Source organism: Pedococcus sp. P5_B7 (assembly GCF_054049895.1).
Genome location: NZ_JBFULM010000005.1, coordinates 225648 through 283318 on the forward strand (window position 1 = coordinate 225648; position 57671 = coordinate 283318).

The 57671-nt window shown below is 68.3% G+C and carries 46 protein-coding genes, 2 pseudogenes and 3 riboswitches (2 of these 51 cut by a window edge); of the genes and pseudogenes, 24 read left to right on the top strand and 24 right to left on the bottom strand.

The window, feature by feature from the left end; translation table 11 throughout:
- The 3 genes in view from ACXJKD_RS13365 to ACXJKD_RS13375 are tightly spaced (at most 40 nt apart) and all read left to right on the top strand, a layout consistent with a single transcriptional unit that may run on beyond the window.
- Window positions 1-369, top strand: the 3' portion of a protein-coding gene (locus ACXJKD_RS13365) for an SDR family NAD(P)-dependent oxidoreductase (protein ID WP_457255101.1). The gene continues 393 nt to the left of window position 1, outside the view; 369 of the gene's 762 nt are visible here — the last part of the coding sequence; its start codon lies beyond the left edge, outside the window; it ends in the stop codon at window positions 367-369.
- A gap of 40 nt (window positions 370-409) precedes the next feature.
- Complete coding sequence (locus tag ACXJKD_RS13370) at window positions 410-1351, top strand: alpha/beta hydrolase (protein ID WP_457255102.1); 942 nt, start codon at window positions 410-412, stop codon at window positions 1349-1351.
- 26 nt (window positions 1352-1377) lie between these two features.
- Window positions 1378-2940 (top strand): alpha/beta hydrolase fold domain-containing protein, encoded by a 1563-nt coding sequence (locus tag ACXJKD_RS13375; protein WP_457255103.1) that lies wholly within the window; start codon window positions 1378-1380, stop codon window positions 2938-2940.
- Window positions 2941-4316: 1376 nt separating this feature from the next.
- Here ACXJKD_RS13375 and ACXJKD_RS13380 read toward each other — a convergent pair.
- Window positions 4317-4889: an Lrp/AsnC family transcriptional regulator gene (locus tag ACXJKD_RS13380; RefSeq protein ID WP_457255104.1), complete on the bottom strand. Its 573-nt coding sequence runs from the start codon at window positions 4887-4889 to the stop codon at window positions 4317-4319.
- A 160-nt stretch (window positions 4890-5049) separates the two neighbouring features.
- Here ACXJKD_RS13380 and ACXJKD_RS13385 point away from each other — a divergent pair, with 160 nt between their 5' ends.
- The 11 genes from ACXJKD_RS13385 to ACXJKD_RS13435 all read left to right on the top strand — a co-directional run bounded on the left by ACXJKD_RS13385 (window position 5050) and on the right by ACXJKD_RS13435 (window position 21607).
- Window positions 5050-8556, top strand: coding sequence for an indolepyruvate ferredoxin oxidoreductase family protein (locus tag ACXJKD_RS13385; RefSeq protein ID WP_457255105.1), 3507 nt, complete (start codon window positions 5050-5052; stop codon window positions 8554-8556).
- 147 nt (window positions 8557-8703) lie between these two features.
- Entirely contained in the window at window positions 8704-9894 is a 1191-nt protein-coding gene (locus tag ACXJKD_RS13390) for an acyl-CoA dehydrogenase family protein (RefSeq protein WP_457255106.1), read from the top strand.
- A 5-nt stretch (window positions 9895-9899) separates the two neighbouring features.
- Window positions 9900-10403: a MaoC family dehydratase gene (locus ACXJKD_RS13395; RefSeq protein WP_457255108.1), complete on the top strand. Its 504-nt coding sequence runs from the start codon at window positions 9900-9902 to the stop codon at window positions 10401-10403.
- Window positions 10400-11242 carry an HpcH/HpaI aldolase/citrate lyase family protein gene (locus ACXJKD_RS13400; protein WP_457255109.1) on the top strand — a complete coding sequence of 281 codons (843 nt, stop codon included), beginning with the start codon at window positions 10400-10402 and terminating at the stop codon, window positions 11240-11242. The genes ACXJKD_RS13395 and ACXJKD_RS13400 overlap by 4 nt, the downstream gene beginning before the upstream one ends.
- Window positions 11239-12804 carry a carboxyl transferase domain-containing protein gene (locus ACXJKD_RS13405; RefSeq protein WP_457255110.1) on the top strand — a complete coding sequence of 522 codons (1566 nt, stop codon included), beginning with the start codon at window positions 11239-11241 and terminating at the stop codon, window positions 12802-12804. Before ACXJKD_RS13400 ends, ACXJKD_RS13405 begins: the two co-directional genes overlap by 4 nt.
- 5 nt (window positions 12805-12809) lie before the next feature.
- The gene (locus ACXJKD_RS13410) at window positions 12810-14672 is read left to right on the top strand and encodes an acetyl/propionyl/methylcrotonyl-CoA carboxylase subunit alpha (RefSeq protein WP_457255111.1); all 1863 of its coding nucleotides are present in this window, start codon (window positions 12810-12812) and stop codon (window positions 14670-14672) included.
- A gap of 3 nt (window positions 14673-14675) precedes the next feature.
- Entirely contained in the window at window positions 14676-15473 is a 798-nt protein-coding gene (locus ACXJKD_RS13415; RefSeq protein ID WP_457255195.1) for a CoA transferase subunit A, read from the top strand.
- 3 nt (window positions 15474-15476) lie between these two features.
- Window positions 15477-16115, top strand: coding sequence for a CoA transferase subunit B (locus tag ACXJKD_RS13420; RefSeq protein ID WP_457255112.1), 639 nt, complete (start codon window positions 15477-15479; stop codon window positions 16113-16115).
- 1222 nt (window positions 16116-17337) lie between these two features.
- Entirely contained in the window at window positions 17338-17481 is a 144-nt protein-coding gene (locus tag ACXJKD_RS13425) for a hypothetical protein (RefSeq protein WP_457255113.1), read from the top strand.
- A gap of 696 nt (window positions 17482-18177) precedes the next feature.
- Entirely contained in the window at window positions 18178-18795 is a 618-nt protein-coding gene (locus ACXJKD_RS13430) for a TetR/AcrR family transcriptional regulator (RefSeq protein ID WP_457255114.1), read from the top strand.
- A 376-nt stretch (window positions 18796-19171) separates the two neighbouring features.
- Window positions 19172-21607 (top strand): glycoside hydrolase family 2 TIM barrel-domain containing protein, encoded by a 2436-nt coding sequence (locus ACXJKD_RS13435; protein WP_457255116.1) that lies wholly within the window; start codon window positions 19172-19174, stop codon window positions 21605-21607.
- A gap of 247 nt (window positions 21608-21854) precedes the next feature.
- Here the strand turns inward: ACXJKD_RS13435 and ACXJKD_RS13440 are convergent.
- Together ACXJKD_RS13440 and ACXJKD_RS13445 are read right to left on the bottom strand one after the other, a co-directional pair.
- Window positions 21855-22001: pseudogene (locus tag ACXJKD_RS13440) on the bottom strand (transposase); the annotation flags it as partial.
- A gap of 93 nt (window positions 22002-22094) precedes the next feature.
- Window positions 22095-22577 (bottom strand): response regulator, encoded by a 483-nt coding sequence (locus ACXJKD_RS13445; protein ID WP_457255117.1) that lies wholly within the window; start codon window positions 22575-22577, stop codon window positions 22095-22097.
- A 111-nt stretch (window positions 22578-22688) separates the two neighbouring features.
- Between ACXJKD_RS13445 and ACXJKD_RS13450 the strand changes: the two are divergent.
- Together ACXJKD_RS13450 and ACXJKD_RS13455 are read left to right on the top strand one after the other, a co-directional pair.
- A pseudogene (locus ACXJKD_RS13450) lies at window positions 22689-22796 on the top strand (IS21 family transposase); the annotation flags it as partial.
- Between the two features lie 866 nt (window positions 22797-23662).
- Window positions 23663-24427, top strand: a complete 765-nt coding sequence (locus tag ACXJKD_RS13455; RefSeq protein ID WP_457255118.1) for a hypothetical protein — start codon at window positions 23663-23665, stop codon at window positions 24425-24427.
- Between the two features lie 273 nt (window positions 24428-24700).
- Here ACXJKD_RS13455 and ACXJKD_RS13460 read toward each other — a convergent pair whose 3' ends face one another.
- The 9 genes from ACXJKD_RS13460 to ACXJKD_RS13500 all read right to left on the bottom strand — a co-directional run bounded on the left by ACXJKD_RS13460 (window position 24701) and on the right by ACXJKD_RS13500 (window position 34679).
- Window positions 24701-26500 (bottom strand): histidine kinase N-terminal 7TM domain-containing protein, encoded by a 1800-nt coding sequence (locus ACXJKD_RS13460; RefSeq protein ID WP_457255119.1) that lies wholly within the window; start codon window positions 26498-26500, stop codon window positions 24701-24703.
- Between the two features lie 866 nt (window positions 26501-27366).
- Entirely contained in the window at window positions 27367-29097 is a 1731-nt protein-coding gene (gene thiC, locus ACXJKD_RS13465) for a phosphomethylpyrimidine synthase ThiC (protein WP_457255120.1), read from the bottom strand.
- A 64-nt stretch (window positions 29098-29161) separates the two neighbouring features.
- Entirely contained in the window at window positions 29162-30013 is an 852-nt protein-coding gene (thiD, locus tag ACXJKD_RS13470; RefSeq protein WP_457255121.1) for a bifunctional hydroxymethylpyrimidine kinase/phosphomethylpyrimidine kinase, read from the bottom strand.
- Window positions 30010-30672 carry a thiamine phosphate synthase gene (locus ACXJKD_RS13475; protein WP_457255122.1) on the bottom strand — a complete coding sequence of 221 codons (663 nt, stop codon included), beginning with the start codon at window positions 30670-30672 and terminating at the stop codon, window positions 30010-30012. Before ACXJKD_RS13475 ends, thiD begins: the two co-directional genes overlap by 4 nt.
- Before the next feature lie 38 nt (window positions 30673-30710).
- Window positions 30711-31544 carry a thiazole synthase gene (locus ACXJKD_RS13480; protein ID WP_457255123.1) on the bottom strand — a complete coding sequence of 278 codons (834 nt, stop codon included), beginning with the start codon at window positions 31542-31544 and terminating at the stop codon, window positions 30711-30713.
- 1 nt (window position 31545) lies between these two features.
- Window positions 31546-31746 (bottom strand): sulfur carrier protein ThiS, encoded by a 201-nt coding sequence (thiS, locus tag ACXJKD_RS13485; RefSeq protein ID WP_457255124.1) that lies wholly within the window; start codon window positions 31744-31746, stop codon window positions 31546-31548.
- The gene (gene thiO, locus ACXJKD_RS13490; RefSeq protein ID WP_457255125.1) at window positions 31743-32900 is read right to left on the bottom strand and encodes a glycine oxidase ThiO; all 1158 of its coding nucleotides are present in this window, start codon (window positions 32898-32900) and stop codon (window positions 31743-31745) included. Before thiO ends, thiS begins: the two co-directional genes overlap by 4 nt.
- Complete coding sequence (thiE, locus tag ACXJKD_RS13495) at window positions 32897-33595, bottom strand: thiamine phosphate synthase (protein WP_457255126.1); 699 nt, start codon at window positions 33593-33595, stop codon at window positions 32897-32899. The genes thiO and thiE overlap by 4 nt, the downstream gene beginning before the upstream one ends.
- A riboswitch (TPP riboswitch) is annotated at window positions 33591-33701 on the bottom strand. (Overlaps the previous gene by 5 nt.)
- A gap of 447 nt (window positions 33702-34148) precedes the next feature.
- Entirely contained in the window at window positions 34149-34679 is a 531-nt protein-coding gene (locus tag ACXJKD_RS13500) for a bifunctional adenosylcobinamide kinase/adenosylcobinamide-phosphate guanylyltransferase (RefSeq protein ID WP_457255127.1), read from the bottom strand.
- Window positions 34680-34702: 23 nt separating this feature from the next.
- On the opposite strand from ACXJKD_RS13500, the gene ACXJKD_RS13505 reads away from it, so the two are divergent.
- Both ACXJKD_RS13505 and ACXJKD_RS13510 read left to right on the top strand, forming a co-directional pair.
- Window positions 34703-36199: a cobyric acid synthase gene (locus tag ACXJKD_RS13505; protein WP_457255128.1), complete on the top strand. Its 1497-nt coding sequence runs from the start codon at window positions 34703-34705 to the stop codon at window positions 36197-36199.
- Complete coding sequence (locus ACXJKD_RS13510; protein WP_457255129.1) at window positions 36196-36936, top strand: cobalt-precorrin-6A reductase; 741 nt, start codon at window positions 36196-36198, stop codon at window positions 36934-36936. The genes ACXJKD_RS13505 and ACXJKD_RS13510 overlap by 4 nt, the downstream gene beginning before the upstream one ends.
- On the opposite strand, the gene ACXJKD_RS13515 is transcribed toward ACXJKD_RS13510, so the two are convergent.
- From ACXJKD_RS13515 to ACXJKD_RS13550, 8 genes are all read right to left on the bottom strand, one after another.
- The gene (locus tag ACXJKD_RS13515) at window positions 36890-37849 is read right to left on the bottom strand and encodes a cobalamin biosynthesis protein (RefSeq protein ID WP_457255130.1); all 960 of its coding nucleotides are present in this window, start codon (window positions 37847-37849) and stop codon (window positions 36890-36892) included. The genes ACXJKD_RS13510 and ACXJKD_RS13515 overlap by 47 nt on opposite strands.
- A gap of 4 nt (window positions 37850-37853) precedes the next feature.
- Window positions 37854-38891 carry a nicotinate-nucleotide--dimethylbenzimidazole phosphoribosyltransferase gene (gene cobT / locus ACXJKD_RS13520; protein WP_457255131.1) on the bottom strand — a complete coding sequence of 346 codons (1038 nt, stop codon included), beginning with the start codon at window positions 38889-38891 and terminating at the stop codon, window positions 37854-37856.
- Window positions 38888-39679: a CbtA family protein gene (locus ACXJKD_RS13525; RefSeq protein ID WP_457255133.1), complete on the bottom strand. Its 792-nt coding sequence runs from the start codon at window positions 39677-39679 to the stop codon at window positions 38888-38890. Before ACXJKD_RS13525 ends, cobT begins: the two co-directional genes overlap by 4 nt.
- Before the next feature lie 81 nt (window positions 39680-39760).
- Window positions 39761-39973: a CbtB domain-containing protein gene (locus tag ACXJKD_RS13530; protein ID WP_457255134.1), complete on the bottom strand. Its 213-nt coding sequence runs from the start codon at window positions 39971-39973 to the stop codon at window positions 39761-39763.
- A gap of 175 nt (window positions 39974-40148) precedes the next feature.
- Window positions 40149-40922 (bottom strand): uroporphyrinogen-III C-methyltransferase, encoded by a 774-nt coding sequence (gene cobA, locus ACXJKD_RS13535; protein ID WP_457255135.1) that lies wholly within the window; start codon window positions 40920-40922, stop codon window positions 40149-40151.
- Window positions 40919-43360, bottom strand: a complete 2442-nt coding sequence (locus ACXJKD_RS13540) for a cobyrinate a,c-diamide synthase (protein ID WP_457255136.1) — start codon at window positions 43358-43360, stop codon at window positions 40919-40921. The genes cobA and ACXJKD_RS13540 overlap by 4 nt, the downstream gene beginning before the upstream one ends.
- A 7-nt stretch (window positions 43361-43367) precedes the next feature.
- The gene (gene cobO / locus ACXJKD_RS13545; RefSeq protein ID WP_457255137.1) at window positions 43368-43982 is read right to left on the bottom strand and encodes a cob(I)yrinic acid a,c-diamide adenosyltransferase; all 615 of its coding nucleotides are present in this window, start codon (window positions 43980-43982) and stop codon (window positions 43368-43370) included.
- Window positions 43982-46045: a magnesium chelatase subunit D family protein gene (locus ACXJKD_RS13550; RefSeq protein WP_457255138.1), complete on the bottom strand. Its 2064-nt coding sequence runs from the start codon at window positions 46043-46045 to the stop codon at window positions 43982-43984. Before ACXJKD_RS13550 ends, cobO begins: the two co-directional genes overlap by 1 nt.
- A 79-nt stretch (window positions 46046-46124) precedes the next feature.
- Window positions 46125-46281, bottom strand: a riboswitch (cobalamin riboswitch).
- Between the two features lie 111 nt (window positions 46282-46392).
- On the opposite strand from ACXJKD_RS13550, the gene cbiE reads away from it, so the two are divergent.
- Together cbiE and ACXJKD_RS13560 are read left to right on the top strand one after the other, a co-directional pair.
- A complete protein-coding gene (gene cbiE, locus ACXJKD_RS13555; RefSeq protein WP_457255139.1) occupies window positions 46393-47574 on the top strand; it encodes a precorrin-6y C5,15-methyltransferase (decarboxylating) subunit CbiE in 1182 nt (393 codons plus the stop codon).
- Window positions 47571-48338 carry a cobalt-precorrin-4/precorrin-4 C(11)-methyltransferase gene (locus ACXJKD_RS13560; protein WP_457255140.1) on the top strand — a complete coding sequence of 256 codons (768 nt, stop codon included), beginning with the start codon at window positions 47571-47573 and terminating at the stop codon, window positions 48336-48338. The genes cbiE and ACXJKD_RS13560 overlap by 4 nt, the downstream gene beginning before the upstream one ends.
- Here the strand turns inward: ACXJKD_RS13560 and ACXJKD_RS13565 are convergent.
- The 3 genes from ACXJKD_RS13565 to ACXJKD_RS13575 are packed head-to-tail and all read right to left on the bottom strand — an operon-like array spanning window position 48323 to window position 51392.
- On the bottom strand, window positions 48323-49864 hold the full coding sequence (locus ACXJKD_RS13565; RefSeq protein ID WP_457255141.1) for a precorrin-2 C(20)-methyltransferase: 1542 nt from the start codon (window positions 49862-49864) through the stop codon (window positions 48323-48325). The genes ACXJKD_RS13560 and ACXJKD_RS13565 overlap by 16 nt on opposite strands.
- Window positions 49861-50523 carry a precorrin-8X methylmutase gene (locus ACXJKD_RS13570; RefSeq protein WP_457255142.1) on the bottom strand — a complete coding sequence of 221 codons (663 nt, stop codon included), beginning with the start codon at window positions 50521-50523 and terminating at the stop codon, window positions 49861-49863. Before ACXJKD_RS13570 ends, ACXJKD_RS13565 begins: the two co-directional genes overlap by 4 nt.
- Complete coding sequence (locus ACXJKD_RS13575; RefSeq protein WP_457255143.1) at window positions 50520-51392, bottom strand: precorrin-3B synthase; 873 nt, start codon at window positions 51390-51392, stop codon at window positions 50520-50522. Before ACXJKD_RS13575 ends, ACXJKD_RS13570 begins: the two co-directional genes overlap by 4 nt.
- 66 nt (window positions 51393-51458) lie before the next feature.
- Here ACXJKD_RS13575 and ACXJKD_RS13580 point away from each other — a divergent pair, with 66 nt between their 5' ends.
- The 3 genes from ACXJKD_RS13580 (at window position 51459) to cobF (ending at window position 56697) form a co-directional block, all read left to right on the top strand.
- Window positions 51459-52166 carry a (2Fe-2S)-binding protein gene (locus ACXJKD_RS13580; protein WP_457255144.1) on the top strand — a complete coding sequence of 236 codons (708 nt, stop codon included), beginning with the start codon at window positions 51459-51461 and terminating at the stop codon, window positions 52164-52166.
- A 7-nt stretch (window positions 52167-52173) separates the two neighbouring features.
- A riboswitch (cobalamin riboswitch) is annotated at window positions 52174-52299 on the top strand.
- A 28-nt stretch (window positions 52300-52327) separates the two neighbouring features.
- A complete protein-coding gene (gene cobN / locus ACXJKD_RS13585; protein WP_457255145.1) occupies window positions 52328-55933 on the top strand; it encodes a cobaltochelatase subunit CobN in 3606 nt (1201 codons plus the stop codon).
- The gene (gene cobF, locus ACXJKD_RS13590) at window positions 55930-56697 is read left to right on the top strand and encodes a precorrin-6A synthase (deacetylating) (RefSeq protein ID WP_457255146.1); all 768 of its coding nucleotides are present in this window, start codon (window positions 55930-55932) and stop codon (window positions 56695-56697) included. The genes cobN and cobF overlap by 4 nt, the downstream gene beginning before the upstream one ends.
- A 2-nt stretch (window positions 56698-56699) precedes the next feature.
- Here cobF and ACXJKD_RS13595 read toward each other — a convergent pair whose 3' ends face one another.
- Window positions 56700-57485 (bottom strand): adenosylcobinamide-GDP ribazoletransferase, encoded by a 786-nt coding sequence (locus tag ACXJKD_RS13595; RefSeq protein WP_457255147.1) that lies wholly within the window; start codon window positions 57483-57485, stop codon window positions 56700-56702.
- 128 nt (window positions 57486-57613) lie between these two features.
- Here ACXJKD_RS13595 and ACXJKD_RS13600 point away from each other — a divergent pair, with 128 nt between their 5' ends.
- A protein-coding gene (locus ACXJKD_RS13600) for a histidine phosphatase family protein (RefSeq protein ID WP_457255148.1) crosses the window boundary here: on the top strand, window positions 57614-57671 show its 5' end (the start). 524 nt of this gene lie beyond the right edge of the window; the window shows 58 of its 582 coding nt (coding positions 1-58); its start codon is at window positions 57614-57616; the stop codon falls past the right edge of the window.

Genomic DNA, 57671 nt, shown 5'->3' on the forward strand with positions numbered 1-57671 from the left:
GTCGGCTCGATCGCCGCTGTGTCGGCGTTCGGCGGGGTCGCATACACGTCGAGCAAGTGGGCACTTCGGGGCCTTACCCGAGTCGCTAGCATGCACTACGGAGCCGACGGCATCCGAGCCAATCTGGTGAATCCCGGGCTCATCGAGACCCCGATGACCGCGTCGATTCTGCCGACCTTCCGCGAGACTGTGCTTAGAAGCATCCCCCTGAACCGGTTGGGCCTGCCTGCCGACCTGGCCAATGTAGTGCTGTTCCTGCTGTCAGACGAGGCTGCGTACGTGAGTGGTGCCGAGATCAACGTCGACGGCGGCTACGCCGGTCACGTCGGAGCCAAGCCCGGCTATGACACCTGGAACGTCAGGGGCTGAGGTGTCTGCGGCCTCGACGACAGCGCGCCCTCTACACCGTGTGGACGCCGAGTTGCGTCCCGTGCTAGAGGCGTATCTTCGGGTGCGGCCCGACTGGAATGCAGATTCGATAGCTGGCATCAGGGCTGCCACCGCGGCACCACTGCTACCGACAGGGACCTACGGGACGATCGAGATCGACGACGCGGAAGCATTCAGGCCAGATGGGTCGACGCTGTCGCTTCGGACCTACGTCCCCGTCAGTGTCGACCATCCCGCCGCACTCTTGTGGATCCACGGCGGCGGCATGGTGAGCGGTTCGGTGGGGCAGGAGGAGCCGTCCGTTTTGGCGCTTGCCGACGAAGCTGGCATCGCTATCGTGTCGGTCGAGTACCGGTTGGCACCAGAGCATCAGTACCCCGCCCAGGTCGACGATTGCCGGCTGGCTTGGGCCTGGCTGCACGACAACACGGCTATGCTCGGCGTCGATCCTCAGCGTCTGTGTATCGGCGGAAGCAGCGCAGGGGCGGGGCTCGCCGCTGTGTTGAGCATCAACCTACGAGATCACGGCGGAGCAGCGCCGATCTTTCAACTGCTCATCTATCCTATGCTTGACGACCGGAACACGAAGGTGTCGAAGGACAGTCTCGACCTTGCTTGGAACGTCGACTCGAACCGATTCGGCTGGACGTCGTACATTGGCAGGCATGCAGGTACGGATCACGTTCCCGACGGAGTGGTGCCGGCTCGCTGTGACGACCTAGCCGGCCTACCGCCTGCATTCATCGATGTGGGTGATCTCGACATCTTCCGCGACGAGGCGGTCGCGTACGCAAATCGCCTCATGCAAGCGGGCGTCTCGACCGAGCTGCACGTCCATCCAGGGGCCTATCACGCGTTCGACCGCATCGCCCCCGATGCGGAGATCAGCCGCCATGCGCGGTCCTTGCGCACTCGGGCAGTCCGGCGGGCGATCGGCATCATCCCGGCGGTGACCTCATAAACGACGACGCGCGACTGGCGGCATCCTTGCGAACCATCGTCGACAAGGCGGAGATTCGCGATGCGCTCGAGCGTGTGGCACGCGGCGTCAGCCGGGCGGACAGTGATCTGATCAGGTCCGGATACCACGAGCCCTCGTGGGAGGAGCACGGCGGATTCCGCGGAACGGGCCAGCAGTGGGCCGATCTACCGTGGCGCGAGTCTGACGACCGCAAAATGATGCACATCGGGCTCCTCCAGACAGTCATCGACTTCGCTGAGACTGATGTCGCGTTCGTGGAGACCTTCTTCATCGCTCATGCACGCACGGGTGCGCCAATCTCCAGCACGCAGGCTGCCTCGGCACCTGAAACGGACGCCGACGACGAGTACACCTCCATCATGATCGGCCGCTATCTTGATCGGTTCGAGCGAGTCGACGGCGAGTGGCGAATTCGCGTCAGGCGTGTGGTGCTCGACGAGGCTGAGGTCGGTGTCGCCGTGCGCGATAACCCCCTGCTCACCCAGTTTCCAATCGGTGACCGATATCCGGTCGATCCGCTGTACGACCGGGACAGATTGGCACTTCCCGACCCGAGGAACAAAGAGGACGCCATGATCACAGCCACCCCTCCCTACCCACCAGTGCCGTTCGACCCCGAGCTGGAGGCTGCGCTTCCAGCGCTCCACGCGGTGATCACGCCCGACGGTGTGCAGGCCGATACGATCGAGAAATACCGCGCCGACATCCCCGGTGTCATCACCCCGAGCGATGACGACATCTCGCGGGGTGGGGCATTCGTGATCGAGCACAGGGTTATCCCCGGGCCCGCCAGCGCTCCGGACATCTCGCTCCTGATTTGTCAGCCGGCTCCTGCCAGCATTCCTGTAGCCGCCATCTACTACGTGCACGGCGGCGGCATGGTCCTGGGCGACAATCGAACCGGACTGCTCGGGGCGATCGAGTTGGCAGAGGCCGAAAACCTGGCGGTTGTGTCGGTGGAGTACCGGCTGGCACCCGAGACGCCGCACCCGGGTCCCGTCGAGGACTGCTACGCCGGCCTCGTGTGGTTGGCTGACCATGCTGCCGAACTCGGCATAGACCCCGATCGCATCATCATCTGCGGCGTGAGTGCCGGAGGGGGTTTGGCTGCCGCGACGACTCTCTTGGCGCGTGACCGAGGGGGACCCAACTTGTTTGGGCAGCTGCTCATGTGTCCAATGCTGGACGATCGCAACAACACCCCGTCGGCCACCCAGATGGTCGGTCGCGGTGCTTGGGATCGCAGCAGCAACCTGGCCGGCTGGACCGCCCTGCTCGGCGCCGCACGCGGCAGCGACAACGTGTCACCCTACGCGTCTCCGGCGCGGGCCCTTGACCTGGCGAACCTGCCGCCCACGTTCATCGACGTCGGGAGCGCCGAGACATTCCGCGACGAGGACGTGCTCTACGCCTCGCGCATCTGGCAAGCCGGAGGACGTGCAGAACTTCACGTGTGGCCCGGTGGGTATCACGGCTTCGACTCGATACTGCCTGACGCTGTCATCTCGCGTCACTGCCGCAAGGCGCGACGCAATTGGCTGTCACGTCTGCTCACGTCGGCTCTCTGAGCGGGATACGGCGACATGGAGTACTCGTGTCCCAGCATGCAATCGTCAGCGCAGGTGCCGATTGCACAATCCGTGCGACTCAGGACTCGATGGCCCTGCACGGACCCTACGGGTCGAGCGACATGCGACGGCAGTTATGTGGCCTCCACGACCGGTGGGAATGTCGGGGTCGAACTGACGAGCAATTGGTCGAGCAACAGCCGCACTTCCAACGAGAGAGCTGAGACATCAGCATCGCCAGCGAGAGCGCCTGCCGGATGCGGAACCCGGAAAAGGACCACACGTCGTTCGACTCGCCGCAGCGTGAGACGCCGTTCCCGTTCTGGGAGCAGGCATGCAGGGAGGCACCAGCCCTCTACAGCGGGGCGCTCAGGACTTGGGTGGTTACACGCTACGCCGACATCGACCGGACACTCCCCGCTCCTCAGCACGTCTGCAACCGGTTCCCGGGCGGTCAGGGCCTGAACGTACTCGAGCCCGAGGTGGTCGCGCTCCTAGAGGGGCTGCCAGCGGCCGCGTCCCCGCGGCCACCACCGAAGAAGCTAACCATGCAGGGGGTCGGTCTTCACTGCCGCCAAGGGGTCAGCGTTTGGTTGCCGTTGACATATCGCGGCGTGTTGGATCACCAGGCTTGCGAGCCGTCGAGGTTTGCCGTAAAGCTTGACCCTTCCCGCGGTCACCTGAACGACGGAGACCCAAGGGAATCGCATCTTCGGTCTCATGGTGTGGGGGGTCCCACGCAGCGTGAAGGCTGACCTCCACGGGGCGGGCTCGGCCGTCGACCCCGTGTCCGCGCGGACCGAAGCGCGGGTCGTCGGAGACGACGGCCCCGCGTCCCGAGCCCGCCACGGCTTGGGCCACCTCGGAGGTCTCGGACTCGCATACAACGGGTGGCCGAGTCCGCCCAGGGGCGACGGCCTGGTCGAGAGAGGGCGCGGGGGTGGAACTCCTGCGGTTGGCGACAGCAGCCACCGGTCAAGATTCGGCCCACGTCCACCGACTCGGCCAGCATCGCTTCTCATTTCCATTGCACACGTTCGCGAACCGAAACGTGCCGCTCAGGGAAGCATCAGGACAAGGATCAGAATCTCGTCCTCGTCCTCACCACAGCGTCGGCAATAACGAAGGGCCAACAACGTGACCCTGGCGCCGGGCAAAGCGCCGTCAACGGACCATGGAAGAACGGCGTTACGGGACGGCACGAGACCAATTGGATGCCCGTGGGTCGAGCGGGTCGGTGGTGAGTGAAGTCGCCCGCAGCGCTCGTGAGCATCGCGGCCGAGGGATCGGGCGTTGCGGAACTCGTCGGGAAGAGAACCAACACGAGCGAGAGAGCTGACAGGGAAGTCTCGAGTTTCGTCCCGTAATGCCGGCTTTCAGGTCTGACCGGGGGGCGGTCGATGCTGTGCGAGGTCGCCGTCCGACGCTGGCCTCGGCGATCCGGCTGTTGCAAGTGGCGTTGCTCGGCCCCAACCGGAGGCCCGAGTGATGTGCTCCAGCAACGGCTGGATTCGATAGTGCAACGGTGTGGTCAGCGCGAGCGACGTGTTGGAGTGCGATACACCCGGCATAGCAACGATGTGCTGGATAAGTGACTGAAGATCCGCGTGGTCGGTGGTCGCCACGCGGACAAGGAGATCCTCACGGCCGGTAATGGCGTGGACCTCTAGCACCTGAGGAATGCGCGTCAGTCTCTGCACGACGTCATCGAGTTTGCCCTGCTGGAGGGCAAGCGCCACATAGCCCTCCACCGAGACGCCGACGGCGGCAAGGTCAATCGCCGGTACATATCCCCGGAGGACGTCCAAGGCCTCAAGCCTCTGGAGACGAGCTTGGACGGTATGCCGCGTGACCCCCAGCGCGGATGCAAGCTCGACGACCCCGGCTCGAGCGTCTCGACTCAGCATGGCGAGCAGCGCACTGTCGAGTTGGTCGATGCTCACCACCATGTCCATCAGTCTGACACGGATCACCGCTCGATTCACCTATTTGCGCAGTTGACTCCCGATTCATTGACCGAGGTGCGCGTCTGAGCCACGCTTGACCCAGATTTGGTTGAGGTGCTGTAACTGTAGGTATACCAGCGGTGTTGGAGAGATCAGGAGCGGTATGTCATCGTCGGCGTCCACCGAACTTCTCGGCTCATCCGCGGCATCGGGGAATGAGGAGCAGTTGGCCGTCCGGCTGTCCGACCGATACGAAAGAAGCTTGGGCCGCGTATATCTCACTGGGATCCAAGCGCTGGCCAGAGTTCCCCTCGACAGGGCGCGCATCGACCGCGGACAAGGCAAGTCAATTGGCACCTACATCAGTGGGTACGAGGGTTCTCCCCTGGCTGGATATGACATGGAGCTACAAAGGCAAACGAGTCTTCTGGAGACTCACGACATCACCTTTGAACCTGCTCTCAACGAAGAGGCGGCAGCTATGGCCGTCCAGGGGACGCAGTTGATCGGTGAGCTCGACTCGAGAGTCGACGGAGTTGTTGGCTTTTGGTACGGCAAGGCGCCGGGTCTGGATCGTGCGAGCGACGCTCTCAGGCATGCCAACCTGATGGGCACTCATCCGCAGGGAGGAGTTGTTGCGCTGGTGGGTGACGATCCGGGCGCGAAGTCATCCAGCGTTCCTTGCGCCTCGGAGCGAACGCTTGAGGACCTCGGGATGCCAACCCTCTACCCAGCCGACCCGGGTGAGATTCTGACGCTCGGCCGTCATGCAGTGGCCCTTTCTCGCGCAAGCGGCCTGTGGAGTGCGTTGAAGGTTGTAACCGCTGTCGCCGACGGGTCGGCCTCAGTGGATCTGACTACTCACGTGCCCGATCCCGTCTTGCCAATGGGGTCAGGCCGTCACGCCCCAACGGCAAAGCTCTTACAGCCCACGCTGGGACCCTTGGAGCGGGACTTCATGACCACCCGGATGCGTATCGCCAAGGATTACGCTCGCCTGAACAGCTTGAACCCTCTGGTCTCCCCGGCACCATCCGCGCGTGTAGGGGTTGTCACCGCCGGAAAGACATTCCTCGATGTTCAGGAGGCCCTGCGGCGACTTGGGCTTGCGACCGAGGACGAGTCGAGCGGCAGGATCAGACTCCTGAAGCTCGGAATGATCTGGCCCCTCGACGACGCGGCCGTGCGCGAGTTCGCCGCCGGCTTGAGTGAGGTGATTGTCGTCGAGGAGAAGCGCTCCTTCATCGAATCGATGGTGCGCGATGCCCTGTACGGCCTCGATTCCCCGCCGACTGTTTCGGGCAAGACCTCGCCAGACGGTAGCGAGCTATTTGCCGCCTACGGTGAACTCGACACGGACTCTGTTGCCCTCGGCCTGGCTCGGCGGCTCAAAGATCGAGCCGAGTATCCGTCGGTGGCCGAGTGGATGTCGGAGCGCTCGACTGCGCTTTCCCGTCACAGGCTTCATCTGCCATTGGCGCAGCGATCGCCCTACTACTGCTCCGGCTGTCCTCACAACACGTCGACGCGTCCGCACACCGACTCCTTGGTCGGCGCCGGGATCGGGTGCCACGCGATGGTGCTGCTCATGGACTCGAAACAGGTCGGACATGTTATGGGTCTGACGCAGATGGGGGGCGAAGGTATGCAGTGGTTAGGCATGGCTCCCTTCGTCTCGGCTCCCCACCTCGTGCAGAACCTGGGTGACGGGACGTTCCACCACTCAGGAAGCCTGGCCATCCGCGCGGCAGTCGCATCCGGCCAAAACATCACCTATCGAATTCTGTACAACTCAACCGTTGCGATGACCGGTGGCCAAGATGCCGTGGGACAGATGACGGTGCCTGCGATGGTGAAGCACCTGCAAGCCGAAGGCGTCAGCCGAATCATTGTGTCCACCGACGACAAGAAGGCTATGCGTCGCGCACGTCTCCCCAAGGGCGTCAAGATTGTCGATCGGTCCGAAATCGCCGCCGCAGAGCGCGCACTGGCGAGCACACCGGGCACCACGATCCTCATCCACGAACAGGAATGCGCCACGGAACTCCGCCGAAAGCGCAAGCGCGGGCAACGGCCGATGCCGGTCGAGGCAATCGTTATCAACGAGCGATTGTGCGAAGGATGCGGCGACTGCGGCGAGAAGTCCAACTGCTTGTCGGTTCACCCCGTGGACACCGAGTTCGGTCGCAAGACCCGTATCCACCAGAGTTCGTGCAACGCGGACCGTACCTGTCTGGCCGGCGACTGCCCGGCGTTCATGACTGTGAAGGCGGGCCAGCGTGTAGCGAGCTCCTCAGAAGTCCCGCCGCTCGAGGCGGTGCACTTGCCGGAACCCCCGTCGCGTGAACGTAGAGACCAGTGCGTCAGACTTATGGGCATTGGCGGCACCGGTGTGGTGACCACCTCACAAGTCCTGGCGACGGCTGCCTTCCTGGCAGGACTGCATGTGCGCACGCTCGACCAAACAGGCCTCGCCCAGAAGGGCGGGGCGGTGGTCTCGGACGTGAAGTTCACTGCGCGCGACGTCGACATCAGCAACAAGATCGGCGAGCGCGGGTGTGATCTCTACCTTGGCTTCGATGTTCTTGTGGCGGCCGATCCTCGCAACGTCACGGTGCTGGCCGGAGATGGGAACGTCGTCGTTTCGACCTCCGCTGTACCAACGGGCGCAATGATCAGTGACAAGTCCGTGGCCTTTCCAGACACGCACGACGCCCTGGCGCCTCTCGTAGATCGAGTGGGACCGGATCGGATCATCACGGTCGATGCGCGCGCATACGCGGAGGCCCTCTTTGGCGCCGAACAGTTCGCCAACATGATCCTTCTAGGAATCGCCCATCAGAGCGGCGCTCTGACGTTGGCGGCGACCGTCATCGAGGCGGCGATCGGACTCAATGGTGTCGCAGTCCAGCGCAACATCCAGGCTTTCCGGCGGGGGAGGCAATTCGTGTCCGACCCGGTGGCGTTGGAGGCGGTCGTGGCATCAACTACGGCAAGCGTCACGAGTCCTTCATCTCAACCGAGCATGGTCGTGCATGCCCCCTCGGACTCGGAGCTCGAGAGAATCGTCCGCGTTCGTCGCCATGAATTGCGCGCCTACCAGAACGAGAACTATGCGACTGGGTACGAGGAGTTCGTGGAGGCGGTGCGTCGTGCAGAGAGCCAGGTCGACGCCGGTTCCACCGCTCTGAGCGAGTCGGTGGCACGGTTCGCATACAAGCTCATGGCCTACAAAGACGAGTACGAAGTTGCTCGGCTCGCCCTAGACCCGCGCGTGCATGCCGAAGTGTCTGCGCAGTTTGGCGAAGACGCACGTGTGCAGTGGAGACTCCATCCTCCGACGCTTCGGGGCCTTGGATTGAAGCGCAAGTTGGCGCTGGGTCGACCGTTCGCTCCGGTCCTTGTCGCCCTCTATTGGCTTCGGTTCCTTCGGGGATCTCCGCTCGACCCGTTCGGGCACGCAAAGGTGCGACGACTGGAGCGCCATCTCGCGACTAAGTATGAGCAGACGATCCGGCAATGCCTTCCGCGACTGACTAGGGAGAACCTTGCCGATGTGATCCGCCTCGCTGAGTTGCCCGACCAGGTCCGGGGCTACGAAGACATCAAGCTAAGAACGGTCGAAGCCTATGAGGCAGAGCGAGAACGCCTCCTGACCGATCTGCTCTAGGCCGCTGGGCGGCTCACACGCTCGAGGGTTGCACGCTCGAGAGTTTGCACGCTCGAGGGTGGAGACCGATGCACGCCCGATCGTCCCCTGTTGTTGTTTGATAGCCACCGTTGAGGGGCTGTCTCCTGAGTCCCACCAAGGAGCGTTATGTTCGAGCTGTCCCCGGAACACGAGGCCTTCCGCGCGTCTGTGCGCGACTTTGCCGAGAAGGAGATTGCCCCACACGTCGCAAGGTGGGACAAGGCGCACTTCTTTCCCGTCGAGGTCGTGAGGAAGATGGGCGCTATGGGCCTCTTTGGCCTCACGGCACCGGAAGAGTTCGGTGGCGCCGGCGACGACGGGGACTTTACCTCTCTGTGCGTTGCGATCGAGGAGCTCGGCCGAGTCGACCAGTCAATGGGCATCACTCTCGAAGCAGGTGTCGGGCTCGGCATCAATCCCATCCTCACCTTCGGCACTCAAGAGCAACGGGAGCAATGGCTGCCGATGCTGATCTCCGGTGAGCAGCTCGCGGGTTTCGGCCTGACGGAGCCGGACGCGGGCTCCGATGCTGGCGCAACGCGCACCAAGGCCGAGCTCGACGAAGGCGAGTGGGTCGTAAACGGCTCGAAGCAGTTCATTACCAACTCAGGGTCTGAGATCACGGCTGCCGTCACCGTCACAGCCAGGACCGGGACGAGGCCCGACGGGCGAGCGGAGATCTCGACGATCATCCTGCCGGCGGACGCGCCAGGTTTCGTCGCAGCTCCCGCCTATGACAAGCTTGGCTGGCACATCTCGGACACGCACGCGCTCTCGTTCACCAACTGTCGGGTTCCCGAGAGCAATCTTCTCGGGGAGCGAGGACGTGGCTATGCCCAATTCCTCTCGACGCTCGACGACGGTCGGGTGGCTATCGCCGCCCTGGCGGTAGGGCTTCTCCAGGCATGTGTCGATCTCTGCGTGCAGTACGCCGGTGAACGACAGAGCATGGGCGGACCGATTGGGCGCAAGCAGGGAGTCGCCTTCCAGATTGCGGACCTGGAGGTAATGCTGCACGCGTCGCGCCAACTCACGTACCGCGCCGCGGCCATGAAGGACGCCATGCTCGCCGGCAACCCCGGGGCTCCGTCGATCAGAGAGTTCAAGCACGCCGCCTCCATTGCGAAGCTGTACAGCACCGAGTCCGCAGTAAGTGCTACTCGCACGGCGACCCAAGTTTTCGGTGGGTACGGATTCATGGAGGAATACCCGGTGGCAAGGTTCTACCGCGACTCCAAGATCCTCGAGATCGGCGAAGGCACCTCCGAAGTGCAGAGAATCCTGATCGCCCGGGGCCTCGGCCTCCCGGTGGAGTGATCGCGATGAATGCACCTGACAACCGGAAGCGAATCCAGCAGCGAGGAATGTGGTTCGAAGACTTCGAGGTGGGCACGATATACGAGCACCGCCCCGGGAGGACTGTGACGGAAGCGGACAACGTGTTCTTCACAACCCTGACCATGAACACCCAGCCGCTGCACCTAGACGCCCACGAGAGTGGCCAGCTCGCGCCCTTCAACGAACGGCTCGTGAACTCGATGTTCACCCTCTCAACCCTCGTGGGGCTATCCGTGGCGCAGCTGACTCAGGGCACCATTGTGGCGAACCTTGGTTTCTCGGAGGTGTCCTTTCCGGTGCCGGTGAGGCACGGCGACACGATCTACGCCGAGACCTTGGTCCTCGACAAACGACCCTCGCACAGCCGACCGGGTGAGGGGCTCGTGAGCCTCGAGCACATGGCCCGAAACCAGTCGGGCGCCATTGTCGCCCGCGCAGTTCGCATGACCTTGGTTCGGATGAAGCCGGAGCAGGATGGTGAAGGGTGACGGCGTGGTTCCCCGGCCCGGGTTGGTTGTTTTGTCCAGCGGATCGGCCCGATCGATACCTCAAGGCGCTGGCCCTGGCCGACGTCGTCATCCTCGACCTCGAAGATGCAGTGGCGCCCAAGCGGCGCGAAGCCGCCCGCAAAGAACTCCGGCGGCTTGCGAGTGACGGGCAGCTCGACCCCGAACGAACTCTCGTTCGGGTCAACGGCTCCGGGCCAGGCAGCGTGGCCGACCACAACGCCGACTTGAAGGTAATCGAGGCCCTCGGGCTGCCCCGCGTCATGCTCGCCAAGGCCGAGGACCCGGCGTCCGTCAGGGCAATCGACCGCGAAGTGGTCGTGCTCCTGGAGACGCCAAAAGGTGTGGAGTTCGCCCGCGAACTGGCGGAGCAGGACAACGTCATAGGGGTCATGTGGGGTGCCGACGACCTGATCGCTGGGCTGGGCGGCACATCCAGCCGCTTCCCAAACGGCAAGCTGAGGGACGCGGCTCGGTACGCCCGTTCGCGCGCTCTGGTCGCTGCGAAGGCGTATCACCGGCTCGCGCTCGACGCGGTTCACATGGACATCCCTGACCTCGACGGCCTTTCGGCGGCGTGCCACGACGCGGCTGCGACGGGCTTCGACACGACCGTGGCAATCCACCCCTCACAGATAGCGACTGTCCGCGCTGCCTACGCACCGTCCGAGGAACTTGTCTCGTGGGCCCGCCGACTCCTCGATCACGTCGGAGACGATCGGGGCGTAACGACCTTCGAAGGCCGCATGGTCGACGGCCCGATCTACAAACAAGCTGAACGCATTCTCCGACTAGCCCCCATGGTGAAAGGCTCGCGATGAACGACATGCAGCTTTTTGTCGGCGAGTTCAGGGAGCGAATCGCCACCGTCCGCCTCGGTGGGAGCGAGGCAGCGCGGGAGAAGCACCAGGCGCGGGGCAAGTTGTTGGCCCGTGATCGAGTCGATCGGCTCCTCGATCCGGGCAGCCCCTTCCTGGAGCTCAGCCCTCTCGCGGCTTTCGGCATGTACGACACCTCATCCGACTACGCGGTGCCCAGCGCGGGCGTCGTTGCGGGGATCGGCACGGTCAGCGGACGTCTGATCATGGTGGTAGCGAACGACGCGACCGTGAAGGGTGGGACCTACTACCCCATGACGGTCAAGAAGCACCTGCGCGCCCAAGAGGTCGCACGGGCCAACCGGCTGCCATGCGTCTACCTCGTCGACAGCGGGGGCGCGTTCCTACCACTTCAGGATGAGGTGTTCCCCGACCGCGAACACTTTGGCCGAATCTTCTTCAACCAGGCCAACCTCTCAGCCCAAGGCATCCCCCAGCTGGCCGCTGTCATGGGGTCTTGCACCGCGGGGGGAGCATACGTGCCGGCCATGAGTGACGAGACGATCATTGTCAAGAACCAGGGGACGATCTTCCTCGGGGGACCGCCTTTGGTGAAGGCGGCGACCGGTGAGGTCGTCACGGCGGAGGACCTCGGCGGCGGCGATGTTCACGCGCGGAAGTCCGGCGTGGTGGACCACCTCGCGGACGATGATGCGCACGCCCTTCACCTGGTTCGCTCCATCGTCAGCACCTACGAGCGCCCCACGACGCGGGCGTGGGAAGTCGCCGAACCCGAGGAGCCAGCCGAAGACCCCGCTGAGCTTCTCGACATCGTGCCGACGGACTCGCGCATCCCGTACGACGTTCGCGAGGTGATCCGAAGGCTGGTCGATGGAAGCCGTTTCCAGGAGTTCAAGGCCCTCTATGGAGAGACCCTGGTGTGTGGTTTCAGCAGGATCTGGGGACACCCAGTCGGGATCATCGCCAACAACGGCATCCTCTTCAGCGAGTCGGCACGCAAGGGCGCTCACTTCATCGAACTGTGCAACCAACGCGGCATACCGCTCCTCTTCCTCCAGAACATCACCGGCTTCATGGTGGGACGTGAGTACGAGAACGGCGGGATCGCGCGTGACGGCGCCAAGCTCGTCACCGCCGTGGCCTGTTCCGTCGTCCCCAAGTTCACGGTCGTGATCGGGGGCTCGTTTGGTGCGGGCAACTATGGGATGTGCGGCCGAGCGTACGACCCGCGCTTCATGTGGATGTGGCCCAACGCTCGGATCAGTGTGATGGGTGGAGAGCAGGCCGCCTCCGTTCTCGCGACGGTCCGGCGCGACGGCATCGAGTCGCGGGGCGAAGAGTGGTCCACGGAGGACGAGAAGTCGTTCAAGAACCCCATCCGTGAGCAGTACGAGACTCAAGGCTCGCCCTACTACGCAACGGCCCGTCTCTGGGACGACGGCATCATTGATCCGCTGGACACGCGACGGCTGCTGGGTATGGGGCTGGAGACGGCGTCCGTTGGACCATTGCCCGAACCCCGTTACGGCGTCTTCCGGATGTGATGACGATGACCCTGACCACCGCTCTTCCCAGCGTTCTCATAGCGAACCGCGGCGAGATCGCCCTTCGAGTGATCCGCACGGCGCGGCGCCTCGGCGTTCGCACCATCGCGCTGTACACGGACCTAGATGTCGACGCCCCCCATGTCCGGGCGGCTGACTCTGCCGTCCACGTGCGCAGCTATCTCGACGTTGATGCCGTCGTCGGCGCAGCTCAGTCCTCGGGGGCGGCCGCAGTGCACCCCGGCTACGGCTTCCTCTCCGAGCGGGCGGCGTTCGCGAATGCCTTGGAGGCCGCGGGTATCCGACTGGTGGGGCCGACCGCGCTAGTGATGGAGCAGATGGGACGCAAGGACGCGGCCCGCGACGTTGCCGTCGCCGCCGGCGTGCCCGTGATCCCTGCGCATGCCGCGGCCGACGACCCCGAGTCCTTCTCCTACCCGGTGCTGGTGAAGGCAGCGGCGGGTGGTGGGGGAAAGGGCATGCGAGTCGTGGGAGCGGCGTCCGACTTCGCCGAGTCCTTGGCGGCCGCGAAACGTGAAGCCATGTCGTCCTTCGGCGATGACACGATTCTCATCGAGCGATATGTTGAGAGCGGTCGTCACATCGAGGTCCAGGTGATGGGGGACGAGCACGGCACCGTTCTTCACCTCTGGGAACGCGACTGCTCAACACAGCGCCGTCACCAGAAGGTGCTTGAGGAAGCGCCGGCACCCAGCATCACCGAGGAAACGCGCCAGGCGCTCACAGGTGCTGCAGTCCGATTGGCCGCGGCGGTCCAGTACACCGGCGCGGGGACGGTCGAGTTCCTACTCGACAGCGAGACTCAGGAGTTCTTCTTCCTCGAGATGAACACTCGGCTTCAGGTGGAGCACCCCGTGACAGAGGCGATCACTGGGCTCGACCTTGTCGAGCTTCAGTTCTTGGTCGCGGCAGGTCAGCCACTCCCGTTGTCCCAGGAACAGGTGACTCGAAGCGGTCATGCCATCGAGGCCCGCGTCTACGCCGAAGACTCCTACAACGGGTTCTTGCCCCAGGCCGGGAGAGCCACCTCAGTTAGGTGGCCATCGCCCCCCGCCATCGGCGAGACAACCCTGCGAGTCGACCACGCCCTGTTCAGCGGGCAGACCGTGCCCACGGCCTATGACCCCATGCTTGGAAAGGTCATTGTCCACGGTTCTGACAGAGAGGCCGCCCGTCGCGGGCTTCTCGCCGCCCTCGACGACACGGCCATCCTCGGCCTGACGACCAACGCCGGCTTTCTCCGCGGCCTGGTCGCTCACGACGCCTTTCGCGACGCGCTCATCGACACGGCCTGGTTGGACGACTCGGCCAAGAGCCAGTTGGCTCTGACCGCGCCGGACTCCGGACCCGCGCGCCGGCAGGCGGCGTGGGCGCTTCACCAGTCGGAGAGGAGGCGGGTCGGCGCTTTCCACGCCGACGGCTTCCGGATGGCTGGCGCGCCTGCACGAATCGTTGTCGAGCTTGACGAGCAGGTCGAGCTCGTGGGACGGCCCCCTGCGTCGGTTGCGGCGGTGATCACGCCGGATCAGATCGAACTGGCGTGGCAAGGCCAGCGATACGTCTTCGAGCGGCCAGACCCTGCACGAGCGAATGGCGCCGTGCCTGGGGATGGGTCAGTGCTGGCACCCATGCCGGGAACGGTGCTGGACGTACGAGTCGCTGTCGGCGACGTGGTTGTCGAAGGCCAGGTTCTTGGTGTCATGGAGGCGATGAAGATGGAGCTGACTCTCAAAGCTCCCTTGCCAGGAACCGTTGCCGTAACCGACGCCCAAGTAGGCGACCAGGTTCCCCTAGGCGCCATGCTCTTCGAAATTCACCCGGTCGACCCTCCCAACGAAAGCGCCTGAATGATGGACAAAGTCGTCTCCACCGCGGCCGAAGCCATCGACGGGATCGTCGATGGCTCCTCCCTCTCGGTGGGCGGGTTCGGGCTCTGCGGCATCCCGAGCGTGCTCATCGCGGCGATCCACGATGCGGGGGTGAAGGACCTAGAGGCGATCTCGAACAACTGTGGCGTCGACGACTGGGGTCTGGGCATCCTGCTCAAGGACAAGCGGATCCGTCGGATGGTCTCGTCCTACGTCGGGGAGAACAAGGAGTTCGAGCGCCAGTACCTCTCCGGTGAGCTCGAGGTCGAGCTGACGCCGCAGGGCACCCTGGCCGAGCGGCTGCGCGCCGGCGGGTCGGGGATCCCCGCGTTCTACACCGTGACCGGCGCCGGCACGCAGGTTGCCGACGGTGGGCTGCCCTGGCTGTATGCCGCGGACGGCACCGTCGCGAAGGCCTCACCCGCCAAGGAGGTCAAGGTCTTCGAGGTCGACGGCGTCGAGAAGGAGTTCGTCCTGGAACGGGCGATCGTGGCCGACTTCGGGCTGGTCCGTGCAGCCAAGGGCGACCGGCACGGCAACCTCGTCTTCAACCAGTCCGCCCGCAACTTCAACCCCCTCGCGGCGATGGCAGGGCGGGTCACGATCGCCGAGGTCGAGGAGCTCGTCGAACCTGGCGAGCTCGACCCCGACCAGGTCCACCTGCCCGGCATCTACGTGCACCGGGTGCTGCCCCTGACCGCCGACCAGGCCAAGGACAAGCGCATCGAACGCCGGACCGTCCGCCCCCGCATCGAGACCACCACGACGAAGGAGGCCTGACCGATGGCACTGACCCGTGAGCAGATGGCCGCCCGCGCCGCCACCGAGCTGTCGGACAGCTCCTACGTCAACCTCGGTATCGGCCTGCCGACACTGGTCCCCAACTACGTCCCCGACGACGTCGAGATCGTGCTCCAGTCCGAGAACGGCATCCTCGGCGTGGGCGCGTATCCCGTTGACGGTGAAGAGGACCCGGACCTCATCAACGCCGGCAAGGAAACCGTCACGCTGCGCCGTGGGTCGTCCTTCTTCGACTCCGCCACCAGCTTCGGGATGATCCGCGGGGGCAAGGTCGACGCCGCCATCCTCGGCGCCATGCAGGTCTCGGCCAAGGGCGACATCGCCAACTGGATGATCCCGGGCAAGATGGTCAAGGGCATGGGCGGGGCGATGGACCTGGTGCACGGGGCCAAGAAGGTCATCGTCCTGATGGAGCACAACGCCAAGGACGGCTCCTACAAGATCGTCGACGAGTGCTCGCTGCCCTACACCGGGCGAGGCGTCGTCCAGCGGATCATCACCGACCTGTGCGTCTTCGACGTCACCCCTGACGGGCTCGTCCTGCGTGAGCTGGCCGACGGCGTCACCGAGGACGAGGTCCTACAACGCACTGAACCCAGGTTCGAGACCCGGCTCGGCTGACGAGAGCGTCGTTCGACATGTGGCGCTACGCATTGTTCGACTTCGACCCACAGGGTGGCCAGACGTTTGATGAATGGCGCAGGAAAATGGCAGAAGATGGATGGCAGCTCTGGTCTATCGACGGTCGGCGCAGCGGTGCCTGGATCAATGTGGAGGGTCAAAGGCTTTGGCGCCTCAGCCTGCGTTTTTGGAAGGGCCCGGGCGTGCGTCCGACCATGCCGAACTCTGCGACCGGAACGGACACGGCCCCCGACAAATTGCCGCCCCAGGAACCACCCCCACGCGAGGGCGATCGTCTGCAGGAACCGCAACAACCGTGAGTGCCTTCGAGAGACATGCATTGACCACCATAGACGCGCGCACGCAATTGGGCGCCGCCACCGAGGCGTCTCTGCGAGCGGAACTCGCGCCTGTGGATCGCCTGGTGCACCACTCAACTTCCATGTGAATGACAACCGACTCACTACCGCCAAAGCACACCGCGACTGACGGAGTGGCACTTCCGGCATAGTCTGGTTGGGTCTGGTTTGGGTGCCGTCCCTTCGTCCCCGGGCTGGAACTTTCGCGCAGTCGAGAGGCGTGGCGGGCGCCCGGAGAAGGCCTCGGTGGGCCGACGAGATCGTGGGCGTGGCCGTCCCGCTGCTGTCAGTTGACTCGTACGTCCAAGTGTCGCAGTCCCCGCAGGTCGCTGACCTGCGGTTTTGGTGGCCAGGGGCGGGGTCGAACCGCCGACCTTCCGATTTTCAGATGTCGGCAGCCGGGCGCGCCGGTCTGTAGGAGCGCTGTGTGGTGCCGCCTTGGGTCACCTCAAGTGCAGTTCCAGCTGGTGGTGTCTGGACGCGTTGCTGTCAGTGCTGCTGTCACACGATCCGACGCTAGATCACCACTCCACACGGCACGGTCTCGTAAGCTTGGCGCGTTCCGCAAAGGGCACGATAACCCTGACCTTCGTGGCGCCGAACACCCCGAAGGTGCGGGTGCCGACCCCCCAGCCCAGGTCAAGGCCGACCCCGGCTGCGCGCTGGTCGCCCCTGATCCGTTCTCCGCGACTTACCTCGTCCAGCCCGGACGCCACGTCTTCAAGGTGTCTTAACCCGGGTCCACAGATGGCACCGGCGACCAACTGACCCGGGTCGCCGGTGCGTGATGGGTGGCGAGAGCGCGGGCGAGAACGTACTGGTCAGCGGTGGCTGGCCGCGTGTTCCACTGTGATCCTCGGATCGTGCAGAAGTTGCTGCTGGGTGGTCAGGCCGCGAGGGCGGTGGAGACCTTCCTGCGCCACCGGGGAAACTGGGAACGCACGGGTGACGAACTCGAAGCGCCGCATTTCGGTGCGGACGGCGCGCCCGTGCACATAAGGCACTGAACGCCGATCTAGCGGATCCCGACGTGGGGGCTCGCTTGCGGCTCGCGCTGCGAGCCGTACGGGGCAGCACGCCCGTCGACCGCTGAACAGGGTCGGCGACCGCCCGGCCTGCTCTCGCACGGTCGATTCGGCGAGCATGACGCTCGCGCACGGACTTACCGTCGTTCCGTCCGCGGCGTCTTGCGCCAAATAGAGCTGACGCACAAGGAAGAAGTCGCTTCTACGTCAACGACATGCCCCCCTGCGGCGCGGGCCAGCTGCCCTTCGGAGGAGACCGCGCCCATGCACCAACACGAGGCCGGCTCCGCACAGAACTTCCTGCGCGCTGCACCGGTACTGAGAGCAGGGCGGACCCCTCCGGAGCCACACACCGGCAACGGCGCCCGGCCGGAGAGCAAACCGCTAGAGAGCCACCCAAACACGCTGGTGGGCACCCGCAAAGAGGGCCTCCGGCCGAACACCTGGACCGAGTCTGGCCAGACACCGGCCCTACCGACAATCGTCAAGTAGCCGCGATCCGGCGCTTCACGGACTGCGGAAGAGCTGCCTTCTTTCAGCTGTCAGGCACACGCCTTGTAATCTGTGTGACGCAGCCGACAGGTTCTGGCTTGTCCTGCGCAGCGCTCGCCGTGGCCGGACATTGACCCTCCCGCGACTTCTCGGACGTTCGGCGACACGAAAGGCTAGAAGGGCTCCATGACCGACACGTTGAGTCCGCGCAGTCGCCGACGAGGCGACGTGCTGGTCGAGGCCATCCTCCACGCCGCATGGGCGGAGCTCGATGAGAAGGGGTGGGCCGACTTCCGCATCGCCGATGTCGCACTTCGCGCGGGCACCAGCAAGGCCGTGCTCTATCGACGCTGGCCGAACCGGGCTGCACTGGCGAGGAACGCGCTCATGCGCAGGGCAGAGACGAGCGCCTCGGTTCCCTTCTCTCCGTCGGGGGACCTCCGGGCCGACCTGATAGCCCACCTTCGCGCCGTGGCGGACTACCTCGACGGTCCCGTCGGCGCAGCCGTCAGGGTCGTCCTCACCGAGGACCACGGCGTCCACCACGCCCCCGAGGACCGTCCCGGGCTGTGGGGCCATCCGGGCATCACTGTCGGGCCCATCGTCGACGCGGCAAGGCAGTCTGGAGAGCTCGGTCCGCAATTTGTCGGACCAGCCGTCCTGAACCTAGGCCGAGTGCTGCTCGACTACGAGTTTCTGCTGGACGGGCGAGCACCAACGGCCGCTCAGATCGACGAGATTGTCGACAACATCTGGCTGCCTGCTTTGCGCCATGCCACCCGAGCTCCCACGCCCACGACGTAAGAAACTGCTAGTTCTCTATTGCCAGACCCGCCCCGTCCCACCTACGTTGTGAGCGCTAACACTCGCAATGAAAGGGATGCTCATGAGCAATGGGGCTCAGGACCACAGCGCGGTTTCACCGGCCCGTCGTCCACGGGAAGCGGCTGTCGACGCCGGCTTCGCCGAGCCGGCGTCACCCAGAGGTGGAGGCCGACCCCGCCGTCGGACCATCGTCCAGGCCGGCGCTGCCCTCGGCGCGGTCGCAGCACTAGGGAGCGTCGGATCATCACCCGCTGCGGCAGTCGGGCGGAAGACACATGGCGTTCGCACAGAAGAGTCCTTCGACGAGGGATGGCTGTTCTTCCGCGGCGACCCTTCCGACGCGCACACCAAGGAGTTGGATGTCCGCTCGTGGCGCCGGCTCGACGTCCCGCACGACTGGCGGATCGAGGACCTTCCCGGTGGCTACCAAGGGGGTGGCGAGAAGACGGCCGACCCGTCCACGATGGCGTTCGGTCAGGTGCGCGGCCCCAACGAGACCGCGCCCAGCCGGATCGGCCCCTTCGACGCCAAGGCGGACCCGGTCCCAGACCAGGAGTTCACCCTGCCGGGCGTCGGTCACCTGGTCGTGCCAGGTGGACGGGCTCAGGGCTACACCGTGGGCGACATTGGCTGGTACCGAAAGGAGTTCACGCTCCAGCCAGGATCAACCAGTGAGGACTGCCGCGTCGAGCTGCGCTTCGACGGCGTGTACGGACGCACCGAGGTTTGGATCAACGGTGTCAGCCTCGGTCACCACCGCCACGGCTACACCCCCTTCGCGTACGACCTCACTCCGCACCTGAAGCGACGTGCGACGAATGTGCTGGCTGTCCGTGTCGACAACCGGGGAAAGACGAGCCGTTGGTACACCGGTTCGGGCATCTACCGCCACACCTGGCTGACGACCACCGGCCCCGTGCGCATCCCTTTGTGGGGCGTCAAGATCACCACCCCCGACGTTGGACGAACCTCCACGGTCCGGGCGGAAGTCAAGGTCACCTCCGCCGAGCGGAACGTCAACGCCTCCCTGCGGTTGACCGTCCTCGATGACCGCGGGCGCACCGTCGCGCGAAAGACGGTCCCCTCGAGCCGGGTGCCGGCCGCCGACGTCCAGAGCTACACCGCCGATGTGAAGCTGCGCGACGCGTCGTTGTGGTCCCCCCAGCGCCCCACCCTCTACCGGCTTCGGACCGAGGTACTGGTGGCTGGACGAGTCGTTGACAGCACCGAGAACACCTTCGGTATCCGCTCGATCGCGTGGAACGGGGAGGAAGGCTTCGTCCTCAACGGCGGCCCTGTGAAGCTGCTGGGCGGCAACATCCACCACGACCACGGACCGCTGGGCGCCTTGGCTCTGGGCCGTTCCGAGGAACGGACCGTCGAGACGCTCGTCGCCGCTGGGTTCAACGCCATCCGCACGTCACACAACCCTCCCTCCCCAGCTCTTCTCGACGCCTGTGATCGCCTGGGCATGCTGGTTTGGGACGAGTTCACGGACGTGTGGGACATCCCTAAGCAGCCGGACGACTTCGGCAACTACTTCGCTGACGACTGGCAGGCGGACCTTGAGGCGATGGTGGCGCGCGACCGCAACCACCCCTCCGTCATTGTCTGGTCCCTGGGGAACGAGGTGGCAGACCCCAACGGCTTCGGGACCCGGATGCGCGATCTCGTGAAGTCCTTGGACTCCACTCGCCCGGTCACGACGGGCGCCACTGGACGCGCCACCTTCGACCCGGACGTCATCGACATCCACTACGGCAACAGGACGGCTCTGTTCGTGGGGGCTCCCGTGCCCAACGACGTCTTCGCCGCGCACCAGGCTGCTCAGGGCAAGGCACTGACCCAGAGTGAGAGCTACCCCTTCTCCATCTACGACGACTACCGCCTGGCACAGGACAACCCCTGGATGGCGGGCAGCTTCGTGTGGACGGCATGGGACCACATTGGTGAATCAGCGATCGGGGCCACCGCCTTTGGAAGCGACGTGCGAAGTGCCACGACCTACGCGCTCAAGAGCGCCGGCGGGCAGGTCGGGTACCCGTGGTTCAACAACTTCTCGGGCGACATCGACCTCATCGGCCAGCCGAAGCCGCAGAACCACCTGCGCCAGGTTGTGTATGGCCACAGTGAGCTCGAACTCCTGGTCGCGCGGCTCGCACCGGAGGGCACCGTCCAGGTACCAACGTGGTTCGGCTACTACGACGAGCAGCCGAGCTGGAACTGGGACGTGGCCGACCAACAGCCGCTGACCGTCCACGCGTACACCCGGGGGGACAGAGTCGCCCTCTACCTCAACGGAGCTGAGATCGCCTCTCGGCAGGTCACGGAGGCTGACAAGCGGGTTGCCACCTTCACCGTGCCCTACGCAGCAGGCGAACTGATGGCCATCGCGTACCGAAACGGCTCGGTGGTCAGCCGTAAGACGCTCCGGACGACGGGCAAGGCGGTCGGCCTGCGGCTTACCCCCGACGTGGAGAACGTCACGACGAACCGAGATGAACTGGTGCACGTCCTAGTCGAGGTCGTTGACAAGTCCGGACGGGTCGTGCCAGACGCTGTCGAGCGCGTCTCAGTTGACGTTGCGGGCGCTGGGAGGCTCATCGGCTTCGGAAACGGAAACCCGCACAACATCGACAGCTTTCAGCAGCCCCGGCACCACACCTGGCACGGCCAGGCCTTGGCCATCGTGCGCCCAGGGAAGTCACCCGGGCGGCTCGTCATCGGCGGCAGGGCCTCCGGCCTCGAGCCCGTCACCATCGCTCTCAACGTCAGGCCGCGACGAGGCTAGCCCATTCACCATGCGACGCGCGCGCGCCTCCCTTCACGAGGCGGCGCGCGTTTCCTCGACAACGAAGAACAGTCGACCATGCGCAAGAGCGGAGAGATTGAAGTGCCCCACTCTGCCGCCTGCCGGCCAGCACCGCGTGTTGGATTCGTTCAGGGTCACGGACAAGACTGACGTGCGAGTGTGGACCGTCAAAACGAGCCGATATGCCTCCGTGCTTGATCCGCCGCCTCGGTCACGTCGACGCCGTGCCCTTGAGTCCGTCACAGACGAAGAACACGTCCGCCACGCGGCGGTTCTTCAGGTCCGCCAGCACGTTCATCCAGAACGTCGCGCTCTCACCGCCGCCCTGACCGGCCCACAGCCCGAGCGCGTCCCGGCGACCGCCCAGGTCCAGCCGCTGAGCAGATGGCCCCATCGCAATCATTAGCGCGCTTCGAAACCCGGATACGGGTTTGGTGCGAGATTCGCGAAGGCAGCGGCGAATCACCTAGTCGAGTGGGCGATGGACCAACGCGTCTCCCGGATCATGGACGGCGACCTGGCCTGCAGCGGTGACCTTCGCCCTCCAGTCCGCGGGGTCGGCCATGATCACACGGGTCGGCGGCGGCAATGGTGGGCGCCCGAGGAGGTGATGGGCGACGGCGGCCGTGATGTGGGCCCTCGTGAACGGTTTCGTCACGTACTGGTTGGCTCCGGCTAGCAGGCCCGCATCGATCTCAAACTGGGAAGTGAGTGCGCTGACCAGAATCACCGGAACGTCACCGAGGTGCCGTTGCCGACGGATCCACCAGCAGACTTCGATCCCACTCAGGCCGGGCATCTTCACATCGAGTAGGACAACGCTGGGAGATAGGTCGGCCAGCATTTCGATGGCCTGTCGTCCGTCTTCAACCTGTACCGATGCAAGACTAGCCCGGTCGACAGCCAAGGACAGCAATGCGCGAACGTCCGCGTCATCGTCGGCGATCACCGCGAAAGGCCGGCTTGGAGAACCCTGCATCCCAGCCCCTGTCGACGACGGCTGAAGACTGAGCACTTGTCGACGGGTGGAATCTGACCACCTGCGGTGGCCCTGTGGAGGGTGATCAACGTGGAGGACTGGGCGGAGATCCGGCGGCTGCGTCGGGCTGAGGGGATGCCGATCGCTGTGATCGCGCGCCCGTTGGGTGTGGCTCGGAACATGGTGAAGGTCAGACGGTCGGGAGCGGGGGAAACCGATGGCCTCGCAAGGCGCTGACCTGCGGTTTTGGTGGCCAGGGGCGGGGTCGAACCGCCGACCTTCCGATTTTCAGGTCTTGGCGGTCGTGGTTGGAAGTTTGAAGGGGACCGTCGCACGCCGCCGTTGGCCTTCCAGGGTCCAGCATCGGCTGGTTGTGTCCCGTCGCGTTGCTGTCACAGCTGCTGTCGGGCCACCCTTGCGCTCGCAGCCTCTGAGCGTGCAGCGGATTCACGCGGGATTCGGAACTCAGAGGGAACACCACGCGGCGTGGGCCCGCGCGGGCGATCGCGTCCGCGCACATCGCACCTGGTACTCGCATTCAGTCACCCCGAGCCGGGCCAGCCATACTGGCTATCGTGCTGCCGGCCCTCCGTGGGCAAAGCCCGCTCTCGGTCCAGTCAACTCCCGTCGTGTGCGTCGACCCGACGAGGTGGAGCGCGCGTCTCAGACTGTTGGCTCGCCTTGAGATCCGGGTCCGTCAGCGGGAGATCTCGCACCACCACCGCCGGCCTCAGTGCGGCGTGGTAGGTGCAGGGAAGCACCCGTCGAACGAGCGATGATGCGCCCCATTTCTGCGAACAAGGCGCGTCCTTGGTCGTGGAGCCTACGACGCTGGGGTCGATGCCGTCGGTGTGAGTTGGTGGCTCCCACTTGACCCTGCGGATCGGTTCCCAGTCAGGACGCAGACTCGGAGTTGCGGCGTCGCGTCAATCAATGCTGCACCCGCGCAAGACCCTTCTGGTTCGACGTGAGGGTTAGCGTGGACAGTGACCGCAAGGTACCGCGGGTTCTGAACAGCTGATGCGCCGAAGCCATTCGTCGCGAGGGGACAGCTCATGAACAAACACCTGTACGCGATCGAAGCAAGGAAACGCAGCCGCCGGCGGCTAAGCGTGGCCGATCTCGCGGCACACCTCGACCATCGTCTGTACGGTCAGCCAGCGGTCCCGGGGGCGACCCGGCAGGGGTGTGCGAAGGCAGCGCAGGCGGGCTTCGCGGCCGTCATCTGCCGCCCCGAACGCGTCGCCGAAGCCGCCCGTGAGCTGAGCGGCACAGCCGTGGCGGTCGTCACCGCAGTGTGCTGGGACACCCCGGGCACCACCCACTTGGACACGGACAGCATGCTCAGCCAAGCCCTGACGCTGGCCGACCACGGCGCCAACGAGGTGGCCCTGTTAGCCACCAAAGAGCGCATGGCCCCCAGCGGCGCCGAGTTCGAACGGCAGATCAACGCCCTGGTGGCCTGCATGGGCAAGCGAGACGTCCGCGTCCGCGTCATCCTGGACACCGAATACTTGACCCGGCACGACATCGCCACCGCGTGCCGGCAGGCCACCGACGCGGGCGTGTGGATGGCCCAGGGCGGTTCCTGGCGCGGACCGCGGACCGGCTTCACCCAGGTCGAGGCGATGAGAGACTCCCTCGGAGCGGACGTCCTGTTGAAGTGGACCCAGCCGGTCCGGTCCCTCCAGACCCTGCTGCTGTGCATCGCCGAAGGTGTCGAGCGCTTCAACGGTGACGTCGACCAGCTCATGGCTGCAGCGCGCCGCAGCGCTGCAGCGGGCCCAATGATCGTGCCACTGCCCCGCACGGACTACTGACCCGCACGCCCCGCCCGTCACACGCCCGCCCCCACGTGATCGTCGCGTGCGGGGTATGTGGCGCCCATCGCTAGGACCTGCCTGTGTCGCCGCGCCGCGCGGTCAGGGAGCATCATCGGTGCAGCGGCGATTCATGAGTCGGCTGGGGTGTGGGTATCGACGACCTGAATCGCAACAAGCCCTGGGCAGGACTGCTCTTCACAACCCCGGAGTTGTTCACTGCCAGCCCAAACTTTGGTTCGGGCGACCTTGCTAGCACTGTTCGGGAGGTGGTTATCGTTCGGGTACGGAAAGGATGAGCAGGGCGAGGTCGTCGGTCAGGGGGCCGTTGTGGAACTGGTGGGCGGCGGTGGCGAGGTGGTCCGCGGCTGCCTGGGGGTCGGTGTGTGGTCCGCCGGCGAGCAGGCGTGCAGCGCGGTCGGTGCCGAAGAAGGCGTCTTGGTCGCGGGCTTCGACGAGGCCGTCGGTGAACATGCACAGCAAGTCTCCCGGGCGCACGATCACGGTGCTGTCGGTCAGGTGCGGCCGGTCGACCAGGCCGGGGGCGGTTCCCAGCGTGCCTACAGGTTCGACGCGTCCGTCGCGGTGGCGCAGCAGGGGTGGGTGGTGCCCGCCAAGGCAGATGGTGAGCTCCATACCGTCGGCGGTTTCCTGCGCTACGGCGTAGATGAGGGTGCAGTACTGCTCGTCGGGCAGGTCGCGCAGCAGGATTTCGTTGAGCCGGCGCAGTACCTGGCTGGGTTTGTGGTGGGCCAGGGCGAGGGTGCGCAGGGTGTAGCGGATGAGGGCGGTCACGGCGCCGGCTTGGGCGCCCTTGCCTGACACGTCGCCGAGCACGATGCCCCAGTGGGTCCCGTCGATGGGAAAGACGTCGTAGAAGTCGCCGGCGACCTCGTGCGGTCCGCCGGCTGGTTCGTAGAGCGCGGCCAGCGAGCAGCCGGGGATCCTGGGTAGGTGTGCGGGTAGCAGGCTGGAGCGTAGGGTCTCGGCGATACGGGTGCGTTCGTTGAGGAGCTGGCGCATCCGCTCCTCGCTGTTCCGCCGGTCGGTGATGTCTCGTAACGTCACGAGTTCGCCCACCAGCGTCCCGTCGCGACCTCGCACGGCATGACGGCGTATCTCGAAGTGCCGTTGCTGGCCGCCGATGGTGATCTGCCGTTCCAGCGGCCGTTGGTCGAGTACGCGACCTGTTGCCGTGGTGGCTTGCTCGGGCAAGGTCGGGGACAGCATCGGAAGAAGCCGGGTCAGGTCCTGCCCGATCAGGTCTGACCGTTGGCGGCCGAGCACGGTCGTGGCGGCGGGGTTGACGTCGCTGACATGCCCGAAGGCGTCGCACAGAAGTACCGCCTCGGGCATGGTGGCCACGGCCAGGCCCCAGCCCAGTGGGGCGAGATGGATCAGGCGTTCCCGGTACAGTCCGCCGACGAGGACCGCTCCGGTGACGGTGAACGCGAACGGTGTCAGGTCCAGCCGCGAGAACGGTCCGATTTCGAGGTTGTACAGCAGGTTGGCGGCCCACGGCAGGAGCGCCGCGGCGATCATGGTTACCGCGGCGACCCTGTAGGTTCGCGAGAGCCGCCATAGGCTGGTCAGGAACATGGCAGTGGCGGTCAACAGCACCGCGTTGGCGTAGCCGAGGACGGCCCAGAACAGCGGGCCGGAGCCCACTGCCGGGATCTGCCCGGGCGCCGGCGCTTCCTTGTAGTAGCGGATCAGGTCGTGCGTGCTCGGAAGTGCTAGCAGGGCGCAGACAAGGGCAGGTTCCACGGCCAGCACCATCAGTCGCCGGCGGGTGAGCAGGCGGCTGCGGCCGGTGTACTGGGCGACGAAGACCAAGAACGCCGGTGGTAGCACGGTGATCCCGAGGTACTTCAGATCCCCCCACCGGCCGCGGGTCGCCAGGTCCGTCGTGGACAACTCCATGGCGTAGGCAGCCGCCCACCAGGCTGCCGACACCAGAAGCACGGCAAGACTGGCTCCCGCAGCCGACCCGCGCCTGCGTCGAACGTAGGCTGCCATGACGGCCAAGACCAGCGCCGAGCCAACCGCCGAGGCGGTCAGCAGCCGCAGCATGAACACGCACCCTTGGTAGATGCTTGTGACCTCGCCCTAGGCGCCACCGGGCGCCAGAACTGGGGGTTCCAGGCCAAGTAACGCCCACCGATGGCTTGCGGAGGCAGACATGGTGCGGCCGTTGCCGGAGTTCTCGAGCGGTCGCCCATCACGCTGGAGCCGGCGGCCGACGTCGTGATGCCGGTTCTGCAGACCCGCGAGCATGTCGACCAAGGGGCCCGCCCCGACAGGCAAACGTGCCCAGACTCGGCTGCCGCGCCGTAGAGACCAGCGCAACGACGGTGGTCAACGTGTGACGCGTGCGGTCCGCGGTCTACCGAGCCCCTGATAGACCTCAGCTGAACACGGACGCAGGGGCAGGCGGAGCTCGCCACGATCACGGTGTCATTATGTTCGCCTGCGTGATGGGGCACGGCGTGCCGGAGCCACCCCTGGCTACACCCTGACTTGCGCATGAACCCCTCGTTGCGTCGCGGTGCCCGTCCCCGAGGCCCTTCAACCAATCCTCAGGTCCTGCCGCCATTTGCCTGAGTGCGCCCCAGTTCTGTAGAGCACTGCCTTGACTTGGCGAGGCGCCCTCACCCACCCCGTGGGGAACGGTCGCCGGGTCCGGTACCGGGCTTTTGGCCTGCCGGCTCAGCCCTGAGTCGGGCATGCCTCATCATCTCCAAACCACGACCCAACGTCGTGGAAGCCACGCCAACCCGGGTACCCAGGAATACGAACCGACCCATGTGACCTCGTGCTCGAAGCGCCTCAGCGGCCGGCAGCCGGGACGGGCACCGCGCCGAGGCGCGCATTTCCCGGCTTGCTTGGGCGTGGGCCGGCGGGGTCGACAAACCGAGGCGGGTCGTCGCCCTGCCGGTTCACGGGGTGAGATAGACCGAGGCGCCGAGCTCGACGAACTCGCGGGACTTGTCCTCCAGGCCCTTGGCGATGGGGTCCTGGCCATCAAGGCCGTGCTCGGCGGCATATCGGCGCACGTCCTGGCTGATCCGCATGGAGCAGAACTTCGGTCCGCACATGGAGCAGAAGTGGGCGGTCTTGGCCGGCTCGGCGGGCAGGGTCTCGTCGTGGAAGGCGCGGGCCGTGTCGGGGTCGAGGGAGAGGTTGAACTGGTCTTCCCAGCGGAACTCGAAGCGCGCCTTGGACAGGGTGTCGTCCCAGTCGCGTGCCCCGGGGTGGCCCTTGGCGAGGTCGGCGGCGTGGGCGGCGATCTTGTAGGTGATGACGCCGGTTTTGACGTCGTCGCGGTTGGGCAGGCCGAGGTGCTCCTTGGGTGTCACGTAGCAGAGCATGGCGGTGCCGTGCCAGGCGATGTGGGAGGCGCCGATGGCGGAGGTGATGTGGTCGTACCCGGGGGCGATGTCGGTGGCGAGCGGCCCCAAGGTGTAGAACGGCGCGCCGTGGCACCACTCCTGCTGCAGGTCGACGTTCTCCTTGACCAGGTGCAGCGGGACATGTCCCGGACCCTCGACCATCACCTGCACGTCGTGCTCCCAGGCGCGCTGCGTTAGCTCGGCGAGGGTGCGCAGCTCGGACAGTTGCGCCTCGTCGTTGGCGTCGGCGGTGCAGCCGGGGCGGAGCCCGTCGCCGAGGCTGAACGCGACGTCGTACTGGGCGAAGATCTCGCAGAGCTCGTCGAAGTGGGTGTAGAGAAAGTTCTCCTCGTGGTGTGCCAGGCACCACCCGGCCATGATCGCCCCGCCGCGGCTGACGATGCCGGTGATCCGCCGTGCCGTCATGGGCACGTACCTCAGGAGCACACCGGCGTGGATGGTCATGTAGTCGACGCCTTGCTCAGCCTGTTCGATGACGGTGTCGCGGAACACCTCCCAGGACAGCTCGTGTGCCTCGCCGTCGACCTTCTCCAGTGCCTGGTAGATCGGGACGGTGCCGATCGGGACGGGGGAGTTGCGCACGATCCACTCCCGCGTGGTGTGGATGTCCTCGCCGGTGGACAGGTCCATCACGGTGTCGGCGCCCCACTTGGTCGCCCACGTGAGCTTGTCGACCTCCTCGGCGATCGAGCTGGTCACGGCGGAGTTGCCGATGTTGGCGTTGACCTTCACCAGGAAGGCGCGGCCGATGATCATCGGTTCGCTCTCGGGGTGGTTGACGTTGGCGGGGATGATGGCCCGGCCGGCGGCCACCTCGGTGCGGACCAGTTCGACGTCGCAGTTCTCGCGTAGGGCGACGAACTCCATCTCGGGCGTGACTTCGCCTTGCCGGGCGTAGTGCATCTGCGTCACCTTGTTGCCAGGCGTGGCGCGCAGGGTGGGCTGGCGTTCGCCTCGCCACTCGGCCGATGCGGCGCCGCGCCGGATGGCTCCGCGGCCGTCGTCGGCGAGGGTGCGTTGGCGCCCGGTGTATTTCTCGACGTCACCGCGGGCGGCCACCCAGTTCGCTCGCAGCGGCGGGAGGCCCTCCTCGGGGACGCTGCCGGGGCCTGAGGTGTCGTAGAGCCGGTGTGGCGGGTTGGGCACGGGAAGGCCGCCGGGGCCGGTGGAGTCCGAGAGCGCGACCTCGGTGAACGGCACCGACAGGTCGGCGCGGCTGCCTTCGACGTAGATCTTGCTGCGGGCGGTGGTGCTCATGGTTTCCTCCGGTGGTCGGTGATGATCGGAATCAGGGTGGCGGGGGCGTTGGTGGTGATCGGAATCAGGGTGTTGGGGGCGTTGGTGGTGTTCGGGATGGGGTGATCGGGACAGTGGCGGGGCCGGGGAGAAGATGGCTGACGGGACCTGGCCCGCGCCCCATCCGCCAGCCCGCCGCCGCGACCAGGGCGGCACGGACGAAGTCGCGGGCCAGCTCGACCGCGGTGGGTACGTCCGCGCCACGGGCCAGGGCAGCGGCTGCGGCTGCTGCGAAGGTGCAGCCCGTGCCGTGGTCGTTCGCGGTGGGAATCGACAGGGCGCGCAGCTCGACGGTCTGCCCGCGATGCGCGAGGACGTCGACGCGGTGGTCGCCGTCGACCCGGCCGGTCACGACGACCGCGGACGGGCCGAAGGCGAGCAGCGCGAGTGCGTGCGCCCGCTGCTCGGCGCTGCTGGCGGCTCGCGTGGTCCCTAACAGGGTTGCCGCCTCATCGGTGTTGGGCGTGACCAGGAGCGCGTGGGGCAGCAGCTCGCGGGCCAGCACCCTGGCGGCGGCATCGCTGGTCAGCCGGTCGCCGCTGGTGGCGACGAGCACCGGGTCGATCACCAGGCGGGGCAGCAGACCTGCCGCGGCGAGCTCGGCCACCGCCCGCACCGTGCGAGCGTCGCCGAGCATCCCGGTCTTGACGGCGGCGACGGGCAGGTCGGCGAGCACCGCGCGTACCTGCGCCACGACAATCGCCGCGGGCGTCGGGTGCACCGCGTGCACCGCTGTGGTGTCCTGCACGGTGATTGCCGTGATTGCGCTGGTGCCGTGCACCCCGAAGGCGGCGAAGGTCGCCAGGTCGGCCTGGATCCCGGCGCCGCCGCCGCTGTCCGAGCCAGCGATCGTGAGCGCCACCGCCGGAGTGCTCATCCGGTCACCTCGGCGACGAGCCGCGCTGCGATGTTTGCTGGGTCGTTCGCGCGCATGACGGCGCCCATGACGGCGACACCGTGGGCGCCGGCCTCGAGCCATTGGTGAGCCGCGCCGGCCTCAACGCCGCCGAGGGCCAGCACCCGTGGTGCACCGGGGTTGAGGTAGGCCGCCCGTTCAAGTAGGGCGCGCACGCCGTCGACACCGAGGGCCGGTCCGTACCCGGGCTTGGAGCCGGTCGCGGCCACGGGTGAGAGCGTGACGTAGTCGCATCCCTCGTTCGCGGCACGGCGCAGGTCGTCCTCGTCGTGGCAGGACCGGCCGACGAGGACCGGACGCTCCCAGTGCGGGAAGGGGTCACGGGCGCGCAGGTGCACCCCGTCCAACAGGTCGGCTGTCATCGCATCGGGGCCCGGTCCTGGACTCCCGCCGGCCGGTCGCGGCTGGTTGGGCAATGGGGCGGCCCACAGCAGCGCTGCAGGGGAGCCGGCGGCCTGGGCCGCAGCGCGGACCTGCTGACCCAGTGCCCGGCGGGGGCCCGGCGCGAGCTGACGTTCGCGGACCACCACCCCGTCCACGCCGCCCTCGAGCGCGGCGGCAACGGTGGCCGCCAGCGTGCGGCCGTTGCGAACGGCGTGGCCGTCGGTGAGGAGCAGCACGCGGGGCACGGGGACGCTCGCCCGATCTGACCGAGGCCTCATCCCTCGACCAGGCCCTCGAAGGAGGACGACGCCTTGGCCAGGTGTCGGCGCGGGATCCGTCCGGCCAGCCTGGCCAGCCGTCCCGCACGCACCGCATGCCCCATCGCCGCCGCCATCGCCGTCGGGTTTTCGGCCCGGGTCACCGCGCTGGCCACCAGCACGGCGTCGCAGCCCAGCTCCATCGCTAGGGCGGCGTCCGATGCGGTCCCGACTCCGGCGTCGAGGACCACGGGGACCTGGACGGCGTGGCGGATCATCTCGATCGCGTGCGGGTTCCGGATCCCCAGTCCACTGCCGATCGGGGATCCCAAGGGCATCACTGCGGCGCAGCCCACGTCAGCCAGTCGGCGTGCCAGCACCGGGTCGTCGGTGGTGTAGGGCAGCACGGTGAATCCATCGGCGACCAGCCGTTCGGCGGCGTCGAGGAGCTCGACGGCATCGGGCAGGAGGGTGCGGTCGTCGGCGATCACCTCCAGCTTGACCCATGACGTCTCCAGCGCCTCGCGGCCCAGGTGCGCGGTGAGCACCGCGTCCCGTGCCGTGTAGCAGCCCGCGGTGTTGGGCAGGACTCGGACCCCGCACGCGTCCAGCAGGTCGAGCAGGCCGCCCGTGCCGGTGGACGGCACGCGTCGCATTGCCACGGTGACGAGCTCGGTGCCCGAGGCCCGGATCGCGCCTTCGAGCGCACTGAGGCTCGAGGCGCCTCCCGTGCCGAGTAGGAGCCGGGACCCCAGGCGTTCACCACCAAGGATCAGCACGTCGTCGTCAGGATCGTCGTCGCGGCTGTCTGCTGCGATGTCCGGCGGGCCACTGGATCGGACCGTGGCCACCTCAGCCTCCCTGCATCGCGGTGACGACCTCGACCCGGGACTGCTCGGTCAGGTGCGTGGTGGGCCAGGCGTGACGGTGGACGACCTCGCCGTCGACGGCGAGGGCGATGCCACGCCTGGGTAGCTGCATCGCCGTGACGAGGTCGGCGAGCGTGCTTCCGGCTGGTGTTGCGGTTGGCTTGCCGTTGAGCACGATCATCATCGGGTGGCCTCCTGTGGGACGGGTCGGGGCAGGAACCGGGCGGGGGAGCAGGCGGCCGCCGCCTGCGAGCAGGGGCGGCCGTGGACGAGGTCGGCAACGGCCGCCGCGGTCGCCGGAGCCATCAGGACCCCGCCGCGGTAGTGCCCGGTCGCCACGAGCAGGCCCGACACCGATGTCGCGCCGATCAGGGGAAGGTTGTCCGCGGTGCTCGGGCGCAGACGTGCGCAGGCTTCGGCCAGTTCGAGCTCCCTGACCTCGGGCACGACAGTGGTGGCTGCGCGCAGCAGGTCGTGCACACCGCCCGCGGTGATTCGGGTGTCGGGTCCGATGTCCTCTGTGGTGGCGCCGACGACGAGCTCGCCGCCGGCCCGGGGAACCAGGTAGACCTGCTCACCCGCTACTCGCGCTCGCACGGTGCGCGACACGAGACCTGCCGCGCCGCGCAGGCGCAGGATCTGGCCCTTGACGGGGCGGACCGGCGGCACGGTGCCTGGCGGCAGCCCCGGGAGAAGGCTCGAGTCGGCACCGGCCGCGACGACGACGACGTCACAGGGGTGGTGTGACCCGTCGGCTGCGCGGGTGACCGCGACCGCACGCCCGTCGCGCACCACCGGGACTGCGCGGCTGCGGTGCAGGACAACGCCAGCGCCTGCAGTTGCGATGAGGAGCGCGCGGGTCAGCGCGCGGGTGTCGACGCTGTGGTCCCCGGGCACCTCCAGCCCCGCCACCGTCCGCGGCGACAGGGTCGGCTCCAGTGCGCGGGCGGCCCGCCCGGACAGCAGCTCAGTCGAGCGCCCTTCGCGCCCGGTGAGCTCGGCGAAGCGGCGCAGCTCGCGAGCGTCATCCGCGTCGTGGGCGACCAGGATGGTGCCGTGGCGGCGCAGCCCCACCGGTCGCTGTGCCGCCTGCTCCAAGTCCGCGGCGAACCTTGGCCACCTGCGCATCGACTCCAGCCCGAGCCCGAGCACCTCGCTCTCCCCGTAGCCGCTCTCGCTGACCGGCGCCAGCATCCCCGCTGCCGCATGAGTGGCGCCACCGCCAGGGTTCGGGTCGAAAAGCGTTACGCAGCAACCGGATTCGGCGAGCCGCCACGCGATGCTCAGACCGATGACGCCAGCGCCAACGACACACACGGTGGGCCGTGGGGCGCTCATGCGCGGCGTCTCCCAGCCCACGGGGTCATGGCCTCGAGCAGGCGTGCGGTGGCTGCCTGTGGGTCGGCCTCGTCAGACACCGCCGTGACGACGGCAACTCCGTGCGCGCCGGCGCCCATGAGCTCGGCGATGTTCGTGGCATTGACGCCACCGATCGCGAGCACGGGAAGGGGTGCGCCGGAGGTGACGGTACGCAGCCCCGCCGCCCCGAGAGGGTTGGGGAGGCCATTCTTCGTCGCCGTAGCGAAGACCGGTCCGACACCGAGGTAAGCCGCCCCTGCGCGCCCGGCGTCGGCCGCGGCCCGCGGGTGTCGCACGGTTCCGCCGATCACCATGCCGGGACCGGACAGTCTTGTGGCGTCCTCGATTGGCAGGTCGTCCGCCCCGAGGTGGACCCCATCAGCGCTTGCCGCCATGGCAAGGTCAAGACGGTCGTTGACCAGCACCAGGGCGCCGGCGGGGCGGGCCAGCAACAGCACCCGCCGCGTGAGGTCGACCACCTCACGGTCGGTGGCCTGTTTCGCCCGGACCTGAACGGCGATCCGCTGGCCACACGCGCCGCTCGCCGCAAGGGCGGCACGCACCACTGGCAGCGGGTCGCGACCCGATCTGGTGTCAGTGATGAGATGGAGCCGCGGTATGGCCAGTGATGGCCGCCGATGGCGATGAGCATTGGGCACCGAGCTTGCGGTCATCAGACTCCCGACTCCCTGCGCCGGCATGATCCGGATCAGGTTTGGACGGTCGGGGCTGCGTCAGCCCCCTCTCAGCCCGGTGCACCGGACTCCCGTGAAGGACGTGTCCGACCTTAGCCCACACGGTCGGCAGGGTGCTGCCCCTGGTCCGGATCCTGGGCAAGCGGCCTTCGCTGCCACATCCGCGGCTCGTCACGGGTCCCCACGGGCCCGTGAGACTGCCGGACGTGGCTCGTCGCGCGGCAGTTGTGCCCGGAGGGCGTGCAGGCCGATTCAGGCCTTTAGCACCGCTGCGGTTTCGAGTCGACGATGTGGGCAACATGGACCTGACCCTGCCGCGTGATGGCTATCCCCAGTGGCGTGCCGCGTCCGGGTAAGGGGCGCAGGGAGATCGTCAGCCCAGCTGGCAGGCGTGGCCGTGGTGGTCAGACCAAGGCGTGGAGGCGGCGCAGTTGAGCGTGCCGATGCACGGCTCGTGTCGTCCGTCCCGGGAGGTTGCGTCCCTACCGCGGCATCACAGGCTGCATCGCTTTAGTAGCAAGGCGGATGAAGGTCACGAGTTGATGATGAGGTGGCGACCGGCAACGACGAGGTGCAGCTCGTCGCATGCGGCGGCGAACCTCTGGTTGACGTCGCCGAGGAGGTCGGCGTAGAGCCGGGCGGAAGGGTGGGAGCCCACCCCTCCCAGACCTACCTCGTCGGTGACGATCACGATGTCAGGGGGGAGGCCTGCGAGGGTCCGGTCGATCTCGGCGCCCAAGGCCGGCTGCCATGTCGTCGGCGGCTGATCCCACGCCTGCAACACGTCCAGGCGGGCGGCCAGCCAGGTGCCCAAGCTGTCGAGCAGGATCGAGGAACCCGGGTCGGACTGGCTGAACGCCGTGACCAGATCCGTGGACTCGATGGTCTGCCAATGGGGAGAGCGTCGGGCGCGGTGGGCGTCGACGCGGTGTGCCCATTCCGGGTCTGTGCCGTCGGGGACCGCGCCAGTGGCAACCACTGTGACCGGGGTTGCGTCGGCGAGCAGCCTCTCCGCATGGGCGGACTTGCCCGAGCGGACGCCACCCGTCACCAGGATCCTCACGGCGCGATCGTAGGCTACGCGGTGTGAAGGGGTCGCTGCTGGTCGCCGGGACGACTTCGGATGCGGGCAAGAGCGTTGTGACGACCGGGCTTTGCCGGCTGTTGGCCCGCCGCGGGGTTCGCGTTGCTCCGTTCAAGGCCCAGAACATGTCGAACAACTCGATGGTCGTTGCCGGCCCCGATGGTCGAGGCGCCGAGATCGGACGGGCCCAGTGGGTCCAGGCCGTTGCTGCCGGGGCCACGCCCGAAGTGGCGATGAACCCCGTCCTGCTCAAGCCGGGCAGTGATCGGCGCAGCCATGTCGTCGTCAACGGGCTCCCTGCTGGTTCCATCTCCTCGGCCGAGTTCGCAGGGTCGAGAGGATCGCTCGCGAAGGCGGCGTTCGCGGCATACGACGACTTGGTGAGCCGGTTCGAGGTGGTCATCTGCGAAGGCGCCGGAAGCCCCACCGAGATCAACCTGCGCGCGGACGACTACGTCAACCTCGGACTGGCGCGGCATGCCGACATTCCCGTGATCGTCGTCGGAGATATCGACCGAGGCGGGCTGTATGCCGCCCTCCACGGCACCGTGGCGCTCCTGCAGCCGGCCGACCAGCGACTCGTGGCCGGGTTCGTGGTCAACAAGTTCCGCGGCGACGAGACCCTGCTCGAACCGGCCAACCGCGAGATCGAACGCCTCACGGGTCGCGCGGTGCTCGGCGTGATCCCCTGGAGCCAAGAAGCGTGGCTGGACTCAGAAGACGGCCTCGACGTCGCCGGACGAGCCGCCGAGGCCGAGCACCCGCTGGTGGTCGCGGTCGTCCGGTTCCCACGTATCAGCAACTTCACCGACCTGGACGCGCTCGGACTGGAGCCCGACGTCGACGTCCGGTTCGCGTCCCGCCCCCAGGACCTCGCCGACGCCGACCTCGTGGTGCTCCCGGGGACCCGATCGACCATCGCGGACCTTTCCTGGCTGCGGCATCGCGGCCTCGACCGTGCCGTCGTGGCCCATGCCGCGGCAGGAAGGCCCGTGCTCGGCATCTGTGGCGGGTTCCAGATGCTTGGACGCGCGATCCATGACCCGGATGGTGTCGAGGGCCCGGCCGGGACGGTGGCCGAGGGCCTGGGGCTGCTGGACACCACGACCGCCTTCGCGCCCGAAAAGGTCCTGCGCCTGTCGCATGGAACGGCATTGGGTGCGCCAGTGTCCGGCTACGAGATCCACCACGGGGTCACCACCACCTGCGCGGAGGAGGAGTTCTTCGGCGGAGCCCGCCGCCAGCTCGTGCTCGGGACGATGGTGCACGGGAGCTTGGAGTCCGACGAGTTCCGGCACAAGCTCCTGGGCGAGGTTGCCGCGTCGGTGGGGCGCCCGTACGCCGCCAGTGGGGTCAGCTTCGGGGCCGCACGGCAGGCGCGGCTCGACCTCCTGGCTGACCTGGTCGAGGCGTGTGTCGACATGGATGCGATCGACGCACTCATCAACAACGGAGCACCGTCCGGGCTGCCGATGCTGCCACCCGGGGACTCGCGGTGACCGTCCTCCTGCTCGGCGGGACAGCCGAGGCGCGTGCGCTCGCAGAGCTGCTCATCAATGAAGGGGTCAGTGTGGTCTCCTCGCTCGCAGGGCGGGTGGCGAAGCCACGACTTCCGGTCGGAACGGTCCGTATCGGCGGATTCGGTGGCGTGCCAGGCCTGGCCGCCTATCTGCGGGACAACGCGATCTCGCTCGTGGTCGACGCGACGCACCCCTTCGCCGCGGGGATGAGTGCCAACGCCGTGGCCGCGACCCGTGCGACGGGTGTGCCGATGGTGAGGCTGGAGCGGCCGGGCTGGGGTGATGCCCCCGGGTCGGACAGCTGGTACTGGGTCGATGGACACGACGAAGCGGCCGCGACGACAGCCCGTCTGGGAGGACGGCCCTTCCTCACCGTCGGTCGGCAGGAGCTTCCCGCCTTCGCGGTGCCTCTCGTCGATCACCAAGCGCTCGTCCGAGTCGTCGACCGGCCGAGCCTCGAGCTGCCGCCCACCTGGACACTGCTGACCAGCCGCGGGCCCTACCGGGCGGAGTCAGAGCGAGAGCTCATGACCGGCCACGGGGTGGACGTGCTCGTGACGAAGGACTCGGGCGGCTCCTTCACCTGGCCGAAGATGCATGTCGCCGGTGAGCTCGGAATTCCGGTCGTCGTCGTCCGCCGGCACACCCTGACCGGTGAGGTGGAAACCGTCAGCGATCCCGACGACGCCGCGGCTTGGGTGCGAGCGCGGCGCTGACTGCCACTGCCAGGGCCATCCAGCCGACCGCCTCCGCTAGGCACACGGCGCGTGCGACGTCGGTGACGCGCGGCGGTGGTCCCGACCCGAGCTCACCCCGGTTCTCGACCTGGTCGCCATACACGTTCCGGCCACCCAGGGTGACCCCGAGCGCGCCGGCGAACGCTGCCTCAACCACACCTGCATTCGGGCTGGGGTGACCCGCAGCGTCGCGGCGCCAGCTCGTGACCGCGTCCACCGGACGGCCGCCCACGAGCGGGGCCAACAAACTGGCGAACACTCCTGACAGCCGCGCCGGTGCCATGTTGAGCAGGTCGTCGAGTCGAGCCGACGCCCAGCCGAACCGTTCGTACCGGGGGCTGTGATGTCCCACCATCGCGTCGAGGGTGTTGGCCGCCCGGTAGGCAAGCAGGCCAGGCACGCCGAACAGGGCGCCGGCGACCAACGGCCCCACGACCGCGTCAGAGGTATTCTCGGCGACGGACTCAACGGTGGCGCGAGCGATCTCGTCAGGACCCAGACCACTCGGGTCACGACCTACCAAGTGCGTCACCTGGAGGCGTGCCCGCTCGATCTCGCCCCCCTCGAGCAACCGGGAGACTGTCAACGCCTCACGCCCGAGCGACCGTCCCCCGAGCACGGTCCAAGCAGTCACCGCGACCGCGAGCGCTTGAGCGAGCGGACGCTCACGGGTGAGCCGCTCAGCCGCGACGCCAACTGCCGCGGCGGAGCCGACGAGAACCGTCGTGAAGACCGCGCCCTGGCGCCGGCGGTTGGCATACAGCTGATCCTCCAGAGCGGTGGCCACGCGACCGAAGCCAGCGACCGGGTGCCCACGGCGCGGATCGCCGAGGAGCCTGTCGACGAGGAATCCAGCGGCGAGTCCGAGTGCGCGGCTCTGGGCGGGAGTCATCGGCTCAAGCGAGGTCGGACAGCAGGGCGACCTCACGCAGGAGCAGAGCGGCGGATCGCACCAGTGGGACTGCGGCCACCGCGCCACTGCCCTCCCCGAGCCGCATGCCGAGGTCGAGCAGCGGGACAAGCCCGAGCTTGTCCAGTGCGATCGACTGTGCGGGTTCCGTCGAGCGGTGACCCGCCACGAACCATGTCGCTGCCCCGGGAGCCAGTTGGTCGGCCATCACCGCTGCTGCAACCGAGATGAGCCCGTCGAGCAGGACGGGGACACCCGCCGACGCTGCGCCGGCCATGTACCCGGCGGACGCCGCTATGTCGGCACTGCCCAGCGCCGCCAATGCGTCGACGGGATCGAGCGAGCGGGCGGATACCCGAGCCAGGGCTTGCGCGATGACGTCCGTCTTGCGGGCGAGACCGGCGTCGTCGACACCGGTCCCACGCCCGGTGACCTCGCAGGCAGGCAGTCCGTAGGCGTACCCGATGAGGGCCGCAGCCGGCGTCGTGTTGCCGATGCCCATGTCACCGCTGATCAGCAGCTGCGCACCGGCGGCGATCTCCTCGGCTGCGACGGCGAGGCCGACACCGATGGCCTGTTCGGCCTGCTCCCGAGTCAGCGCGTCCTCGAGGTGGATCGCGCCGCTGGACTGGCGCACCTTCAGTGCCGTGACGGAAGTGGGGAGGTCGCTGAGGTCCTCCGCGACACCGAGGTCCAGCACGCGAAGGTGCACGCCGTGCTGGCGGGCCAGGGCGGACACCGCAGCCTGGCCGGCGACGAAGCCCCGGACCATCCCGGCGGTGATGCTCTTGGGGTAGGCGGAGACGCCGTGGTCGCTGACGCCGTGGTCTCCCGCGAAGATCACGGCGCGGACGTGCTCGACCGGCTCGGGTGGCACCGTGCCCTGGGTGGCGGCGAGCCAGGCGCCGAGCTCGCCCAGCTGTCCGAGGGCGCCCGTCGGGGTCGCGAGCGCCCGCAGACGCGCCTTCGCCTCGTCCCACACGTCGGCGGGTGGGGGCGAGACCTGCCCAAGCGACAAGGTCACAGCGCCGTCGCCAGATCGCGCGGCGCCGGCGTGCCGGTCTGCTGCTCGTGGAGTCTGCCGACCAGCGCAGCCAGAACCACGCCCAGGACGGCCCACATCGTGCCCAGCGTCAGCAGGGACGCCCGGCGGAAGTACCACAGGGTGTCGGCCGGGAAGTCGCCGATCTCGTTGACGATCGGCATGACCAAGCCCGCCACCACCACGACGAGGAGGTATGCCGCGGTCGCGATCACCACGGACTGGAACCCTCCGCGGGTCTTCAGCAGGTGCTGGGCAAGTGCGACCGCAGCAATGGCTGCCATGATCGAGATGAGCATGAAGCCGAAGAACAGGCCGGTTCGTGAGCCGATGGTGTCCTCGTTGCCGACGGCTGGGGGAGTGGCGGGGTACTTGAGGAAGGGGACGAACGACACCGCGATGAAGCCGAGCAGCGAGACCAGCAGGGTCGAGGCGCGCGGAGAGAACTTGCCTATGCGGCCGATGAGGCTCGCGGCAACCAGCGCCACGAGGCCCCCGAGCGCGGTGCCGCCGGCGATGGTCCCGGTGGCCAGACCCCAGGTCTTCTGGTTGGTCCGGGAGATGACGGTGCCATCCTCCTCATGGGTGTGGCCGGCGGTTGTTTCGTCGTGTGTGTGGGCGGGGGGCGCTTCGGAGGCCGCGTGGGACTCTTCGACGGCGATCGCCGCGTCGACCTGGGTTTCGCCGACGAGGTTGCCGACGCAGAAGGCGGCAAGACCGGCGATGAAGCCTGCGAGGAGCCCGCGGATGAGGATGTTGCGTGCGGTCATGGCTGTGATCCGTTCAGCGTGGAGGGCACACCAACCACCGCCGACCTGGGGTGGTCGGGCGGCTGGTGAGGGCGTCAGGCCTCAGTGGCAGGGAAAGCCGAGCAGGTGGCGTCCGTCGTGGACCCACTCGTGGACGGCGTTTCCGGAGGAGATGTTGACGGCGCCCTGGTCCGCGCTGACGAAGAACAGCGTGATCAGCGCCAGAAGACCGAAGAAGAGCGCCCACGGGGCGATCTGCACCATCGGGATGGTGGGGATCGCGATCTCAGGTGTCGCGCGAACGGACTGACTCATGTGTGCCTCCTGTGGGATGACTGCGTCCCGTGCGATGGGCGATCCTCGGTGCCGGGTCTGGCTTCACACGCTCACAGGTCGGAGGCGGGTGTCACAGTAGCGCGACTGCGCCGGAATCTCGCCGGCTTCCTGCACCAGGATCTCGCACACCGTAGCAGCCACTGAGGTTTGCGGGTCAACGACCTTGCCCAGGCATCTCACCCTCCGACTGCAGGCTGACGACGTCGCCGATGACGGTGATGGCAGGGGGTTCGACGGCTGCTGCAGCGGCACGGGCAGCAATGTCGGCGACCGTCCCGGTCACGACCCGCTGCCGGGGTGTGGCACCGTCGGCGAGGACGGCGGCGGGGCAGTCCGCCGGCATGCCGGCGGCGACCAGGGCTGCGGTGATCTCGGGCAGGGTTCTCACTCCCATCAACACCACGAGCGTCGTCCCTGACCGGGCGAGCGCCGCGTAGTCGAGGGTGCATTCGGCGTGACCTGGCGGCACGTGCCCGGAGATGACGGTAAAGCCCTGGGAGAGACCACGGTGCGTGACGGGGATGCCGGCCAGCGCCGGCACGGCGGTCGCCGACGACACCCCTGGGATGACCTGCACTGGCACGCCGGCCTCGGCGCAGGCCAGCACCTCTTCGCCACCCCGGCCGAACACGAAGGCGTCGCCGCCCTTGAGCCGCACGACATTGCGACCCGCCAGTGCGTGCTCCACGAGGAGGCGGTTGATCTTCTCCTGCGGGGTGGCGCGTCCGTGCGGCTCCTTGCCGACATCGATGATCTCCGCGTCTCGCCGCACCCACTCGAGGATGCCGGAGGATACGAGCCGGTCCGCGAGGATCACGTCGGCGCGTTCGAGGGCGTCGCGGCCGGCGACCGTCATCAAGCCTGGGTCGCCGGGGCCGGCGCTCACCAAGGTCACGGTGGCCGGAGTCGGCATCGGTTCGCTGCTCATCGCGTGGCATTCTCCACGCTGAGGGCGAGGGCGCTCAGCAGGGCCCCGGTCGCGGCTGCGGGACGGACGGCGATCCGGACCCAGGAGTCGTCCAGCCCGGGGAAGGTGTCGCAGCGCCGGACAGCGAAACCACGGTTGCGCAGCTGCGCATGGGTGCCCGGTCGAACTCGCGCGAGCACGAAGGGGGCGTTGCCCGGCACGTGAGGTATGCCGAGCGCGTCCAGACCCTGGGTCAGGCGGGCTCGGTCGCGGGTCAGCGCGACCGCGCGCGCCGATCGCTCCTGCACAGCTCTGGTGCTGGTGGTGGCGATCATGGCCGCGGCCGCGCTGGTGGACACCGACCAGGGCGGCTGTTGGCGACGCATGTCGGCCAACAGGTGGGGGTCGCCCACCACATAGCCGGCGCGCACTCCCGGGATACCCCACAGCTTGGTGAGGCTGCGCACGACGACCAGGCCCCTTGCCGAGACACCGGCCAGGGAACCGGGCTCCTGCGGCAGTGCGTCCATGAAGGCCTCGTCGACGACGACGATGCGTCCTGGTCGCAGGAGCCCGCGAATCACTCTCTCGTCGTGCAGGACCCCGGTCGGGTTCGTGGGGTTGCCGACGACCACCAGGTCGGCGTCTTCAGGCACCACCTCAACGGGGATGTGGAAGTCCTTCTCGGGTGGGCAGAACACGCGGGTGGGGGACAGGCCGGCCGCGGTGAGCGCCACTTCCGGCTCGGTGAACTGGGGATGGATGACGGTCGGGTGACGCCAGGGCCGGGCGCGGGCGATGAGAGTGAACGCCTCTGCCGCCCCGGCGGTGGCCAGTACCTCGGCCGGCGGCCGGCGGTGGGCGAGGCTGATGGCGTGCTCCGCCTGGGCCGCGTCGGGGTACCGGCCCACGCTGGTGAGGCTGTCCGTCAACGCCGCCGTGAGCCACTCCGGGGGTTCGCCGGCATACACGTTCACGGCGAAGTCGGCCAGGTGGCCGGTGAGTTCTCGGTCACCGTGGTGGCGCAGCGGTTCGACCACCTGGGTCGGTGTCGACACGGGCCCTGCCGAGGTCGTGGACGACGGCGTCACCATGGTCGGGGCGAGTGCCGGGCTGGGTGCGAAGGAGCGGGCCGCGTCGGCAAGACGGGTGGCCAGGGCGGGGTGTCCGGCCCAGTGCACGTGGAGGTACGACGCCGACAGGGTGTCCGACCCGAAGCCGGCGGGTGCACCGTCGAGCAGGAATGCGGGCCGGGTGCCGGTCGCGGGTGTGACCGACGTGCGGTGGAACTCGTGTCCGCGGATGAGGGTTCCCGAGGGGCCGGTGAGCTGGTCGGCGGCGACCGCCGCGGTCCGGTAGCCCAAGGTCAGCCGGGGAGTCATGGCTGCGTCGGCGGCGAGGGCGCCGACCATGGGGCGCCCGTCGAGGCTGCGGCACAGGTAGAGCAACCCGGCACACTCGGCGACCGTCGGCACGCCGGAGGCCACCGCGTCGAGGATGGTGGCGCGGAGGCGGTGGTTGGCCGAGAGCTCGCCGGCATAGACCTCGGGGAAGCCTCCGCCCAGGTAGAGGGCACGGACCCCGGGCGGGAGGTCCTCGTCGGTGAGCGGGTCGACGGTGACCACCTCACACCCGGCTGCTCGCAGGAGTTCTTCGGTCTCGGTGTAGCGAAAGGTGAACGCCCTGCCGCCGGCAACGGCTACCAGTGGCCTGGAGGCGCCACTGGGCGCCACCTCGGCAGCTGCGCTCCATGGCTCGCCTTCGAGGTCCGGAGCCTCTCGGGCCACGTCGAGCAGCAGGTCGAGGTCGATGGTGGCCGCGATGCGCTCGGCCAGCAGGTCCAGCGTGGCAGCGGCCTCGGGACGCTCTGCGCTCGGGACGAGCCCGAGGTGACGCGACGGGGCAACGATGCCGTCGTCGCGCTGGAGCACTCCGAGCACGGGGAGACCATTGCCGGCGAGTGCGTCCAGCACCTCCCGGGCATGCCGCTTCGAGCCTGCCTTGTTGAGCACGACACCCGCGATCCGCACCGAGGGGTCGAAGGTTCGCATGCCGTGGACGACGGCGGCCACGGATCGGGAGGCTTGCGACACGTCGACGACCAGGACCACCGGCGAGCCGGTCAGGGCTGCCACGTGTGCGGTCGACGCGAAGCCAGCCCCACCGAGCTGGCCGTCGTACAGACCCATCACGCCTTCCACGATCGCGACGTCGGCACCGACGGCACCGTGAAGCAGCAGGGGGACGACGCGCTCCTCGCCGACAAGGAAGGGGTCGAGGTTGCGGCCTGCCCGACCTGTGGCCAGTTCGTGGTAGCCGGGGTCGATGTAGTCGGGACCGACCTTGTGTCCGCTGACGACGTACCCGCGACCGCGCAGTGCGGCCATGATCCCGGTCGCGATGGTCGTCTTGCCGTGTCCGGAGGCGGGTGCTGCGACCACGACGCGGGGCAGCTTCATGCGCCGGTCACCACTCGATCCCCTTCTGGCCCTTCTGCCCGCTCTCGAACGGGTGCTTGACCTGGGTCATGTCGGTGACGAGGTCTGCCAGCTCGACCAGGCGGGGATGCGCGCGCCGACCGGTCACGATCACGTGCTGGTGTCCGGGGCGTTCCGCGAGCGTCGTCAGCACGTCGTCCAGGTCGACCCACCCCCACTCGATCAGGTAGGTGAACTCGTCAAGGACGTAGAGGTCGTGCCGCTCGTCAGCCAGTCGACGCTTGACTTCGGCCCACCCCTCGGCTGCTGCGGCGGCGTGGTCGTCTTCGGTGCCTTCCTTGCGGGACCAGGACCAGCCGGCGCCCATCTTGTGCCACTCCACCGGGCCGCCCTCGCCGGTCTCCTCGTGCAATGCGCCGAGACGCTCCAGAACGGTCTGCTCGCCGATCCGCCACTTGGCGGACTTCACGAACTGGAACACCCCGATGTCCCAGCCCTGGTTCCAACCCCGAAGGGCTAGCCCGAAGGCACCGGTTGACTTCCCCTTGCCGTTGCCGGTGTTGACGACGAGCAAGGGTCGGTTGCGACGCTGTCTGGTGGTGAGCCCGTCATCGGGGAGCGCCGGCACTATTCCCTTCGCCATCAGGCCGCTCCTCCTGCGACTGCGCGGGTCCCGGCGCGTGCAACCGCGGTCAGTGCTGCGGCATCGACCTCGTCCACCGGTAGGTGGATTGCGCCCAGCAACTCGGCCAGACGCCTGGCCTGGCCCATCCGGAACCGGCCGCTCTCGCAGTCAACGACCACGGACGACAAGCCGGTGCTGCCGAGCTCGGCCGCGGCGCGATGGGCGCGGCCCATGGCGTCCGGCCCGTGGGTTGCCCGACCGTCGGTGACCACCACCAGCAGTGGCCGGCGGCGCGGATCGCGGATCCGCTCGACCCTGACCACGTCTGTTGCCTTCAGGAGCGCCTCGGCCAGCGGGGTCCGCCCGCCGGCCGACAGGTCGCGCAGCCGAGCCACGGCGATCTCGACCGAGCCGGTCGGGGGCAGGGCCAGCTCGGCCCGCTCTGCGCGGAACGTCACGAGCCCCACCTTGTCGCGTCGTTGGTAGGCGTCGGTGAGCAGGGAGAGGATCGCCGTCTTCACGGCGGTCATCCGCCGGCGGGCGGCCATCGAACCGGAGGCATCGACGCAGAACAGCACCAGGTTCGACTCGTGACCCTCCTTGACCGCGATCCGCAGGTCGTCCGGGCGCAGGAGGAGACGGCCGTCACGGCGGCCGCGGGCTGCTTGGGCCGGCGCCGCGGCGCGGATGGTCTCGAGCAGATGCAACGTGCCGGTGTTCTCGGTAGGACGCGTGGCACCGATCCTGCGGCCAGTCTCGGTGATCGCTCGTGACCGACGTCCCGACTGTCCGACTCCGACTCCTTTGGCCGTGAGCAGTCGGGGGCGGTAGGTCTCACCCGTGGGCGCTGTCGTGGCGGATGCGCCACCCGTCGGTGCCTGGCTGTGCGCGTCAGCCCGCTCTGGGGCGTCGGCAGGTTCGCGGGGTTGGTCAGGGGCTGTCTTGCCGGCCTCGGGAGTCCCATCGGGAGTCCGATCGGGATCAGACCCCGGCTCGGGGTCCGGCCCCTGATCGGGTTCGGGCTCAGTGCCCGGGCCTGGGTTCGGATCGGGGTCCGGGTCCGGGTCGGGGTCCGGATCGGGGTCGCTGTCGGGGTCGTCGAGCAGCTGGTCGAGCAGTTCCTCATCGATGCCGGGAGCGTCGAACGGATTGCGTCGCCGACGATGCGGCAACGCGAACCGGGCGGCCACCTTGATGTCCGCGGCCTCGATCCCCGTCCGGCCCTCCCACGCGGCGTGCGCCGCGGCCGCGCGAGCGGTCACGATGTCAGCACGCATGCCATCCACTTCGAAGGCGGCACAGATCTCGGCGATCCGGAGCAGGGTCGCATCGTCGAGCACGACGGCCGGGAGCAGCGCTCGTGCCTTGACGATGCGCTCGCGCAACTGCTGCTCGTCGTCGGCGAACCGGGCGTCGAAGGCGACCGGGTCGGCGTCGAAGGCGAGTCGGCGACGCACCACCTCGGCACGCAGGTCCGGCTGCCGCGCCGCCGCCACCTGAACGGTCAGGCCGAACCGGTCGAGCAGCTGCGGGCGTAGTTCGCCTTCCTCGGGGTTCATGGTGCCGATGAGGACGAAGCGGGCGGCGTGCTCGACCGAGACACCGTCTCGCTCGACGGAGACCCGGCCGGTCGCGGCGGCGTCCAACAGCACGTCGACGAGGTGGTCGTGCAGCAGGTTGACCTCGTCGACATACAGGATCCCGCGATGCGCACGTGCGAGGAGGCCCGGCTCGAACTCGGCGACACCGTCGGCGAGGGCGCGCTGCAGGTGCAACGAACCGAGCACTCGGTCCTCTGTGGCGCCCACGGGCAGCTCCACGAGCCGCACCGGACGGGACTGGATCGTGGCGTCCGCGTCGAAGGGTGCGTCGGGGGACAGCGGCGCAGGGTCGGCAGGGTCGGAGGAGAACCGGTCGCCTGCGACGACGTCGATCTCCGGGAGCACGGCCGCGAGCGCACGGACCGCGGTGGTCTTGGCCGTTCCCTTCTCACCCCGCACCAGGACTCCACCGATCTCGGGCGAGATCGCGGCAAGGAGCAGGCCGAGGACAAGGTCGTCGGAGCCGACGACGGCGGACAACGGAAAGTGAGTGGGATGCTGTGGTGGCATTGGGGGCTCCCGCGCTCTGTGCCAGCGATGCGCCGAACGCGGTTGCGTCCGTAGCCCAGGCGCCGAGGCCGGTCTTCGGACTTCCCGGAAGATGTTCCGGGTCACCGCAGCGGGCCCTGTGCCGGATTCTCACCGGCTTCCCGATTCTCCCTGACCGCAGAACTGTGACGTCCAGCAGCTTGGGCACCTCGGGCCTGGAGCACCGGAGTCTAGGGCCTGGCTCGCGAGACGGTCACTGCGCGTGGTGGCGTAGCGTGACCTGCCGTGACCCTCGCACCACGCCGTCCGCGATTGCCCCGTCAGTGCGGGAGCCTGGGGTGCTGAAGGTGCAGGTGGTGGGCATCGGCGCCGACGGCTGGGCGGGGATGGGCGAACCGGCACGGAACCTGGTCCAGACAGCCACCGTCGTGCTGGGCGGTCAACGGCACCTGGAGCTCCTGCCGGACGTCCCGGGTCAGCGCCGGGTCCCTTGGCCCACACCGCTGCGCGAGGGACTGCCCGGCTTGGTCGCCACACTCGACGGCACCGTCGTGGCCCTCGCGTCAGGCGACCCCCTGCTCTCCGGCGTCGGTTCCACCTTCGTGGAGGTGCTCGGTGCAGAGGCGGTCACGGTCATCCCGGCCGTGTCCTCGGTTGCGCTGGCCCGAGCTCAGATGGGGTGGGCTGCCGAAACCACCGAGGTCCTTCGAGATGCGGGCACGCTGGTGCGCCACCTTGCCCCCGGCCGGCGGATCCTGCTGCTGTCCAGCGACGGGTCGACGCCCGCCAGCGTCGCGGAGATGCTTAGGCACCAAGGGTTCGGCGCGAGCCAGCTCACGGTGCTGGCGAACCTCGGCGCCGACGACGAGTCCACGCACAGCACCACGGCCGAGGAGTGGGCCGGTGAGGCCCCACCACTGCACGTGCTCGCCATAGAGTGCGCCGGCTCCACGACGCTCGGCCTGCTCGCCGGCCTGCCGGATGAGGCGTTCGAGCACGACGGCCAGCTCACCAAGCGTGACCTTCGCGCCAGCGCGCTGGCGCGGCTCGCCCCGCAGCCCGGCCAGCTCCTCTGGGACGTCGGCGCTGGTGCGGGTTCGGTGGCCATCGAGTGGCTGCGGGCCCACAGGACATGCCAAGCCCTCGCAGTCGAGCGGTCGGCGGAGCGGGCCGAACGCATCGCGCGCAACAGCGTGAGCCTCGGCGTCCCCAGCCTGCGCGTCGTGGTGGGGAGCGCACCAGAGGCACTGGCTGGTCTTCCTACCCCGGACGCCGTGTTCGTTGGTGGTGGGGCCACGACGCCAGGGCTGCTCGAAGCGTGCTGGTCGTCGCTCGCACCGGGAGGGCGGCTGGTCATCCACGGGGTCACGATGGAGACGGAGGCCCTTCTCGGGCAGTGGTATGCCGGTCGCCGCGGTGAGCTCGTGCGGCTCTCGGTCGAACACGCGTCGCCGCTCGGTGACTTCACCGGGTGGACACCGGCCCGCACGGTCACGCAGTGGGCTGGGAGGAAGTCGTGACCGTCCACTTCGTGGGCGCCGGCCCGGGCGCGGCCGACCTGCTCACCCTCCGTGCCGTCGCGCTGCTGGGCGACGCGGATGTTTGCCTCTACCCCGGCACCTACCTCGACGAAGCGGTCCTCGGGCACTGTCGACCCGATACACGGTTGGTCGACACCCAAGACCTCGACCTGGACCAGATCGCCACCGAGCTCGTCACGGCAGACCGGGCCGGCAAGTCCGTGGTGCGGCTGTGCTCTGGTGACCCGTCGATCTACTCCGCCCTGCACGAACAGACCCGCCGACTCGACGCGGCAGGCGTGCCGTGGGATGTGACACCCGGTGTCCCTGCCTACGCTGCCGCTGCCGCGCGCGTGGGTGTCGAGCTGACCGTGCCCGAGGTGGCGCAGTCGGTGGTGCTGACCCGGATGCGGATGCGGTCGACCGCGATGCCGCCGGGTGAGGCACTGGCGGCATTCGCCGCCACTGGGGCGACGCTGGTGCTGCACCTCGCGATCACCCAGACGCGAGCGCTCGCGCAGGAGCTCGCCTGCTCCTACGGTGCCGACTGCCCAGTGGTGGTTGTGGCGAACGCCTCGCAACCCCGCGAGCTCGTGCTTCGGGGGACGCTGGCCGACATTGCCGACCAGGTCGAGGAGGCGGGCCTGCGGCAGGCGGCGGTCATCCTCGTCGGACCGGTCCTGGGAGCGCGGGTTGAGGGGACCGGGTCGTACCTCTACGACCCGGCGCGTGATCGCGCCGGCAAGGGTCAGCCCTCGACGTAGCGTGGTGTCCACACCCGCCCTGAGCCGGTGACCCGCGTCCCGCTTGCACCGATGATGAGCAGGCAGCGCATGTCGATCTGGTCCGGGTCGAGGTCGGCCAACGTCGTCACCGTGAGCGACTCGTTAGGCCGGCCCACGTCCCGCCCCACGACGACCACGGTGTCCGGGCTGCGGTGCTCGACGAGGATCCGTCGCAGCTCCCCGACCTGGGTGGTGCGTGAGCGTGAAGCGGGGTTGTAGACCGCCATCACCAGATCGGCCTCGGCGACCGCGCGAACGCGATGCTCCACGACGGACCACGGCTTGAGCCGGTCCGACAGGCTGAGCACCGCGAAGTCCGCCCCGATCGGCGCGCCCGCCCGAGCGGCCACCGCCTGCACGGCGCTCACCCCCGGCACGACCCGGATCGGCACCGAAGCGAAGGCGGCGTCTTCGGCCGCCTCGAACACCGCCGACGCCATACCGAACACACCCGCGTCGCCGCCGGACACCACGGCGACCCGCTCACCTCGCATGGCCAGGTCGAGGGCGAACCGGGCGCGGTCGACCTCGACGGTGTTTCCGGAAGCGTGGCGCTGCAGCCCGACTCGTTGTGGGACACGGTCGACGTATGGCGCGTAGCCGACGACATGGTCCACTTCACCCAGGAGCCGCTCGGCCTCGGGCGTGAGCCAGTCGCCCGGGCCAGGTCCCAGGCCCACCACGAGCAGCTCGCGACCCTCGTGGTGGGTCTCGACGTCGGAGTCGTCGGCACGTCCGGGCTGCGGGTCGTCATAGCGGCGCCGGCCACGGTGGTCGTCGCCGGGCACCACGATGAGGGAGAAGTACGGCACCGTGTCCGGATCGACCTCGGCGGCCGGGAGCCAGCGCTCCTGGGACATCGAGGCGCGTTCGACATACCAGGCATCGGCCAGCCGCCCGGCCTCCTCCAACGCGGCGCGCACGTCGCGAAACGTTCGACCGAGCTTCATGATGATCGCAGCATCGGTATCGGCGAGCCGACGCGCGAGCTCGGGGCGGGGAAGGGTGCCCTGCAGGACCGTCAGGACGTCGCTCTGCCTTGCCAGAGGTCGCTGCAGTGCCGCGGTCGCCGCGGTGAAGGCGGGTACGCCGGGTACCACCTGCGTCTCGAACCGGTCGGACAGGCGGTCGTGCAGGTACATGTACGAGCCGTAGAGGAACGGGTCGCCCTCGGCGAGGACGACGACGTCACGCCCGGCGACGAGATGAGCGCTGAGTCGTCGCGCGCACCCCTCGTAGAAGTCCGCCATGGCCCCTGCGTAGCCGCCGGGGTGGTCGGTCACCCCGGTCGTGACGGGGTACTCCAGCACCTCCTCGACGACACCCTCCGGCAGGTAGGGCTCAGCGATCCGGCGCGCGTTGGAGCGTCTGCGCGGACCCTGGTGATAGGCGACGACGTCGGCGGCGCCGATCAACCGGACTGCCTTGACGGTGACCAGCTCTGGGTCACCGGGCCCGAGTCCGACGCCGAACAGACGCCCGAATCCGTGGTCGGACGCGGTCACTCGCGCTCCTGAGCCAGGGCATTCAAGGCTGCCGCGGCGATGGCCGAACCGCCGCGGCGCCCACGCAGGGTGAGGAACGGGATGTCCAGGCCGTGGTCCCGCGCCAGCGCGGCCAGCGCCTCCTTCGCCTCGATGGCGCCGACGAAGCCGACGGGGACTCCCACGATCGCGGCGGGCCGTGGGCCTCCGTCGAGGAGCATCTCCAGCAGGTGGAACAGTGCGGTCGGTGCGTTGCCTACCGCGACCACGGCGCCCTCGAGCCGGTCGCCCCAGAGGGAGACGGCCGCTGCCGACCGCGTCGTCCCCCACTGCTGCGCGAGATGGGGCACACGGTCGTCCCGCAGCAGGCAGATGATGTCGTTGCCGGCCGGTAGCCGAGAACGCGTCACACCCGACGCGACCATGTGGGCGTCGGTGATGACCGGGGCACCCGAGGCCAAAGCCGAGCGTGCAGCGCTCACCAGGCCCTCATGCACGATGAGGTCTCGGGCCAGGTCGGGCTGGCCAGTGGCGTGGATCATTCGTACGGCGACCGACTCGGCGTCGGCCGGAAGATGGGTCAGGACTGACTCGCGGCGGATCGTTGCGAACGACTCGAGGTAGATGGCGGCGCCGTCCCGCTCGTAGTCGTAGCGGCGGGTCGGAGGGGCGGGGGTCATGGGGCCTCCAGGTCGGGGATGACGACGCTGCGCCATGGAGTGATGACCACTTCGTCTGACGCATGGGCGAGCAGCCCTTCGGCCACGTCACGTGTGATCATGCCGTCTGGCACGGGTGCGACGAACAGGGCCCTGTGGTCGTCCTGGCCGTGCCACCCCGGAGTCACTGGGCCGGCGACGACGGTGGTGCGGGGGTCGCGTGGCCCTTCGGTCAACAGGCGGCTGGCGGGCGACAGCTCGTCGACGTGCCACGACGCAGTCGGGCCTGCACCGCGTACCTGCCTGAAGCTGCGCGCAAGGTCGACCAGTGCGGGCACGGCCCCCTGCACCGGCACCACCGGCCCCCACTGGCTGCTGCCGACCCGGACCTGGACCTCGGCCTTGCTCACGGCCACGAGCCCGAGGTCGAGCGGTCGGTCCAGGACGTCGCCGCGGCCGTCGTCGAGCACGAAGAGGAATCGGCCACCGAGGTCGGCCAGGTCGGGATCGGCGCACAGGGCCCGGTCCAGACCCTCGACCACCGGACGCAGGTCGACCCGCCCGCCGATCCGGCCGCTGAGTGGGGAGCACAGGATGTTGCGCACGAGCTCGTGGGTGTCGCTGGGCAGCAGCCCTGCGGCACGCAGCGCATCCACCAGCCCAGGGGGGACCGAACGGCCGGACGCCGCGATGCCACGCAGCTGCAGGTTGGCCCGCTTGGTGAGCAGCACCGTGCCATCACCCCACACCTCGGCCGCTGTCACGAGGGAGCGCAGGGCTGCTGCGGGCAACCGCCCGCCTGGCAGGCGCAGCCGCACGATGGCGCCGTCCTCTGCCAGCCAGGGCCGGAACACGCCGGGGCAGCGGTCCGGATGGGTGCGGCTCGTCACCGGCACATGGTGTCATCCGCCACCAGGTCATCGGTGGCGTGGTCGGGCACTGCCATCATTGGAGCGATGCCTTCCGACGACGCGACCCCGGCTCCAGGCAGCGGCCCGGCCGTCGACGTGTTGGCCACCCTCGGGCCGTTCTTCCAGGTCGAGCGCGTCGACGGCGGAGACTGGCGACCGCTGCGGGATCTCGTCACGGGTCTGGCCCTGGGGGAACGGGTTGCCCACGTGGGCGCCACTCTCGGTCGGCTTGCGGGCGCCGACGTCGAGCCGAGGGTGGCTGCCTCCACCCTTTCCCTCGGCCTCTTCGCGCGGGTCCTGTCACCGGCGTTGGGTGGTGTCGCACTCGGCATACCCCTGCCTCGCCCCACCCTGGACGACGCGTACTGGAAGCCCGTCGCAGCCGGGCCCTGGCCACTCGCGCTCAGTGGTGCCGCGACGACGCCGGACCTCACCCGTCTGGTCGCCGACGTCGTCGAGCCCTTGGTCGAGGCCATGGCGGACGGCTACGCGCTCTCGCGACAGGTGCTGTGGGGCAACGCCGCCTCGGCGCTCTTCGGTGGCGCACGCATGCTCGGTGTCGCGCGGCCGGAGCTGGCCGCACGCGCCGAGGCCGAGGCCGCCGCCCTGCTCGCCGGCCCCTTGGCCGGAACGGGCGGACTCGACGACGGTTTCGTCCGGTCCTCGTGCTGTCTGTACTACCGGATCCCTGGCGGCGGCTACTGCGGCGACTGTGTCCTCGCCCACCGTCCGAGTGTTCCCGCGCCTCGCTAGGCTGTGCGCAACGTCCGCCGGCTGCGGGCTCAGGAACTCCGGTGTGACTCCGGGGCGGTTCCGCCACTGTAAGCCGATGCGCGACCCACTCGGGCACGGCGAGCCAGACACTGACTGCGGCCGACTCCCACCATCCGGGGCGAGAACCCCGAGGAGGAACCATGGCCATCCACGGCCCCACTGTCGCTCTGCTCTCCACTTCCGACACCGACCTGCTGTCAGCCCGGGGTTCAGGCGCCAGGTATCGCTGGGCGAACCCTGCTCGCGCCAGCGACGCCGAGCTCCAGGCGGTGACCCTGGACGCGGATCTGGTCGTCGTGCGTCTCCTGGGCTCGCCCAGTGACCTGTTGGCGGGCATCGCCATCCTCCGCGAGCGGGGGACTCCGCTCGTCGTTCTCGGCGGCGAGCAGCAACCCAGCGCCGACCTCATGGAGCTGTCGACCGTCGCGATGGGGGTGGCTGCGCAGGCCCACCACTACCTGGCCGAGGGAGGCCCGACTAATCTTGCGCAGCTGCACGCGTTTCTCTGCGACACGGTGCTGCTCACTGGTGAAGGTTTCGACCCACCCACCCCGATCCCCACCTGGGGATTCGCCTCGCGACCGGCCCCCTCCGACGAAGCGCTCCCGCGGATCGGGGTCCTGTACTACCGCGCGCACGAGGCCAGCGGCAACACCGCCTTCGCGCACGCCTTGGCCGATGCGGTCGATGAGACCGGCGAGGCCATCGGTGTGCCGGTGTATGCAGGGTCGCTGCGGTCCGCGCCTGATGACCTCTACGCCGCCCTGGGCACTCTGGATGCCTTGGTCGTCACTGTTCTCGCGGCCGGTGGCAGCGTTCCTGCCGGGGCGGGTGCGGGTGGGGAGGACGAGGCGTGGGACGTCGAGCGGATGGCCGCCCTCGACATCCCGGTTCTGCAGGGGTTGTGCCTGACGAGCAGTCGCGCCGAGTGGGAGGCCTCCGACGAGGGGGTCAGCCCGCTGGACTCGGCGACCCAGATCGCGATCCCGGAGTTCGACGGCCGGATCATCACAGCGCCCTTCTCCTTCAAGGAGATTGACGACCAGGGGTTGCCGCACTATGTGGCCGATCCGGAGCGGTGCAACCGGGTCGCGCGGATCGCGGTCAACCATGCGCGCCTGCGACGGGTTCCCGAACAGGACAAGCGAATTGCGCTCGTCCTGTCGGCCTACCCGACGAAGCACGCCAGGATCGGCAACGCAGTCGGACTGGACACGCCGGTCTCCGCGATCCGTCTGCTGCGACGGATGCGCGACGAGGGGTACGACCTCGGCACCGACAACTCCGTCGTGGCGATCCTGGATGCCGAGGGAACCGACACAGAGGCCGGCGATGCCCTCATCCACCGGCTGATCGCGTCCGGCGGGCAGGACGAGGAGTGGCTGACCGCCGCACAGCTGACCGACGCCCACGTTCGAATCACCAAGGCCGAGTACGACTCGTGGACGGCCGACCTGCCCACCGAGCTGCGCGACGCCATGGTGCAGACCTGGGGAGCTTCGCCGGGGCAGCTGTTCGTCAACGACTCCGGTGAGCTCGTGCTCGCCACCCTGCGGGCGGGGAACGTCGTCATCCTCATCCAGCCACCTCGTGGCTTCGGGGAGAACCCCGTGGCGATCTACCACGACCCCGACCTGCCGCCGAGCCACCACTACCTCGGTGCCTACCGCTGGCTCGAGCACGGGTTCGGAGCGCACGCCGTGGTGCACCTGGGCAAGCACGGCTCCATGGAGTGGCTGCCCGGCAAGAACGCCGCCCTGTCGGCTGCGTGCGCGACCGATGCCGCGATCGGCAACATGCCGCTCGTCTACCCGTTCCTGGTCAACGACCCCGGCGAGGGTGCTCAGGCCAAACGCCGCGCGCACGCGACGATCGTCGACCACCTCGTACCTCCGATGGCCCGCGCCGAGACCTACGGCGACATCGCTCGTCTGGAGCAGCTGCTCGACGAGCACGCCAACATCGCGGCGATGGACCCGGCCAAGCTGCCGGCGATCCGTGGCGAGATCTGGACGCTCATGCAGGCGGCCCAGCTGCACCAGGATCTCGGGCTGGAGGAGCGTCCTGACGACGACGAGTTCGACTCGTTCGTCCTGCACATCGACGGATGGCTCTGCGAGATCAAGGACGCCCAGATCCGCGACGGCCTGCACATCCTTGGCGAGGCCCCCTTCGGTGCGGGACGCGTCAACCTCGTCCTCGCCATCCTGCGCACGTCCCAGGTCTGGGGAGGGGTCGGGAACGCCGTGCCCGGTCTACGTGCGGCGCTCGGGCTCAAGGAGGACGAACAGCTCACCGCCGTTGACGAGATCGAGGCGGTGGCGCGCGACCTGGTCGAGCGGATGGAGTCGGCGGGCTGGGACCCAGCTGTGGCCGAGACGCTGCACGCCAACCCGGACGTCCAACAGGTCCTGGCTTTCGCCGCGACCGAGGTCGTGCCGCGCCTGGCAGGGACCACGGGTGAGCTGGCTGCCGTCATCCACGCTCTTGACGGTGGTTTCGTGCCGGCCGGACCGTCGGGATCGCCCCTGCGCGGGCTGGTCAACGTGCTACCCACGGGGCGCAACTTCTACACCGTCGATCCCCGGGCCGTGCCGTCACGCCTGGCCTGGCAGACCGGCCAGGCCATGGCCGACTCACTGGTCCGTCGCTACCTCGACGACACCGGCACCTACCCGGAGTCCGTGGGGCTGTCGGTGTGGGGCACCTCCGCGATGCGCACGTCCGGCGACGACATCGCCGAGGTGCTGGCGCTCATGGGCGTGCGGCCCGAGTGGGACGAGGCTTCGCGCCGGGTGAGCCGTCTGAGGGTCATGTCGTTGGAGGAGCTGGGCCGTCCGCGCATCGACGTCACTGTTCGGATCTCCGGCTTCTTCCGGGATGCCTTCCCTCACGTCGTCGCCATGCTCGACGACGCGGTCCAGATGGTGGCCGACCTCGACGAGCCGGACGACCAGAACCACGTGCGGGCGCACACCCGTGCCGACCTGGCCGAGCACGGCGATGCACGCAGGGCCACCACGCGCATCTTCGGGTCCAAGCCGGGCTCCTACGGCGCGGGGATCCTGCAGGTGATCGAGTCCGGCACGTGGCGCGACGACAACGACCTCGCTGAGGTGTACACGGCGTGGGGTGGGTTCGCGTACGGCCGCGGTCTCGACGGCGCACCGGCGGCGGACGACATGCGGACGAACTACCGTCGCATCAAGGTGGCCGCCAAGAACGTCGACAGCAGCGAGCACGACATCGCTGACTCCGATGACTACTTCCAGTACCACGGGGGGATGGTCGCCACCGTTCGCGCGCTGACCGGTGCCGACCCGAAGGCCTATATCGGCGACTCCAGGTCGCCTGATGCCGTGCGGACCCGGACTTTGGGGGAGGAGACGGCGCGGATCTTCCGGGCCCGGGTCGTCAACCCGCGGTGGATCTCGGCGATGCAGCGTCATGGCTACAAGGGTGCCTTCGAGCTGGCTGCCACCGTGGACTACCTCTTCGGGTTCGACGCCACGGCGGGGGTCGTCCACGACTGGATGTACGACACGCTCGCCAAGGAGTACGTCCTGGACGAGACGAACCAGGAGTTCATGAGGCGCTCGAACCCGTGGGCTCTTCGCGGCATCGTCGAGCGCCTTCACGAAGCTGCTGACCGTGGTCTCTGGGCCGAGCCCGCTCCCGAGGTCCTGGCTGCGATGCAGGAGGTCTACCTGTCGGTCGAGGGCGACCTGGAGGAGGAGGGCGGTTGACCCGTCGGCTTGTCCTCATCGGCATCGGACCCGGCGACCCTGAGCAGGTCACCCTCGAGGCCGTCCGCGCCATGAACGAGGTGGACGTCGTCGTGGTCACCGAGAAGCACCGCCCCGACGGCGACCCGCTGGCTGCCGCCAGATCGGCCCTGCTCGCCCGGCACGCCACCTCGCTGCCGGCAATCGTCGTGGTCGAGGACGCCGAGCGCGACCGGTCGCCGTCGCGCACGGCCGAGGGTGACGGCTACCTGCGTGCCGTCGCCGACTGGCACGAGGCAAGGGCTCAGCGGTATGCCGCGGCGCTGGCCGACCAGCCGGGCGACGTGGGCTTCCTGGTGTGGGGTGACCCGGCGTTGTACGACTCGACCATTCGCGTCTTGGAGCGGGTGGCGCCGCTGGTCGGTGGGCAGCTCGTCGTCGTCCCCGGCGTGTCCAGCCTCTCGGCCCTCGCGGCACGGCACCGGATCGTCCTGCACGAGGTCGGTGAACCCTTCCATGTCACCACAGGGCGGCGACTGGCCGAGGCGGTGGAGCAGGGGCAGCGCACCATCGCGGTGCTGCTCAACAGGTCTCTGGACGAGTTGCGCGGTTTGGCCCCCGACGAGTGGCACATCTGGTGGGGCGCCAACCTCGGCACGCCCACAGAGCAACTGGTCGCAGGCCCGTTGGGCTCTGCCCTGCCCGAGATCGAGAGCGCCCGCGTCCTGGCCAAGGAGGCCGCAGGCTGGGTCATGGACCTCTACCTGCTCCGGCGTCGCGACTGACCTCAGGTCGCGGCGAGCAGCAAGACGGCCAGCGCCACTTCGATCGAGGCGCCGTAGACGTCGCCGGTCACGCCGCCCAGTCGCCGCACGGCCCGGTGCACCAGCCAGCCCACTGCGAGGACCGCGGCGGCCGCGCAGGCGAGCCCTCGCCACCACGGCTCGTCGACGAGCACGAAGCCCGCCGTTGTCACTGCTGTGAGGAGCAGCCAACCCAGCACACCCACCAGCGGTGAGACGGCGCCGGCATACGTCGAACCCAACCCCTCGGATCGGGCCCCGGGCACGGCACGCTGGCAGGTGATCAGCAGGGCACCGCGCGAGACGCACACGAGGATGCCCGCCAGCAACGGCCCCCACCGGTGGTTCAGCAACGAGGTCAACGCGCCGATCTGAACGGCAAGAACCAGCACGAGAGCCGCGGCACCCGCAGGGCCCGTGTCCCCGGTCCGCATGACCGCTAACGACCGCTCCGCGTCGTACGACGAGGTCAGCCCATCCGCGGTGTCCGCGAGCCCGTCGAGGTGAAACGCCCGGTTGCCCAGCGCCAGCAGGGCGATGCTCGCGGCCGCCACACCGATGGGAGCCAGCCCAAGTTCACGTCCCGACCAGCAGGCGACACCGACCAGGGCGCCGAGGGGCAGCACTGCGAGGGGCGCCAGTGTCATCGCAGGGCCGGTGACCTCGCGATCCGCCGACGCTGGTGGCCGCACCGGAATCGCCGTCAACGTGCCGACGGCGAATCGCCAGCTGTCATGCAGCCGCGTGAGGCGACCAACCGAGGAAGGCACGCCACCAGCCTCTCAGCACCGTTGTGCCTGGCCGTCTTTGGGGCCGCATCCGCCCGGATGGCGACGGGAACCGTGTCCGTCCCCCAGGCGCCTGCACGGATCGGTTCGGCCTCCGACAGAATCAGGGTGTGAGCCTGCCCTACTACCTCGTCCGCCACGGCGAGTCCGAATGGAACGTCCAACGCC

Coding starts and splice junctions, on each gene's coding strand:
- ACXJKD_RS13380 (WP_457255104.1), bottom strand. CDS start 4,889: ATGGTGGTGAGCATCGACCAACTCGACAGTGCGCTGCTCGCCATGCTG.
- ACXJKD_RS13385 (WP_457255105.1), top strand. CDS start 5,050: ATGTCATCGTCGGCGTCCACCGAACTTCTCGGCTCATCCGCGGCATCG.
- ACXJKD_RS13390 (WP_457255106.1), top strand. CDS start 8,704: ATGTTCGAGCTGTCCCCGGAACACGAGGCCTTCCGCGCGTCTGTGCGC.
- ACXJKD_RS13395 (WP_457255108.1), top strand. CDS start 9,900: ATGAATGCACCTGACAACCGGAAGCGAATCCAGCAGCGAGGAATGTGG.
- ACXJKD_RS13405 (WP_457255110.1), top strand. CDS start 11,239: ATGAACGACATGCAGCTTTTTGTCGGCGAGTTCAGGGAGCGAATCGCC.
- ACXJKD_RS13410 (WP_457255111.1), top strand. CDS start 12,810: ATGACCCTGACCACCGCTCTTCCCAGCGTTCTCATAGCGAACCGCGGC.
- ACXJKD_RS13415 (WP_457255195.1), top strand. CDS start 14,676: ATGGACAAAGTCGTCTCCACCGCGGCCGAAGCCATCGACGGGATCGTC.
- ACXJKD_RS13420 (WP_457255112.1), top strand. CDS start 15,477: ATGGCACTGACCCGTGAGCAGATGGCCGCCCGCGCCGCCACCGAGCTG.
- ACXJKD_RS13430 (WP_457255114.1), top strand. CDS start 18,178: ATGACCGACACGTTGAGTCCGCGCAGTCGCCGACGAGGCGACGTGCTG.
- ACXJKD_RS13455 (WP_457255118.1), top strand. CDS start 23,663: ATGAACAAACACCTGTACGCGATCGAAGCAAGGAAACGCAGCCGCCGG.
- ACXJKD_RS13460 (WP_457255119.1), bottom strand. CDS start 26,500: ATGCTGCGGCTGCTGACCGCCTCGGCGGTTGGCTCGGCGCTGGTCTTG.
- thiC (WP_457255120.1), bottom strand. CDS start 29,097: ATGAGCACCACCGCCCGCAGCAAGATCTACGTCGAAGGCAGCCGCGCC.
- thiD (WP_457255121.1), bottom strand. CDS start 30,013: ATGAGCACTCCGGCGGTGGCGCTCACGATCGCTGGCTCGGACAGCGGC.
- thiS (WP_457255124.1), bottom strand. CDS start 31,746: ATGATGATCGTGCTCAACGGCAAGCCAACCGCAACACCAGCCGGAAGC.
- thiO (WP_457255125.1), bottom strand. CDS start 32,900: ATGAGCGCCCCACGGCCCACCGTGTGTGTCGTTGGCGCTGGCGTCATC.
- thiE (WP_457255126.1), bottom strand. CDS start 33,595: ATGACCGCAAGCTCGGTGCCCAATGCTCATCGCCATCGGCGGCCATCA.
- ACXJKD_RS13515 (WP_457255130.1), bottom strand. CDS start 37,849: ATGACTCCCGCCCAGAGCCGCGCACTCGGACTCGCCGCTGGATTCCTC.
- ACXJKD_RS13525 (WP_457255133.1), bottom strand. CDS start 39,679: ATGACCGCACGCAACATCCTCATCCGCGGGCTCCTCGCAGGCTTCATC.
- ACXJKD_RS13530 (WP_457255134.1), bottom strand. CDS start 39,973: ATGAGTCAGTCCGTTCGCGCGACACCTGAGATCGCGATCCCCACCATC.
- cobA (WP_457255135.1), bottom strand. CDS start 40,922: ATGAGCAGCGAACCGATGCCGACTCCGGCCACCGTGACCTTGGTGAGC.
- ACXJKD_RS13540 (WP_457255136.1), bottom strand. CDS start 43,360: ATGAAGCTGCCCCGCGTCGTGGTCGCAGCACCCGCCTCCGGACACGGC.
- cobO (WP_457255137.1), bottom strand. CDS start 43,982: ATGGCGAAGGGAATAGTGCCGGCGCTCCCCGATGACGGGCTCACCACC.
- ACXJKD_RS13570 (WP_457255142.1), bottom strand. CDS start 50,523: ATGACCCCCGCCCCTCCGACCCGCCGCTACGACTACGAGCGGGACGGC.
- ACXJKD_RS13580 (WP_457255144.1), top strand. CDS start 51,459: ATGCCTTCCGACGACGCGACCCCGGCTCCAGGCAGCGGCCCGGCCGTC.
- cobN (WP_457255145.1), top strand. CDS start 52,328: ATGGCCATCCACGGCCCCACTGTCGCTCTGCTCTCCACTTCCGACACC.